Annotated in this window: 41 protein-coding genes; 12 read left to right on the top strand and 29 right to left on the bottom strand. The window is 54.5% G+C overall.

The window, feature by feature from the left end; translation table 11 throughout:
• Both M0P74_13050 and M0P74_13045 read left to right on the top strand, forming a co-directional pair.
• The coding region (locus M0P74_13050) for a thiamine pyrophosphate-dependent enzyme (protein ID MCK9364513.1) at positions 1 to 502 on the top strand (502 nt) is incomplete at its 5' end.
• A gap of 4 nt (positions 503 to 506) precedes the next feature.
• Complete coding sequence (locus M0P74_13045) at positions 507 to 722, top strand: hypothetical protein (GenBank protein ID MCK9364512.1); 216 nt, start codon at positions 507 to 509, stop codon at positions 720 to 722.
• Between the two features lie 270 nt (positions 723 to 992).
• On the opposite strand, the gene M0P74_13040 is transcribed toward M0P74_13045, so the two are convergent.
• Both M0P74_13040 and M0P74_13035 read right to left on the bottom strand, forming a co-directional pair.
• Positions 993 to 3,056: a thioredoxin domain-containing protein gene (locus M0P74_13040; GenBank protein ID MCK9364511.1), complete on the bottom strand. Its 2,064-nt coding sequence runs from the start codon at positions 3,054 to 3,056 to the stop codon at positions 993 to 995.
• A 21-nt stretch (positions 3,057 to 3,077) separates the two neighbouring features.
• A complete protein-coding gene (locus M0P74_13035) occupies positions 3,078 to 3,392 on the bottom strand; it encodes a redoxin domain-containing protein (protein MCK9364510.1) in 315 nt (104 codons plus the stop codon).
• Between the two features lie 169 nt (positions 3,393 to 3,561).
• Here M0P74_13035 and M0P74_13030 point away from each other — a divergent pair, with 169 nt between their 5' ends.
• The 6 genes from M0P74_13030 (at position 3,562) to rpe (ending at position 8,944) form a co-directional block, all read left to right on the top strand.
• Positions 3,562 to 4,137: a hypothetical protein gene (locus M0P74_13030; protein ID MCK9364509.1), complete on the top strand. Its 576-nt coding sequence runs from the start codon at positions 3,562 to 3,564 to the stop codon at positions 4,135 to 4,137.
• A complete protein-coding gene (locus tag M0P74_13025; GenBank protein ID MCK9364508.1) occupies positions 4,134 to 4,346 on the top strand; it encodes a hypothetical protein in 213 nt (70 codons plus the stop codon). The genes M0P74_13030 and M0P74_13025 overlap by 4 nt, the downstream gene beginning before the upstream one ends.
• 124 nt (positions 4,347 to 4,470) lie before the next feature.
• Entirely contained in the window at positions 4,471 to 5,253 is a 783-nt protein-coding gene (locus tag M0P74_13020) for a transporter substrate-binding domain-containing protein (GenBank protein MCK9364507.1), read from the top strand.
• A 122-nt stretch (positions 5,254 to 5,375) separates the two neighbouring features.
• Complete coding sequence (locus M0P74_13015; protein MCK9364506.1) at positions 5,376 to 5,807, top strand: cupin domain-containing protein; 432 nt, start codon at positions 5,376 to 5,378, stop codon at positions 5,805 to 5,807.
• 58 nt (positions 5,808 to 5,865) lie between these two features.
• Positions 5,866 to 8,088, top strand: coding sequence for a S9 family peptidase (locus tag M0P74_13010; protein MCK9364505.1), 2,223 nt, complete (start codon positions 5,866 to 5,868; stop codon positions 8,086 to 8,088).
• A 184-nt stretch (positions 8,089 to 8,272) separates the two neighbouring features.
• Positions 8,273 to 8,944 (top strand): ribulose-phosphate 3-epimerase, encoded by a 672-nt coding sequence (gene rpe / locus M0P74_13005; protein MCK9364504.1) that lies wholly within the window; start codon positions 8,273 to 8,275, stop codon positions 8,942 to 8,944.
• A gap of 12 nt (positions 8,945 to 8,956) precedes the next feature.
• Here rpe and M0P74_13000 read toward each other — a convergent pair whose 3' ends face one another.
• Positions 8,957 to 10,099, bottom strand: coding sequence for an acyl-CoA dehydrogenase family protein (locus M0P74_13000; GenBank protein ID MCK9364503.1), 1,143 nt, complete (start codon positions 10,097 to 10,099; stop codon positions 8,957 to 8,959).
• A 191-nt stretch (positions 10,100 to 10,290) separates the two neighbouring features.
• Positions 10,291 to 11,148: a 3-hydroxyacyl-CoA dehydrogenase NAD-binding domain-containing protein gene (locus M0P74_12995; protein ID MCK9364502.1), complete on the bottom strand. Its 858-nt coding sequence runs from the start codon at positions 11,146 to 11,148 to the stop codon at positions 10,291 to 10,293.
• 152 nt (positions 11,149 to 11,300) lie between these two features.
• Here M0P74_12995 and M0P74_12990 point away from each other — a divergent pair, with 152 nt between their 5' ends.
• The gene (locus M0P74_12990; GenBank protein MCK9364501.1) at positions 11,301 to 11,846 is read left to right on the top strand and encodes an NYN domain-containing protein; all 546 of its coding nucleotides are present in this window, start codon (positions 11,301 to 11,303) and stop codon (positions 11,844 to 11,846) included.
• On the opposite strand, the gene holA is transcribed toward M0P74_12990, so the two are convergent.
• The 7 genes from holA to M0P74_12955 form a co-directional block, all read right to left on the bottom strand.
• Positions 11,833 to 13,236: a DNA polymerase III subunit delta gene (gene holA / locus M0P74_12985; GenBank protein ID MCK9364500.1), complete on the bottom strand. Its 1,404-nt coding sequence runs from the start codon at positions 13,234 to 13,236 to the stop codon at positions 11,833 to 11,835. The genes M0P74_12990 and holA overlap by 14 nt on opposite strands.
• A 65-nt stretch (positions 13,237 to 13,301) precedes the next feature.
• A complete protein-coding gene (locus M0P74_12980; GenBank protein ID MCK9364499.1) occupies positions 13,302 to 13,955 on the bottom strand; it encodes a TIGR00730 family Rossman fold protein in 654 nt (217 codons plus the stop codon).
• A gap of 19 nt (positions 13,956 to 13,974) precedes the next feature.
• Positions 13,975 to 14,166, bottom strand: coding sequence for a 30S ribosomal protein S21 (gene rpsU, locus M0P74_12975; protein ID MCK9364498.1), 192 nt, complete (start codon positions 14,164 to 14,166; stop codon positions 13,975 to 13,977).
• Between the two features lie 387 nt (positions 14,167 to 14,553).
• Positions 14,554 to 15,627 carry a histidinol-phosphate transaminase gene (hisC, locus tag M0P74_12970; GenBank protein MCK9364497.1) on the bottom strand — a complete coding sequence of 358 codons (1,074 nt, stop codon included), beginning with the start codon at positions 15,625 to 15,627 and terminating at the stop codon, positions 14,554 to 14,556.
• A 230-nt stretch (positions 15,628 to 15,857) separates the two neighbouring features.
• Complete coding sequence (gene gcvH, locus M0P74_12965) at positions 15,858 to 16,256, bottom strand: glycine cleavage system protein GcvH (protein ID MCK9364496.1); 399 nt, start codon at positions 16,254 to 16,256, stop codon at positions 15,858 to 15,860.
• 69 nt (positions 16,257 to 16,325) lie between these two features.
• On the bottom strand, positions 16,326 to 17,402 hold the full coding sequence (locus M0P74_12960; protein ID MCK9364495.1) for a Xaa-Pro peptidase family protein: 1,077 nt from the start codon (positions 17,400 to 17,402) through the stop codon (positions 16,326 to 16,328).
• The gene (locus tag M0P74_12955; GenBank protein ID MCK9364494.1) at positions 17,392 to 18,069 is read right to left on the bottom strand and encodes a hypothetical protein; all 678 of its coding nucleotides are present in this window, start codon (positions 18,067 to 18,069) and stop codon (positions 17,392 to 17,394) included. The genes M0P74_12960 and M0P74_12955 overlap by 11 nt, the downstream gene beginning before the upstream one ends.
• Positions 18,070 to 18,832: 763 nt before the next feature.
• On the opposite strand from M0P74_12955, the gene lptC reads away from it, so the two are divergent.
• Positions 18,833 to 19,582 (top strand): LPS export ABC transporter periplasmic protein LptC, encoded by a 750-nt coding sequence (gene lptC, locus M0P74_12950; protein MCK9364493.1) that lies wholly within the window; start codon positions 18,833 to 18,835, stop codon positions 19,580 to 19,582.
• An 18-nt stretch (positions 19,583 to 19,600) separates the two neighbouring features.
• Here lptC and M0P74_12945 read toward each other — a convergent pair whose 3' ends face one another.
• Positions 19,601 to 20,323, bottom strand: coding sequence for a transposase (locus M0P74_12945; GenBank protein MCK9364492.1), 723 nt, complete (start codon positions 20,321 to 20,323; stop codon positions 19,601 to 19,603).
• Positions 20,324 to 20,355: 32 nt separating this feature from the next.
• Entirely contained in the window at positions 20,356 to 24,294 is a 3,939-nt protein-coding gene (locus M0P74_12940; protein MCK9364491.1) for a dockerin type I repeat-containing protein, read from the bottom strand.
• A 273-nt stretch (positions 24,295 to 24,567) separates the two neighbouring features.
• On the opposite strand from M0P74_12940, the gene M0P74_12935 reads away from it, so the two are divergent.
• A complete protein-coding gene (locus M0P74_12935; GenBank protein MCK9364490.1) occupies positions 24,568 to 26,157 on the top strand; it encodes an AMP-binding protein in 1,590 nt (529 codons plus the stop codon).
• An 8-nt stretch (positions 26,158 to 26,165) separates the two neighbouring features.
• Here the strand turns inward: M0P74_12935 and M0P74_12930 are convergent, their stop codons facing one another.
• The 16 genes from M0P74_12930 to M0P74_12855 form a co-directional block, all read right to left on the bottom strand.
• Positions 26,166 to 26,687 carry a cohesin domain-containing protein gene (locus M0P74_12930; GenBank protein MCK9364489.1) on the bottom strand — a complete coding sequence of 174 codons (522 nt, stop codon included), beginning with the start codon at positions 26,685 to 26,687 and terminating at the stop codon, positions 26,166 to 26,168.
• A gap of 78 nt (positions 26,688 to 26,765) precedes the next feature.
• Complete coding sequence (gspE, locus tag M0P74_12925) at positions 26,766 to 28,583, bottom strand: type II secretion system ATPase GspE (GenBank protein ID MCK9364488.1); 1,818 nt, start codon at positions 28,581 to 28,583, stop codon at positions 26,766 to 26,768.
• Positions 28,580 to 31,114, bottom strand: coding sequence for a type II secretion system secretin GspD (gene gspD, locus M0P74_12920; GenBank protein MCK9364487.1), 2,535 nt, complete (start codon positions 31,112 to 31,114; stop codon positions 28,580 to 28,582). The genes gspE and gspD overlap by 4 nt, the downstream gene beginning before the upstream one ends.
• A complete protein-coding gene (locus M0P74_12915) occupies positions 31,114 to 31,908 on the bottom strand; it encodes a tetratricopeptide repeat protein (protein ID MCK9364486.1) in 795 nt (264 codons plus the stop codon). Before M0P74_12915 ends, gspD begins: the two co-directional genes overlap by 1 nt.
• A 56-nt stretch (positions 31,909 to 31,964) precedes the next feature.
• Positions 31,965 to 32,888 (bottom strand): AAA family ATPase, encoded by a 924-nt coding sequence (locus M0P74_12910; protein ID MCK9364485.1) that lies wholly within the window; start codon positions 32,886 to 32,888, stop codon positions 31,965 to 31,967.
• Positions 32,889 to 32,968: 80 nt separating this feature from the next.
• On the bottom strand, positions 32,969 to 33,871 hold the full coding sequence (locus tag M0P74_12905) for a hypothetical protein (protein ID MCK9364484.1): 903 nt from the start codon (positions 33,869 to 33,871) through the stop codon (positions 32,969 to 32,971).
• Positions 33,872 to 33,958: 87 nt separating this feature from the next.
• Positions 33,959 to 34,795 carry a type II secretion system protein GspN gene (gene gspN / locus M0P74_12900; GenBank protein ID MCK9364483.1) on the bottom strand — a complete coding sequence of 279 codons (837 nt, stop codon included), beginning with the start codon at positions 34,793 to 34,795 and terminating at the stop codon, positions 33,959 to 33,961.
• Positions 34,792 to 35,349 (bottom strand): type II secretion system protein GspM, encoded by a 558-nt coding sequence (gspM, locus tag M0P74_12895; GenBank protein ID MCK9364482.1) that lies wholly within the window; start codon positions 35,347 to 35,349, stop codon positions 34,792 to 34,794. Before gspM ends, gspN begins: the two co-directional genes overlap by 4 nt.
• A complete protein-coding gene (gene pilM / locus M0P74_12890) occupies positions 35,346 to 36,875 on the bottom strand; it encodes a pilus assembly protein PilM (GenBank protein MCK9364481.1) in 1,530 nt (509 codons plus the stop codon). Before pilM ends, gspM begins: the two co-directional genes overlap by 4 nt.
• The gene (locus tag M0P74_12885) at positions 36,875 to 37,807 is read right to left on the bottom strand and encodes a type II secretion system protein GspK (GenBank protein ID MCK9364480.1); all 933 of its coding nucleotides are present in this window, start codon (positions 37,805 to 37,807) and stop codon (positions 36,875 to 36,877) included. The genes pilM and M0P74_12885 overlap by 1 nt, the downstream gene beginning before the upstream one ends.
• A gap of 17 nt (positions 37,808 to 37,824) precedes the next feature.
• The gene (locus tag M0P74_12880) at positions 37,825 to 38,472 is read right to left on the bottom strand and encodes a prepilin-type N-terminal cleavage/methylation domain-containing protein (protein ID MCK9364479.1); all 648 of its coding nucleotides are present in this window, start codon (positions 38,470 to 38,472) and stop codon (positions 37,825 to 37,827) included.
• Positions 38,472 to 38,882, bottom strand: a complete 411-nt coding sequence (locus M0P74_12875) for a prepilin-type N-terminal cleavage/methylation domain-containing protein (GenBank protein MCK9364478.1) — start codon at positions 38,880 to 38,882, stop codon at positions 38,472 to 38,474. The genes M0P74_12880 and M0P74_12875 overlap by 1 nt, the downstream gene beginning before the upstream one ends.
• Positions 38,836 to 39,357 (bottom strand): type II secretion system GspH family protein, encoded by a 522-nt coding sequence (locus tag M0P74_12870; GenBank protein MCK9364477.1) that lies wholly within the window; start codon positions 39,355 to 39,357, stop codon positions 38,836 to 38,838. Before M0P74_12870 ends, M0P74_12875 begins: the two co-directional genes overlap by 47 nt.
• Before the next feature lie 10 nt (positions 39,358 to 39,367).
• Positions 39,368 to 39,814, bottom strand: a complete 447-nt coding sequence (gene gspG / locus M0P74_12865; protein ID MCK9364476.1) for a type II secretion system major pseudopilin GspG — start codon at positions 39,812 to 39,814, stop codon at positions 39,368 to 39,370.
• Positions 39,815 to 40,000: 186 nt separating this feature from the next.
• Positions 40,001 to 41,230 carry a type II secretion system inner membrane protein GspF gene (gene gspF / locus M0P74_12860; GenBank protein MCK9364475.1) on the bottom strand — a complete coding sequence of 410 codons (1,230 nt, stop codon included), beginning with the start codon at positions 41,228 to 41,230 and terminating at the stop codon, positions 40,001 to 40,003.
• 209 nt (positions 41,231 to 41,439) lie between these two features.
• Positions 41,440 to 43,869, bottom strand: a complete 2,430-nt coding sequence (locus tag M0P74_12855) for a penicillin acylase family protein (GenBank protein MCK9364474.1) — start codon at positions 43,867 to 43,869, stop codon at positions 41,440 to 41,442.
• A 566-nt stretch (positions 43,870 to 44,435) separates the two neighbouring features.
• Between M0P74_12855 and M0P74_12850 the strand changes: the two genes are divergently transcribed.
• A partial coding sequence (locus M0P74_12850) for a S8 family serine peptidase (GenBank protein MCK9364473.1) occupies positions 44,436 to 46,858 on the top strand: 2,423 nt, incomplete at its 3' end.

Genomic DNA, 46,858 nt, shown 5'->3' with positions numbered 1-46,858 from the left:
TCATGCCGCGAAAGCGCCGCAGTATTATGATATAAGTTACTTCAACGGCCTGCATGGCCGGGCGCTCCCGGCAGCGTCAGGCATAAAGGCGGTTAATCCCGACCTCAAGCTTATTGTTGAAAGCGGCGACGGCGATATTTGCGGAGAGGGCGGCAATCATTTTATTCACGCGATCAGAAGAAACCCCGATATAACGGTGATTGTGCATGATAATATGGTTTACGGCCTCACCAAGGGGCAGGCTTCGCCAACCTCGGGACTGGGGATGAGAACGCCAATACAGGTTGATGGAGTTTTTGAAACGCCGCTTAATCCTCTGCTCCTGGCTCTCATAATAGGCGCGCCCTTTGTTGCCAGGGCGTCAGCGGACGAACCAGAGAAAACAAAAGAAATTATAAAAGCAGCAATAAACCACAAAGGTTTCGCGCTTGTCGATGTTTTCCAGGCATGTGTCACCTTCAACAAGATAAACACGCACAAATGGTACAAGGATAACACCTAATTTCATTGAACCAAGCAGCCATGACGCGGGCAACAGACAGGCCGCCCTGGCAAAGGCTATGGAAGAATCACCGTGGCCGCTCGGAATAATCTACAAGAACGAAACGAAGAAAACCTTTGAGGATAATCTTGCCCCTTATCTGGAAGGCAACCAGACTCCTCTTTACAAAAGAAGCCGAAAAGCTGATATCGTCAGGCGCCTGCTCGAAGAAAAGATCTAAAACAATCGTAACTCCTCAAGGAGATAGGCTGGAGTCTGAAGACTATCAGGGGAAAAGGTCATCAGGCGCATTTTCAGGCCAGGTCTGGCATGAAAATGCGCCTGTTTTATTCAAAGCTGACGTTTCGCGAACTTCTTATTTATAGAAATAACCTCGATCATCAAAAATAGCAACCTCCAACAATGCTGCATAGCTTTACGAGGGAATGACGGAGGCGATAGGGGAGCAGACGGATATGTTTCAAAAGCACAGCGAAAGCGGGTTCCAACTTTAAATTGTGTCAATTATTTTTTGCATTTGTTCTCTGCCCGTGACCGGCGCCTGACAGGCATAGTTGGTGCAAAGGTAGAGGGTGGCCTTGCCGTCAATGGCCTCGTATTGCTCCAGAAAAGGGGCGATTGCTTTTAGACGGGCGGTTTGTTCACCGGGCGGACAGCACAAAAGTGCCGTCTCCGGCAGGAACTTCTTTTGCAGGGCCTGCAGGATTTCCTTTGCCTCCTGCTCTTCGTTTCCGGCCATAACGACAATTTCACGAGGCGGACCCAGCGCAAATTGCAATGCCGTCAGGAAAAAGGTGTAGGCCTGGGGAAAACGCTTTACGTCCCCTGCAAAAAAATCCATTTGCCGGGAAACAAAATCACCAAAGCGCTGTTCCCCGGTCAGGTGGGAGAGGCGCAGCAGGTTCAAGGCGGCCACAGAATTTCCTGAGGGAACCGCCCCGTCCTCCAGCGTGCGGGGACGGGCAATAAGCTTCTCGGCATCCTTGCCGGAAAAGAAAAAGGCGGCGCTCTTTTCATCCCAGAACAGGCTGATCATCTGTTCGGTGAGCTCGAGAGCCTTTTGCAGATAATCAGGATTGAAGGTCGCCCGGTAGAGTTCAATAAAACCCCAGGCCAAAAAGGCGTAATCGTCCAGATAAGCCGGCAGGGCAGCTTCTCCGTCCCGGTAACGGGCCAGCAGCCGCCCCTCTGGAGAGCGGAGCCTTTCCCAGATAAAACCCGCAGCCTTGGCCGCCACGGCGGCGTAAGCAGGATTTTGCAGTGCCTGCGACCCCTTGGCCAGGGCCGCGATCATCAGACCGTTCCAGGAAGTAAGCACCTTGTCATCCTTATGGGGATGAATTCTCTTTTTCCTCTCTTGATACAGTTTCTCCCGAGGCGCCTTCATTTTTTCAAGCAGATTGAACAAAGAGGCGCTTTCGCCCGGTCCGTTTCGGATCAAATTCGGGATGTTGGCGCCCTCGAAGTTCCCTTCGCCGGTAATGTCGTAGAGCCGGCAGAACGCCATTCCTCCCTGCTTGCCCAGGACTCTCTCCACCTCCTCCGCGGTCCAGAGGTAAAACTTTCCTTCTAACCCCTCGGAATCCGCATCCTGGGCGCTGTAAAATCCCCCTTCGAAAGAGGTCATCTCTCTTGCAACATAGGCAAAGATTTCTTCCGCTACCCGGGCGTAGAAAGGGCTTGCCATCGCCTGGTGCGCTTCCAGATAAACGTAAGCCAGAAGCGCGTTATCGTAGAGCATTTTCTCAAAATGAGGCGTAAGCCACTGCCGGTCGGTGGAGTAACGCGCAAACCCATAACCGACATGGTCATAGATGCCCCCTTTATACATCGCCAGAAGGGTCTTTCCCACCATAGCGGACGTCTGCGCTTCCGGCTTCCCGGTCATCCGGCTGTAGCGCAAAAGAAACATGAGGTTGTGCGGGGAAGGAAATTTGGGAGCTTCGCCGAATCCCCCGTAAGCGGGGTCAAAGCGCTGCTGAAGCGCTTCATAAGCCTTCTCCAGAACATCCGCGGTCAAAGAATTTCCCGGCTGCTCGTAGGCTTGCCGCTGAATGTCTGTGGTAATTTCCTCGGCCAGAGCGCTTAAGCGTTTCCTGTCCGCAGTCCATTTTTCCGTGATCTGTTCCAGAATATCCAGCAAGCCCGACCTTCCCCATTTGCTCCTTTTGGGGAAATAGGTTCCGGCGAAAAAGGGTTTCTGTTCCGGGGTCAAAAAAATGGTAAGGGGCCAGCCGCCTTGGCCGGTCAGCGTCTGGCAGACCGTCATGTAGATGTGATCCAGATCCGGACGCTCTTCCCGGTCCACTTTGATGGCCACGTAATGGTCGTTCAGGGAGCGGGCAACTTCCCCGTCCTCGAACGATTCATGCTCCATCACGTGGCACCAGTGGCAGGTTGAGTAGCCAATGGATAGAAAAACCGGTTTTCCCTCCCCTTTTGCCTTGAGAAAGGCCTCCTCGCCCCAGGGGAACCAGTCCACCGGGTTGTTTTTATGCTGGAGCAGATAAGGGCTTTTCTCCAAAGCGAGGCGGTTCTGACTTTTCTCATCCATTTTCGTTCACCTCCACCCTTTTCAGGCGTGCTTGAGGAAATCCATCACCTCGCCCAGATCGGGCAATTGATGAATTTCATACAACTTCAGCCAGACAACCATTCCCGTTTCATCAAGAATAACGTTGGCTCTTTCTGAAAAACCTTCCTTTTCTCTGAAGAGACCATATTTTTGAGCGGCTTCGCCGTGCGGCCAGAAATCAGCAAGCAATGGAACATTGGAGATTCCCAGCTCTTTGGCCCACGCATTTTTTAAAGGAACAGAATCGACGCTGAGTCCCAAAGGAACGGTTTTGAGGTTGTTGAACTCGGCAAATTTGTTTTCCAGGGCTTTCATCTGTATCATCGCCGGCTTAATTCCATACCAGTATCACCGGAGTAAATTGATACCGTCATCGCCAGACAATTAGGTCCACTCATTTCGTTCTGAGCTTTCTGAATATCATATCATTCTTCTCATTCCATTTCATTCTTTTAATTCCTGGCATATACAGCAGCCATCCAAGATGATGGCGGTGGAACTATGGAAGAGGTGTCATGTTGTCATTGCGGGGGGTATTTTATTCCCGATCCGCGGCAGAAGCATCCCCGGAATTGTGGAAAATTGGTTTGTCAGCGCGCCCGGAAGGCGGCGTGGCAAAGGGAGAAGATTCGCGGTAATCCGGATTACCTGGCCAACCAAAAGAGATGCGGACAGGGTCAGGAAGATCACCGGCGGGTTCAGCTTTATCCCCCACCGCTTTCTGGCCGACGGTTTTTTGGCCTCTCTGGATCGGGAGGAGATCATCCTGTACCTGTTCTTGATTCTGGCCGAGGACAGATATGGTCTTTCCTGCTACAGTTATGACGCTATCTACACCCTTCTACAAATCAATCTCGATGAGTACATCATTGCGCGGGATGGCCTGATCGGTAAGGACTTGATCGGCTTCGACAGTCGCATCTTCCAGGTTTTGGCTCTCCCGCCCCGCCCGGTGATCAAGCCGAAGCCGACAGATGATGAAGATCAAGACCATGCCGTGGTGGCGCAGATCATCCGACAATCCTTTCGGTATGCGGATCAGAGGAGGGCATTGCCATGATCGACAGAAGAACTGTTTTTGAAATCCATCGGCTCAAGGATGCAAGTTGCTCTGCAAGGCAGATCGCCCAGCGACTCAGGATCGGCAGAAAGATCGTGAGTAAATATCTCGATCATCCCGAACGTACTGTTTCCGACAGGAAGCTCAAGGTGTCAAAGCTCGATGCCTATCGGGAGAAGATTGATTCGTTTCTGGAGGAGTTTCTGTAGTCAGTAAAACGTCACCCTTGATGAAAATACTGTTTTTCAACCAGTTATTAATGATGACATCCCTCGGCAAGTGTGATATGATTTACGGAGATATGGACGTCTTATTAAGAAAAAGGGGGTATTTATGAAAAGAATTCTTTGGTTCTGCATATTGAGTTTGTTTGTCCTTGCCGAGTTCGCATGCGCGACTCAGAAAAACATGCAAGGTATTTCTGAAGTTCAAATGCTGACAGAGGAATACCCACCGGTAACCTTCATGAAAGGTGGTAAGATAACTGGTTTCGTCACGGATATAGTGAGGGAGATCATTGCCCGTCAGGGCATTCCAGATCACATTCGGTTGACTTCCTGGGATGAAGCTTACAATGCGGCGTTGAACAACCCAAATGTAGTGCTCTTCAGTGTCGAGAGAACAGAAAAACGGGAGAGTCTTTTCCAATGGGTAGGGCCAGTCGGTAAAAACAGTGCGATCTTTTACGCTAAAAAGGGATCCGGCATTAAAATAGCCAACTTGGGGGAGGCAAGAAAAGTTGCTGCTATTTCGACGACTACTAACTGGTTTACCGAACAATACCTTAAGGACAAAGGTTTTACAAATCTGGTTAGTTCTCCTCTTCCCATCACCAGTGTTAAGAAGCTCATGAACGGAGATGTGCAGATTTCGGTCTTTACCAATATTACAATGCCCGAGATTGTAAAGAATGCAGGATACAACATAGATGATCTTGAACAGGTCTTTACCGTGAGCAATACCTATTTTTACATCGCGGTTTCTCGTGGAACTCCTGTTGAGATGGTCAAAAAATGGCAGTCAGTCTTGGATGGCCTGAAGGCGGACGGCACATTCGAAAAGATATACAGAAGCTATATTCCGAATGCAGATCTGAATGATTTGCTGAAAAAATAAATAAAAGAGGAAATATAACTGGCATCATCTGGGTACTTTGATTTCTTGGAATCCGTCCACCTTGATGTCTGTCTTTCCTTGCACATCAGACAGAAATCCTCCATGCTGACAAAAGGTGTTTTATGAAAATCAGAATATCATTATGCCTCTTCTTTATACTCTGTATGTCTTCCCTTGTCAGCGCCGCCGAATACATTGGCGACGTTCAGGCACGGGTTGTCCTCAAAACGAAAAACACGAGCAACGGCCAACCCATCGCTTACTTAAAAATGGATAACCCGGAGGTGACGGTCATGACCGTGGAACTTCCCCCTGGGGCTGAAACGGGATGGCACACTCACCCCGTCCCTGTTTATGCCTACGTGTTATCAGGGTCATTGACTATTGAACTGGAAGATAAAAAAATATCACTTTTCCAAGAGGGAGATGCGATCATCGAGGTAGTCAATACCCGTCATTGCGGTAAAAATACCGGGGATGTTCCGGTAAAACTGATTGTTTTTTATACTGGTGCGGAGAATTTGCCTAATGTAATAAGAACAGTAGCACCTTGACTTAATTACAAAAAGGGGAATAAATGGGTGATTGCAGATGTGGTTGAGGAAGCCTGTTATGTTTAACAGCCAAAACAGTGTGCTGCAAAATTATCCCGGAGGGCATCATGGCATCGCAAGTATTTCCATGCAGCTTATTTCGGTTCTTCTTTCCGCCCTGTTGCTTTTTTCCTGCTCATACGGCGATTCTCAATCAGTAACAAGACCCCTGACCTCCGCAGATGTGGGGCAGGTCCAACCGAGCGCAGAAAAACGTGTGTTTGAAGTGGTCGCGCCAAGCGGCTCACGCATGGATGAGTATTACTGGCTACGGGATGACAAGCGCGAAGATCAGAAAATGCTCGCCTACCTGACTGCCGAGAACGCTTACGCAGATGCTGTTATGGCGCCGCTCGCCGATTATAAGAATCAACTCTACGAGGAGCTGATCGGCAAGCTGAAGCAGGACGATGTCAGCGTTCCCTATCTCTATAAGGATTATTGGTACTACAGCCGCTTCGAAGAGGGGAAAGAATACCAGATTTATGCGCGTCGCAGGATAAGCATGGATGCCCCTGAAGAAATAATGCTCGACGTTAACGAACTTGCCAAGGGGCACAGTTATTATCAGGTAGGTAACTTCAAGGTAAGCCCGAATCAGCAGCTGTTAGCATTTGTCGAGGACAGCGTCGGTCGTCGCCAGTACAGCCTCCGCATCAAGAACCTTGAGACCGGTGCGATCACCAATACCGGCGTCACCGGCCTATCAACCGGCATTGCCTGGGCGGGAGACAACGCGACGATCTTCTATACCTGGAATGATCCGGACACGTTGTTGAGTAAGAGTATAAAATCACACAAAATAAACGGTGATGTCGCCACCGATCCGGTTGTCTATCACGAGCCGGATGACAGTTTTTACATGGACGTTGGTCTGACGCGTTCGGAGGCTTACATCTGCATCTACCTGGAGAGCACCCTGTCAACCGAGCAGCGCTGCGCGAACGCCAACAACCCTGGCGAATTCAAGTTGATTGCCGGGCGCACCCGTGACTTCGAGTACAAGGCCGATCATCTCGCCGGACGCTGGGTGGTGCGTACCAACTGGAATGCCCAGAACTTCAAACTCATGACCTTCACCGATGGCATCTGGAATGACCGTTCCCGCTGGGTCGATCTCGTTCCCCACGACGAAGCGATCCTGATCTCCGGCTTTGAGCTATTCGATAATTTTGTCGCGATTGCCGAACGTTCCGGCGGCCTTACCCGCATCCGTATTCTGTCTAACAGCGGTAAAGAAACCCTTGTCGCCGCTGACGAGCCGGCCTACTGTATGGCGTTGGACATTAATCCGCAACCGAATACCGATTGGCTGCGCTACAGCTATACCTCGCTGACCACCCCGGCGACCACCTATGAATTGAACATGGCCACGAAAGAGCGTCGCCTGCTCAAGGAATCCCCGGTTCTCGGCGGCTTCGACAAGAGTAACTATGTGACCGAGCGCCAGTGGGCAATTGCTCATGACGGCACCCGTATCCCGGTATCGATAGTTTATCGCAAGGGTTTTGTCAAGGATGGCCGCTCCGCGCTGCTGCAGTACGGCTATGGTTCCTACGGAAACAGCGTCGAACCGACCTTCAGCAGCAATATCATCAGCCTGCTTGACCGTGGTATGGTCTATGCGATCGCGCATATTCGCGGCGGCCAGGAGATGGGGAGGCAATGGTATGAGGAGGGCAAACTGCTCAAAAAGAAAAACACCTTCACCGATTTCATCGATGTCACCAATTATCTGGTCGAGCAAGGCTATGCGGCGCCGGATCGAGTCGCTGCGCTGGGGGGCAGCGCCGGAGGCCTGTTGATGGGCGCGATTGCCAACATGGCGCCATCAAGCTATCGGGTGATTGTTTCGCAGGTGCCATTCGTCGATATCGTCACCACAATGCTGGATGAGTCTATTCCGTTGACCACCAACGAGTTCGACGAGTGGGGTAACCCAAAGGATCCTGTATATTATGAGTACATGCTGAGTTATTCGCCGTACGACCAGTCGCATGCGACCTCCTATCCGGCAATGTTCGTCGGCACTGGCCTGTGGGACTCGCAGGTGCAGTACTGGGAACCGGCCAAGTACGTTGCGCGTCTGCGCGACCGACAGTTCGGCAATAACCTGCTGGTATTCCGCACGAAGATGGAGGCTGGTCATGGTGGCAGCTCGGGCCGATTCCAGCGTTACCGTGATATCGCAGAGTACTATACGTTCATGATGAACCAACTCGGTGTTACTACTGGACGTTGAGTATTATGCTTTCCCAAGACATTTGAAAGACCAATGGACGTCAGCACGGCATCAAGGAAGGAATTGGATATAATAATGATAGACTTGGAATATTCTTTGATTCTTGAGGCAACTTCAATAGCTGCGTGAATTCGGAATGACTGTCGTTATTCAAGCTCGCAACGAAAGCAACAGGAGAGGCAGAATGAAAATTATCGCGCCATCGATACTTTCCGCGGACGGAAGCCGACTCGGCGAGGAAATCGCCGCGGTGCAGGCAGCAGGGGCTGACTGGCTCCACATAGATGTCATGGACGGCCACTTTGTCCCGAATATCACCATCGGCCCGGGGCTGATCTCCTCCTTGCGCAAGGCGACGACCCTGCCCTTTGACGTCCATTTGATGATCGAAAATCCCGAGCGCTACGTGGAAGCCTTCGCACAGGCGGGAGCCAACTGGCTCACCGTCCACTTCGAGGCGACGGCGCATCTGCATCGGCTACTTGGCCTGATCCATGAACAGGGGATCAAGGCCGGCGTTTCGGTAAACCCGGCCACGCCTCTTTGTCTGATCGAACCAATCCTGCCGGAGATCGATCTGCTGCTGATTATGAGCGTCAACCCCGGCTTCGGGGGGCAGAAGTTTATCGAAAGCTCCCTTGCCAAAATCCGCGCGGCCAGGAAGCTGCTCAAAAGCACAGCTTCCCCGGCGCTGCTGGAGGTAGATGGAGGGGTTTCCCTAAACAATCTTCGTACCATTGCCGCTGCCGGCGCAGATGTTTTCGTCGCCGGAAACGCGATCTTCAAAAGCGATAGCTATCAGACAACAATCGACGCAATGAGAAACATCCTCACCGCGCCGATTTTTACCGTATAAATCCGCCTGCCCCTATCTTGCCTGCAGGTAGCGGCCGATCGTCATGATCTCCGCCTCTTTCGTCCCCTCGTACAGCTCGAGGATTTTGGCGTCCCGGTACCACTTCTGCACCGGGTACTCCTCGATATACCCGTAACCGCCGTGCAGCTCGACGGCGTAATTGGCGCAGAAGACCGCAGTCTCACCGCCGAAGAATTTCGCCATCGCGGCCAGCATATAATCGGGACGCCCCTCGTCGATCAGCCAGGCCGCTTTATATACAAGCCCCCGCAACGCCTCGATCTTGATTGCCATTTCGGTCAGCTTCTTCTGCGTAAGCTGGTAGGCGCCCAACGGCGCGCCAAAGACGGTGCGCTCTTTTACGTATTTGATGCTCGTCTCCAGACAGGCCTCGGCCAGCCCCAGGGCCTGGGCGGAAACCATCACCCGGGTGGTATCGAAGAAATGCATCAACTGCTTGAAACCGTTGCCTTCTCTTCCGACAAGGTTCGTCTGGGGAACACGCACATCCTCCAGGGCGATCTCCGCGGTGGCGCTGGCGCGGATTCCCATCTTGCCGTGAATCTTGCTGCGAGTCACCCCCTGGGCGTCGGCCGGGATGATAATCAGGCTGAAGCTGTTATGCCTTTTCTCCTCGGGATTGGTGATGCACTGAGTGACCATAAAATCGCATACCGTGCCGTTGGTGATAAACATCTTGTTGCCGTTGATCACATAGTCGCTGCCGTCTTTCACCGCGCGCGTCTTGTACCCGGCGACATCCGTTCCGGCATTCGGCTCAGTAAAGGCGCCGGCGCTTACCTGCTCGCCCCGGCAGACGGGGGGAAGATAGCGTTTTTTCTGCTCTTCCGTTCCGTACTGGTAAATGGCCTCGCAGCCAAAAGACGCGGAGGTAATATTGAGGCCAATGCCCATGTCAAATCTTGAAAGTTCCTCGGTAATGATGGCGTTGCCGAGAATGCCGGCATTGCAGCCGCCGTATTCTTCCGCGATCCAGGCGCCGACCAGACCGTTTTCCGCCGCCTTTTTCCGGATCTCCGGCGTGTATTTCTCCTGTTCGTCGCATTCCTGCGCAACCGGCGCCAATTCCGCCTGGGCAAAACGATATGCCATATCCTTCAGCATCTTCTGTTCTTCGGTAAATTCGAAATCCATGATGTCTATCCCTCCCCGTTTTTATGAAAATGGAATTTGTATAAACAATATCTATACCTTACATCATCACACTTTTGGGACCTGCGGACGCGACGGAGCGCGTCCCTCCAATAAGGGCGGTTCGTGAACCGCCCCTACTTCGTTTTCATCATTCGTTGTGCCCGCTTCGGGCATGGGGGTTTATAAAATCCCTACTTCGAGGTGTAATCATAGACCCCTTTGCCCGATTTTCTCCCGAAACGGCCGGCGCGAACCAGTTGGACAAGCAGCGGCGCGGGGATGTACTTGTCCCCCAATTCCCTGCGCAGTCCTTCCATAATGTGGAGCAGCGTATCGTTGCCGATCAGATCCGACAGGGCCAGCGGCCCGATCGGCTGATTGCAGCCGAGCACCATTCCCTTGTCGATATCCTCCGGAGTCGCCAGCCCCTCGCCGAGGACAAAAAAGGCCTCGTTGAGCATCAGACACAGTATCCGGTTGACGACAAAAGCCGGGGCCTCCTTGACGACTATGCACTCCTTGCCGAGCTTTTCCCCCCAGGTCTTCGCGACAGCGAGGGTTGCCTCGGACGTCTCATAGCCGCGGATGATCTCCAGCAGGCGCATCACCGGGACCGGGTTAAAAAAGTGCGTGCCGATGAAACGATCCGGCCTTTTGGTAATCGCCGCCATCTCGGTTATACTGAGTCCTGAAGTATTGGTGAAGAAAAGGCATTTATCGGAAACTATCTCCTCCAGCTCCGCATAGACCTGCTTTTTGATGTTCATGACCTCAACGACGACCTCGACGACGACATCCGCATCGGCGGCGGCCTCCTTCAGATCCAGAACCGGCTTTATTCGCCCAAGAATCTCATCGGCCTGCGCCTGGGTCTTCTTCCCCTTCTGGACATCACGGGCAAGATTCTTGCGGATATTATTCATGCCGTTGTCTATAAAGCGCTGCTCGATATCCCTCATCTTGACATGAAAACCCGCCTCCGCGCATACCTGGGTGATACCATTTCCCATCAGCCCAGCGCCCAAAACACAAATATTTTTGATCTCCATCTGCTTTCTACCTCCCTATTTTTATTTCGGATTGAATCAATTCAGGCATAGTGATATGAAAGACTTCCGTTTGCTGTAATCAGGATGGCACTGCTGGGGCGTATAGCATAGCCTGCGCTGTCATACAACAAATTAATGATTCCGGAAACACCATGCGCATAATCGTTGACGGCTATAATCTAATCCGGCTGTCCAGCTTCCGCCAGTATGAACGGATAAGCCTCGAGGAGGGACGCAAGGCGCTCATCCGCAGCCTTGCTGCGTACCGAAAAAATCGCGGCCACTCGGTTACCGTGGTCTTTGACGGCTGGATCGGCGGCTCGCCGAACGAGGAGCGCGACCGCTCCGAAGGGGTGGAAATCATCTATTCCCGGATCGGGGAAAAGGCCGACGAGGTGATAAAACGGCTTGCCGCAAAAGGGAGTGAGGAGCTCACCGTCGTCACCTCGGATCGGGAAATCGCCATCTACGCCGCCCATCGGGGCAAAAGCGTGGTCTCCTCCGCGACATTCGAGGCCCTGCTGGAGGGTACAGCTCCAGCGCCGGAGAATGCTAAATCTGCCCTCCCGTTTTCGGATCAACTCTCCAAACGCGAAATAGACGAAGACGAGGATGACGGCAAGACGAAAAAGAAGGGCCCGGCGCGCAGACTCTCCCGGCAGAAACGGCTTGCCCTCGCCGCCCTCAGGAAACTTTGAGCCCGGTGCTGCAGGCGGAAACAAGAAAACGCTCCAAGAGCAGCGGCTGCGGGAGTTTGGTTGATTTGAGTTCCAGATCGGTCTGGGCGAGCAGCCCCAGATAAGCGATCAGTTCCCGGCGGGTGAAACGCGCCGCGTTCTTCAGCGCCTGAAAAACAACAAACGGGTGCTGCGAGACGAGATCAAGCTGATCCTCCTCTTGCGGCTGCTTCAGGGACGGATAGATAAGCCTCTGGAAACGCCCGTAGTCCGTCGTATTGGCGTTGAATGATTTAAGTCGTCCCGAATCGATAAGCAGCCTCGCCTGCAGCAGCATCCGGATTTCCTTCACCATCATCGCAAAGATCATCAGCGGCGCCTCGCCCTGTTCAAGCAGCTCCCGCAGCGCTGTAAGGGCGCTTGGCAGTTTTCTTGCCGAGATAGCCCCCGTCAGGGCGAAGATCACATCCTCCTTTGTCCTGCCGACGACGGCCTCCACATCGGCAGCCTCGATCACGGCATTCTCGCCGGCGTATGTGATCAGCTTTTCTATTGCCCCCAGCGACTCCCGCAGGCTGAACCCGGTTTTTTTCCCGAGAGCTTCCCAACCGCCGCCGGAAATCCGTTTTCCGCTTTTGGCGAGGCTGGCGGCTGCCAGTTCCATGACCGTCTGCTGCTGTTTCAGCTCTTTCTTTATCTTCTCGAAAACGAGAATCCGCCCGACGGCGGCAATTGTTTTAAATAGCTTTTTTCTGCGATCAGCCCCTGGCGCCGTCAAAATGAGATGATTGTCCGCTGGCATGCCCCCGGATAAAATCCTCTCCAGTCGCTCTGCTTCATCCGGCTTTTTGACAACGGGCGCGGCTTTTCTGTCAACCGCAATTTCCACAATCCGGGGAAGCCACGCCTCCCTTTGCCCCCCGTCGTCGCCGGGAACCAGTTTCTGCCACCCTTCGTCATCTATTTTCCGCCAGCCCCCGTCCCGAAGGTCATCCAGTTGCAGGCCGGCAAGCGCCAGAAACTGCATGAACTCGGCAGCGGCCCGCGCAGGGTCGGATTCAACGCGCTCCCGTATTCGGGCAATGAGCTGGGGAAGATTATTTTTAGACTCAAAAAGGCGGGTATTTTTAACGATCACGACTTTTCGCCCCGGCAGCAGCGGCGGGGTGATCAGCGATTCGCAAAGGGCGCCCACATCCTCGTGCTCGCCGTCTGTCGCAAAGAGATTGAAATCACGCTCTCCGACAGCGGGAAGCAGTGTATCGACAATCTTGTCCAGGGCATCCTGAAGCTGGAATTCCTCTTCTCCGTAGAGCAGAAAGCACGAGGGCGCCGCCTTGCCCCTGGCAAGTTCGGCGATGACCTCCTTGAGGGACGAAGCCTCAACGGCATCTTCTTTGTGAGCAGCCATAAGAAAAGCGACGCTTTACTGGTAAGGAGGCGTTCAGGCGCAAACCGGGACGTCTATTGGGGTTTCTATACGATTACGTACTTCTCGATATACCGGAAAACATCCTCCGGCTCGTCTATAACCTGAATAAAGTCGAGATCATGGGCGGAAATTTTGCCGTCTGACAGCATCGTTTCCCGAAGCCAGTCCACAAGCCCCTGCCAGTATTCGCTCCCCATCAGGATAACGGGAAAACTCTTTATCCGTTTCGTCTGGATCAGGGTCAACGCCTCGAAGAGTTCGTCCATAGTGCCAAAACCGCCGGGCATGATTACATAAGCGACGGAGTACTTGACGAACATGACCTTGCGAATGAAAAAATACTTGTAGTCAATGCTTACATTGGCGTAAATATTAGGCTTTTGCTCATAGGGTAGGCGGATGTTCATCCCCACCGACTGCCCGCCGGCCTCCGCCGCCCCCTTGTTTCCGGCCTCCATCACGCCGGGACCGCCGCCGGTTATTACGCCAAACCCGCCTTCCGCAAGCAAACCTGCGAGCTTCTCGGCCTTCTCGTAATAGACATCGCCGGGCTTTGTTCTGGCCGAGCCGAAGATGCTGACCGCGCGCTCAGCCCCGGAGAGGGTCTCGATGGCATCCACAAACTCCGCCATGATCCGGAATATGCGCCACGACTCCTCAATGGAGAGGGCATCCACTACATATTGTTTTTCAGCCATTATTCCCGTTTTTCTTTTCTTAAAAAATCTTGCGTCTCTGCACCTTGGCCAGACGCCGGCGCGCCTCGATGGCCTTGCGCTTGCGCTTCACCGAAGGCTTTTCGTAGGCGCGGCGCAGTTTCAATTCCTTAAATAGACCGCTCTTGGAAAGCTTGTTCTTCAGGATCTTCAATGCCTTTTCTACATCGTTGTCAAATACCTTTACTTCCAAAGTTCCTTCTCCTTTTCGTTTAAATGACTTTATCGGCAAGCATCAAGCTATCCGCAAGATAGCCGCTTGCGCCTGAACACCTGAGGTAATTGCAAAACTCCCCATTTTTGTCATTCCCGCAACGATTCTGAGCGGGAATCTGGTTCTAACTGCTTGAAAAACCATATTCCCGATAGAGACATTCGGGAATGACAAATGGTTTTGCAATTGCCTCCCCTGAAATGGAAATACAGATTTCTTCTTTTAGCTGAAAAACCGATAGCGGAGGGCTGCAAATTTAAAAAATAACGCCGGGCGCCAGCGGAAAAACGGCATAAAAAAAGGCAGCACGGCTCCTCGCCTTTTTAGGCTGTGCCGTAAACCGCCATTTTTTCACTTATTTGTGGATCACGCCCCTAACTGTTGTAAAATTTCTTTCAGTTTTTTTATAAAAATACCGTTTTCTTCAGGCGTACCGACGGTAACGCGCATGAAGTTCTTAATTCTTCCGGGCATATTGAAGTTCTTGACAAGAACTCCCCCCGCTAAGAGTTCGCTGTATATACGATCGGAATCGAAATCGCAACTAAAAAAAATGAAATTTGCATCGGAACGCCACGGCTTTATCCCGGCGATTGCCAGCAACTCGGCATAAAGCTCCTCCCGCCAGAGGCGAATTTCTTCTGCCTGCTTCAGGAATACCTCTTCATGATCGAGGTAGAAACCGGCCGCCGCCTGGGAAAGCGCACTGAGATTATAGGGAAGCCGCACCTTGTTGAACTCGTAAACCAGCTCGGGGCTGCCGACGAGGATGCCGAGGCGGGCCGCGGCAAAGCCTATCTTCGACAGGGTGCGAAGAATCACGAGATTATCGTATTTTGCAAGGAGCGGCAAAAATGTTTGCCCGTAAAAGTTGTGGTACGCCTCGTCAACAACGACAATGCCGGGGGAGCTTTCGATGATCGCTGCAATGCGGTCACGGCTGAAGCAGTTTCCGGTGGGGTTGTTGGGCGAGGCCAGAAAGGTGAGGGCCGGAGGGTGCGCTTTGCTGCGCGCGCTCATCGCGGCGACGTCAAGATCAAACGCCCCGTCGAGCGGGACCTCCACAACCCGGCATCCGGCATTAACCGGGGAAATGCGGTACATCGCAAACGTCGGCGTCGGAATCATGACCTCAGCCCCCGGGCGAGCCACCGCGCTGCAGAGAATCTGAATCAGTTCGTCTGAACCGTTGCCGATAATGACCTGATCCGCCGCAACGCCGAAACTTTCGGCAAAGCGGCCAGTCAAGATTGGCGCGCCCGCCTCCGGATAGCGGTTGAGGGAAATTTCCGTCAGCCGGGCCGCAAACTTCGCCCGCAGCCCTGCGGAAATCGTCAGCGGATTTTCATTCGCATCGAGCTTGACCGGATACAGGGCGTTTTCTACCGGATACGCCTGATGGGCAAGCACCTCTTCCTTGATTACAGATTTTATATCCATTGCGTCTTATTTTTCCAATTCTACGGCTGTTTCGGCCGATAACGCCGGCTAAGTGCCTATCCACAAATAACCTGAACATCTTGCATCTCATCTTTGGGCCATCTTTGGCTGTGGCTCAATCGCAAAATCCTCAACGTAGCGCTGCTACGTCTGCGGTTTTGTTCAATCGCCGCAACCAAATCTAACCCAAATCTGAGCGCAATCTTGCCCAGGTTATTTGTGGACAGGCCCTAATCAAGATCGCCCTCCTGGAGCACAAAATCCTGGTAAGCCGCGGCATCAAGGAGATCGTCCAGTTCTGACTGATCCTCCATCTCCACCACAAGCAGCCAGCCGGTATCATAGGGATCACTGTTGATGACGCCCGCATCGTCGGTGATATCGTCATTGACATTCATCACAACGCCGCTTACCGGGGCTATCAGGTCAATGGTCGTGCCGGAAGATTCAATGCTCCCAAACGGCTCGTTCCATTCGACGTACGAGTCCGTTTCAGGAAGATCCAGCGAAACAATCTCTCCCAGTTTATCCTGGCCATGATCCGTAAGGCCGATGGTTGCCAGATCACCATCCACCCTTACCCAGAAATGCTCGCGACTGTACAGCAGATCATCCGGAAATATTTTCATAATTCATCATCCTGTTTTTGTAAGAAACTCCCCATAAAGCCATCGCCCCAAAGAAAATAAGCAAGGAGGCTACAGCTCTACAAGACCAACGCCTGGGGTGGTCAAAACCTCGCAGCTATCCTTCCCCACAAGCGCCATATCCTCGATCCTGATGCCCCATTCCCCGGGGAAATACACCCCTGGCTCGACCGTAACCACCATCCCGACCTCCAAGATATCCGCCCTGCCCGTGGACAGCCGGGGCGGCTCGTGAATCGCCAGCCCCACGCCATGACCGGCGCCATGGGAAAAATACCGGTCCAGCCCCTTCTCTGCGAGAAAAGATCGGGCAACGCCGTCTATCTCGCCGCAGGAAACACCGGCCCGGATTGCCCCGAGAGCACGGTCATGAGCCTCCATAACGAACTGGTAAGCCTCCCGCTGTTTGGGCGAGGGAGAACCGACACAAAAAGTCCGCGTCTCATCCGAATGGTATCCGTTAACAACCGCGCCATAATCGATCAGGACAAAATCCCCGTCCGCAATCCTTCTTTTTCCCGGTGCTGCGTGGGGAAGGGCCGCATCCGGCCCCGTCGCGACAATCGTCTCGAAGGACATCCTTTCAGCGCCGCCCCGACGCATCCGGTATTCAAGCTCAACGGCGAGCTCCGCTTCCGTGACGCCCGGTTTAATCAAACTAATTACATCTGTCAATGCTTTTTCTGCTACCCGTATCGCCTTTTTTATCTCGCCCACTTCTGCATCGTCCTTGACGGCCCGCAGTAAATCGAGACTACTGCCCAGGGGCTGAAGCGTTGCCTGCGGCAGCGAATCCCGCAGTCGCAGATATTCTCCATAGGAAACGGCTGAAGACTCAAACCCTATGCAACTGGCGCCCCGCTCCTGGAAAACGGCGGATATTACCTCTGTCCGGTTTTTGAACTCGCTTATTTCCAGATTCTTTGTCTCAAGTCCAGCCTGCGTTATATAACGCCCGTCCACCAGCAGGGTCATCCAGACAGGACCAAGCAGCAGCGCCCCGTCGCCGCCGGTAAAACCGGTCAGATAACGGATATTGCTTTCGTCTAAAATAATCAGGTAATCCGCTTCCGCAAGGCTGCGAAGACGCTCTGCTCTCTTTCTATAGACATCCGGTTCAGGCTGCATGGCGGCGCAAATTCCCTATATTTTCCAGCCAGCGCGCAAGCTCAACTATGACCCCTGCATTTTTTTGCCCGACCGCTTTCTTGCCAAGACGGGCGCGGACATCCTGCAGCAGCGCCCCCGCCCGCTCGTTTTGGGGATCGCGACCTGTTATCTTCTCCAGCATCTCTTCGGCCATCGGGAGATGGCCCTGACGGATATAAAGCTCGGCCAAGGTCACTGTCCCAAAATCGGGGAACACGTCAGAGTTTTCCCCCTCCTCCTCACCTCGTTCATAGTCATCCGCTTCGGCAAGCGCCCCTATTTCCTTCAGTCTAACTGCCGAATCGAGCGCCGGAGACGACGCCGGATTCAGGGCGGTGAACTTCCGATAAAACAGCTCCGCTTCGTCTGCCAGCCCTTTTTTTGTGTAAAGATCGCCCATGCAGGCATAGAGCTGGGAAAGGCCGGACAGGATGTCCTCCATTTCGCCAAGCATATCACGGGCCTCGTCTATGCGCCCCTGCTGCAGCCAGACGCGGCAAATCGCAATTCGGGAATCGAGATCATCAGGAATCCTTTTCAGCCTTTCCTGCGCCAGATTAAGCACGATCTGCGACTCATTGCGCTCAAAATAGGGCTCCATCTCAGCAAGAAACGACCTTCGTCCCTGGTTATTATTCTCGTTCATTATGCATCTTCTTCCAATACGTTATTGCACTGTCCCCGCAAAAACCGGCGCAGCGATCGTGATTTCCGACTGCGATTATGAGCTAACACAGCCGGTCACAACGTGTCAATAGCCTAAAATGGCGGTAAAAAGATTGACCCCTTCCGGCGGGGGTCACAACGTGTCAATAGCCTAAAATTGCGGTAACTATTCAGGTCGATTGTCTGTAGGTGTTTAGGATACTTTGAGGAAAGCGGAGCTTAATGTTCATAAAACAATTCTATCGGCTATTACTCAAAACTTTTAGAGACCTAAAAGGTGTTGGGGGCATTGATTCGTCCTTTGCGCAGACCTAAAAGACTACAGTCTAAACAACCTGAGTAGTTACCATAATTTTATCGATTGACTTCAGGATTGAGGACGGGATAGGGTACGGTCGCAAGAGCGCTGATTTTTGCCTTGGACGACTGGCGACCTTCTGAGAAAATACCTTCACCGTGATGCCGACGGAAGCCGGCATTTAGAAAATAAGCGAATGCTGACAAGTCCGTGATGGGAAAAAAACTGTAATTATTAGAGGTAACTGCAAAACTCCCCATTCTTGTCATTCCCGCAACGATTCTGAGCGGGAATCTGGTTCTAACTGCTTGAAAAACCATATTCCCGATAGAGACATTCGGGAATGACAAATGGTTTTGCAATTGCCTCATTAGTTTTTAAAATGTTCAGCGGCAATTTACGGCGACCCGGCTCTAACCCGTAAGCGTCACATGAAATATACGCCATGATCATTCCATCTATCTTTTTAATTAAGCGCAATATCATTTGGTTGGCAATCGCAATAGTTGCCCTGAGCGGCGGGTTGGCATTTTTTTGCCTCCAGCGCGAAGCGCCGAACTATCCAAGCAAGAAAGTCTCCCAGCCGGCTTATCAAACGCAAATAGACGGCCTGCGGTTTTACGAACTGAACCACGGCCGGCGGGTGGTCTCAATCACTGCCGACAGATTCGCCATCGGGCGGGGAAAAATCGGTTTTTTCAGCACCGGTCTTACCAGGAAAGCGATTATTCAAAACGCGATCATCGAGATTTACGCCAATTCGCAATTCGCCGCCCCCCCCCCCGGGAAACCCTCTCCCCAAGGAACCCCTGGCAATATCTCTTTGGAAAACCATCCTGATTTCACACGCCTTTTCGCCGAGGAGACGTTCTCTTCGCTCTTGCCCGTGCGCAATATCGCGGAAATCGAAATCTCGCCCGTCACAATCAGGCTCCGCAATGACGATAAGGTGCTTGCAAGCATCGCCGCCGTCCGGGCAGCCATTCTCCTCCGGGAAAAGAGGATTCGCTTCACGGGCCAGGTGCGGGTCTCATCCGGAGACGCGGAACTGACGACGGAAGAGCTTATCTTTATTCCGGAAGCCGCCCTGCTGCAAACGGACCATCCCTTCATCCTGAAACGGGGAGGAAATGCCATCCACGGCCCCGCCCTTACGACCGACATCTTCCTTAAATCGGGGACAGCCACTAATTGATTTCATTCCCGCGAACATCTAAAGCAGTGCTGGCTGCTCCGTCTTTACGGGCCTTCCGGCTTTGCCGCGCGTCATTTTTAATTGATATCTTCGTTCCAGGGTATCGACAAAGGCCACATCGCCCAAAGGCCGGTTAACGGAGGATTCCCTGTGCACTGATTCAACAAAATTCCTTTTATCCTGAATAGTTAAATATTCCTTCCAGTCGCCGACCAACTCGTTTAGCATCTTATCGGAACTGACAATTCCGGCATCATCTGTCTTGCCGACATGAAATGCCGCGCTTGACCAGCGATATTCCCACGCCTCCGCCACCAGGCCCGCTCGCACCGGGTTTCTCTCTACATAACGCACTGCCGCGATTAAATAATTCTGATCAAGCACGCTTGAACCAAACCGGCCCTGCCACAGATGACCCTGCCAGCCTTCTCGACGATTAATCCGCCTTGTATAGCGAACATGGGCCTCGGAAAAACAGCGGGCCAGCGAATCCGGATTGGCCGGAACAGCAACAAAATGAACATGATTGCGCATCAGGCAATACGCCCAGATCGCCACCCCATACCGCTCGCAGGCTTCCCCTATATCCGCCAGGTACGCCCGCCTATCCTCCTCCGTGAAAAACACGTCCAGCCGGCGGTTACCGCGCTGCACAATGTGATGCGGGTATTGGGGAACAACTATCCGGGGCAAACGGGCCATAATCCGTAAACCAATAAATTTCTGTTTCGGGACAGCCAAAAAAATTAGTGGCTGTCCCCAATAAATTAATATTAGCGGCTGTCCCCAATTAACTGGAGGATGTAGAGCGCCTCCGGCAGGCCGATGCGGCCGTCGTTGTTCACATCGCCGGTCAGCGTGACCAGCGGCTTGAAACCGGAGACGACCTGGAGGGCCAGAACGGCATCCTCCAGATTCACCTCGCCATTGCCGCTGACATCGCCCTTTCGGGGCGGCTCCAGCGTGAAGCGGTACATCATCCGATTCGACGCGTTACCCTCCGTATTGACGAAAGCGCTGACGTTACTCGGATCGATCGCGGGGGTCGTCACCACAGTCCAGTAGTAGGTTCCTCCCGGCTTTAACACACCCGCGCGAACGGTCGCCGAGGCATTCTTGGACCAGAAGCTCTGCCAGATCGTCTTTCTCCCCATCGGGTCGAAGACCCGGACGCGATAATAGGTGTTCTGCTCGGCAACCAGGCCCCAGGAGAAGGTCGGCGTCGTTGTCTTGAAGTAGTAGTTGTTCGAGGGAACCAGCGTCGTTATGTCCACCGCCTGGACTGAACTGTAGTTGAAAGGAACATTGTTCACAGCAATGGTTCGGGTCTGCGAGGAACGGAGGAAGTCCATCTCGAACGTGTATAAACCCGAAACCGGAGGAGAAGCGGGGCTGGAGCTGGCCTCGAAATAGGACTGATCGAAGCGAACGTCAAAATTGGGCGAACCGCTCCGCTGGATAACGATGTTGCCGCTGGGATCTTTCAGCCTGATCGCAGTGACATCCCAAGGCGCCAATCCCGGGACCTTCGCATCGACCCAGAACGAATACAACGTGCTGGTCCCCGTGGGCGGTCTTGCCCCGATCGACACCCATTCGGCAGCCGGATTTTCCGCACGGGCGCCGGTATAGAAATAACCATAATTACTCTCCGTACAGTTCATCGGATGACCCGCGTCGTCGAAAACCCTCACAAACCAGAAGTAATGGCTGTCCGGTAGAAGCATCCCCGCCGGCACCGTGACCGAATTGGCCGCTGTGCGGTCCGACATGTACCAGAGGGCGGCGCCGTTTATATCCTGGACCAGAACCTGATAGGCGTAAGGTCCGCCCGCCGGCGGCGTCCAGGTCAACGTGGGCGTCGTCGTCCCCGCATAGGTCGGGCTCGGGGAAATCGAGAGTGAAGGAAGATCGTAGCGGTTCTGGAAACTGTAGGTCGTCTCCGCCTTCCGCCCCCGGGAATCGACCGCCGTGAACGTATAGTCGCCGTCCATGAGCCAGGGAACGCTGATCATGTAAACGAGACCCAATTGATGGGAAAAGATGGCCGGGCTCAACTTGTACTCGCCCCCGGGGCCGGTCGCGGTGATGGTCACATCTTCCGGGCTGGGCCCCATCAGCGTGGCTATGAAGTCAACGATCCGGTTTCCATTGGGCAATTTGCGACTGGAGATTCTGACATTCTGGAACTCGGGCGGCGAATAGGCAGGATGGTCGTCAGCGACCGCCAGATTCCGAGTATTGTCTCCACTAACGGTTGTAAACGGCTGATAAAAATTAGTGTAGTCGCCCGGACTGACGACGCCGTTTCCGTCCCTGTCCCAGAATACCGAGACAAATGACTTCTTGCCGACGGGAAGGCCGGTTATGGCGTAGGTCGCGGGGAGCGTCCCCGAATCATCTGGGTAAATTGCCAGCGACCCGAGACGTTTTTCCGGATTCGTGCTGAAATCCGGACCGTATTCAAAAACCCCGACACGAACGGGGCCGCTGCCGTCGTAGCCCGGCACGCTCAGGGTTCCGGTGACGCTCGCAATAGGCTGGAACTGGAGGCAGGTGGGGTTTTTGTCGTAGGAATACCATCCATAGTCCCATTGCTGATAATAGTTCCAGGAGTCCGTATCGGCGGCGAGGAACCATCCCGCAACCGAGCTTCCCCGACGCACCCGCCATTCAACGATATTGCCGGAAGCGACGACAGCGCCCCCGGAGGCAGCCAAATCGCCCAGCGGGCCATACTGGCCGTTGGTCTGAATGGACTGCGCCTTCACCTCCCACACGCCGTCCCGGTTGCGGGCAAAAAGCTTGATATCGCCCGGCTTGTCGGGGCCGTCACCGGGGGATTGCCGGAAGCGGAGTCCGTACATGAAGTTCTTCCCAGTCTGGCTGTTCCAGTCCCCGGCCAGCTCCATCCGGATGTAGAGATACTGACTGTCTATGGCGAGAAAAACCTTCTGCAGATCGCCGTTGGCGGCCATATACTGTCCCCGTTCCCCGGTTACATCCGTGAGCACCGGGGTGGTGATTCCCGCATCCGTCCAGTCGTCGGTTGCGCCGTCGATCGCGATCGCCCCCTCGTCCACCTGGGGAATCGTCAGTGGCCCGGTCGGCATGAACAGATTACCTTCAAACTCCTTCAACCACCTATCCTGTGTCGCGAAATCCGGCAGTATCCCGCCCAGCGTCGGGTCATCGCTCAAACCATGCCCCATCCTCCCGGGGAGTGGGTAGCCGAATTCGTTAACCTTGGGAAGCAGATCGCGCAGGGCCTTCGGCTGCGTCGCGGCGCCGTCGCCGAACAGCGGAAACAGATTGAATCTTTCTGTGTTGGCTTCAAAGTATGTCCGCACGGCGCTGAAGGTCCCCGAATAGCTGGCCGGAATGGAGTAGGGGTTGTATCCACTATAGGTCCCGTTCGTAATTTGCGTTTTGGCCGCGTTCAGCGTCCCATGAAACTCGGACCAACCGTAATAGGGATAATAATAGTTGAAGCGGAGAGTTACGTTGTTGCCGTTGACGAGTGCATATTCCAGCCGGGCGTTGCAACCGAACTTAGTGTCGCAGCCGGTGTTGCCGTAAGCGCTGTAGCTGCCGCTGCTGAAGCTGTCCTCCAACTCAACGGAGAACGTTTTTGACTCGGGCGTCAGGATCGAAAAGTTCCACCATTCCTCAGCCCCGCCCAGCGCCACGGCAGTATTGTTCTGAAGCGAGTTTTTGGCGAGGGCCATCTGTTCGCGGAGGAAGTTCTCTTTGGCAAGTTCGGTAATATCAAGGGAAATAAGCTCTTCCGCGCCCGCTAGCGTATTCATGTCCCCGCGTATCTTCGCCGAAGCGGTTTCATAGTCGGTGATCGCGTCGATCAGCGCCAGGCGCGCCTCATTCATCCGGGCCGCGTCGCCAATTTTGAGAAAATCCGGATAGCGGTCGAGGAGCCCCTTGATCATTTCCGGCCCCGCACCCAGGTTGACCAGGGCGACAACCTCGCGGATATCCAGATTCGCGTTATAGCCGGCGCTCATCAGGGCGTAAACTTTGAGAAATTTCAGGAACGCCCGGTAGAGATAGTAGTCGCCTGCGTCCATCTCGACATCGGGTTGGGTAACGTCTTCGGAGTTGATCAACGCCTTCGCAATTATTTCCCGGTCATCCCCTTCGCTTCCGTCCGTCGGGGACAGGGAGATCGCCTCATCCAGGTCATGGATCGAGGCATTTACGGCTGTCAAAAAGGGGCCGGCGAAAAAGGCGCGCAAGGCCTCGGCGGAGGCCGGGACAGTGGCAGGCAGGATGATCTTGCCGTCATCGTTCAAAGGAGGCGGGGTGAACTTGACGGAATCAAACGCGTCGCCGGTGCGAGTGGCGCCGTATTTTGCCAGAAGCTCGGCCAGCGTGTCGGTCGAACCGCCGTCTTCGCGCAGCAGGATGTCAACCATCCTCGTAAAAGCCAGGTAGGCGTGTATTTTAATCTTTTGGGCAGGCGTGGCCGCGCTGTAGTCGGCGCCGGCGGCGGCAGTCTGAAAGGTTTGATAGGCCAAAAGCGCGCCGGATACAGAGCGGCTAAACAGTTGGGTCTTGCCCGTTTGGATGGCATCGTTCGCGGACTGGAGGTAGCGCTCGGCAAAGAGGGAATGCAGAAAAACGCCGCCCATCCCCAAGGTAAGAAGAATTAACAAAACCGGAACCAAAAAACGATTTTTCCTAACCTTCTCATCCATCACGCGCCTCCCTTTTACTTTTATATGGGTTAAAGGAATGACATATTGAAACGCTTTTCAATGATCTGAAAACTGGGGCGGAGCAAAATATGCAGCGATGTGTCTGCGGAAAAAATGGTCGTGCTGCGGGTCGATAACTTTAACAGGAATGAGTGCTTTTGTACTCCCAAGAAAAGAGGCAAGTCAAGATTTTTTTTGACATTGGCAGCTTCCTGGGTTATTCCCTTCCCGGAACTGCCGGAAATCAAATTTCTTATTTATGGGGGACAGGCGATGGAGTTCGTAAGGAAGACTATCTGGGAGTTGGTGGAGGAAATTGTCGCGCGCTATCCCGAGCGGGACGCCCTGATCCATCGGGAACGAGGCGTGCGCTGCAGCTATCGGCGGCTGAAGCTGCATGCGGAAAGGGCCGCACGGGGGCTGATCGCGCTGGGACTCGGGAAAGGGGACAAGATCGCCTTATGGGCGCCGAATATCCCGGAGTGGATCATCGCCTTTCTCGGCATCGCCGCCAGCGGGGGAGTCGTTGTTCCAGTGGACCCAGGGATGCGGGAAGACGACCTGCGCTTCATTCTGGAGCAGTCCGAATGCCGGGGCATCATCATGGCCGCCGGAATGGAGGGGCAGGAATATGTGGAGATGCTCCGCAAGATCAAAGATGAACTGCCCCTTTTACGTGAGACAATTACCATCTCCGACGAAATTTTCCCCGATATGCTCCCGTGGACTGAACTCTCCGCGCACGGGGAAGGCGTCACGAAGGAGCGTTTCGAAAGCGCCGTCGCGGGGGTGCGTCCGGCGGATCCGGTTGCCATTATGTTTACCTCCGGCACAACGGGCCGGCCGAAGGGGGTGGTGCTAAACCATCTCGGGCTCCTCAACAAATCGCTTTTTTCCAACGAGCGTCAGGGCCTCACTCATACCGACCGGCTTTGCCTCTTCTTTCCCCTTTTTCACATGTTCGGGAGCACCTGCATCGCCCTTTCGGGCCTGATCCAGGGGGCGGCGCTGATCATGCCCGCCGCTGCCTTTGCCCCCCCGAAAATTCTCCAAGCCATTCGGGAAGAGGGCTGCACAGCCATTTACGGCTCTCCCTCCATGATTATCGCCCTACTGGAAAACCCGGAATTCCGCAAGGAGGACTGGGCCTTGGTGAAGCGGGGGGTGTTGGGCGGCGCTCCCTGTCCCGTCGAACTGATGCGAAAACTGGTGGAGGACGTGGGTGTCTCCGAAATCGCGGTCGCCTATGGAACTACCGAGGCCAGTTCGTGGCTGACCATGACCCTCTCGGGCGACCCCGTTGAGCTGCGGGTAGGAACGATCGGAACCTCCCTTGCCTGCAATGAGGTCAAAATAGTCGATCCGCAAACCGGCGAAGATCTGCCGGTGGGAAGCGCCGGGGAAATCTGCACCCGCGGCTTTCTGATGCAGGGATACTATCGAATGCCGGGCGCGACGGCAAACGCCATCGACCATGACGGCTGGTACCATACCGGGGATCTGGGGCGGATGGATGAGCGGGGGTATGTTTACATCACCGGGCGGCTGAAGGATGTGATCCGCAGAGACGGGCTGGAAATCTATCCATCGGAAATAGAAGATGTTTTGTACAGACATCCGGAGATCGCCGAGGCACAGGTCTTCGGCTTTCCCCATCCGGAAAAGGGGCAGGAGGCGGCAGCGTGGGTGCGGTTGAAAGAGGGCTCGCTCCTTACCGAACAGCAGGTGGCCTCTTACCTGCAAGGAGTCGTGCCCCCCGACAAAATGCCCGGCAACGTCAGAATCGTCGCAAGCTTCCCGATGACCAGAAGCGGCAAGGTTCAGAAATTCAAGCTCGCCGAATTAATTGGGGACAGCCACTAATAAACTTATTAGTGGCTGTCCCCAATTATAGTGATTTTGCCTGATTTTGTCTTGCAGGGGATGTCCTTGAGGTCGTCGCCCATAAGCTGCACTTCCGCAGTTTCGAGCAGGGTTTCGCGATTATCGGTCAAACCCTTTTTTAGGGAAAAAAAGAGCGTAAGCAAGGTGACGTCCTTGCCCGATATTCCCCGGGCGGCCGCCATGACTACGATCAGTTTGCCCGGGGTTTTGTCGTTGATGACGTGCATCATCGAATCGGTGCTTTTCGACCGGGCGCCTCCCTTAAACGTGAGCAGTTCCTTGTTATAAGCAATAACCAGCTTGACGCCGGCGAGATGCTCCACCTGATCGACGACCAAGGGAACGCGGATATCCTGTCCCGCTTTGGCCCGCTGGTCGGGGATCGTCAGTTCCTCCCCGAAAACGGGAGAACCCCAAAAAACGAGCGCAAACACAAACCCCAGCAGCGCGCCCGCCCGTAAAAAACGGGGGATCTGTCGTCCTGTCTGTCGGCGCTCATTTCCGTTCATATTCTACTCCTTTATTAATTGGGGACAGCCACTAATAAATTTATTAGTGGCTGTCCCCAATTAATGAACAGTCCCCAATTAAACAACTTCCTCGATGTCTTCCTCACGCTTCAGGATACGGGTGACGCGGAAGACCTCTTCGATCGTTGTCGTCCCCTCCCGCACCTTTTTGGCGCCGTCGGCAAGCAGCGTCGCCATTCCGCGCCGGACAGCCTCGTCCTGAATCTGGTTGGAATCGGAAGTCTTCAGAATCATTCGTTTCATGGCATCATCGAGGATCAGCACCTCGAAGATCGCCGTCCGCCCCCGGTAGCCGGTGTTCATGCAGGCCGCACAGCCGGTTCGCCGGTAAAATACCGTTTCCGAATGGTTTTTTCTGCCCAGTCCCAGATTGATAAGCGACTCCTCGTCGGGGATGTAGGCCTCCTTGCACTTCGGGCAAAGCACCCGGACGAGCCGCTGGGCAATGATCGCAATGACGGATGAGGTGACAAGGTACGGCTCGATCCCCATGTCGATAAGGCGCGTCACTGCAGAGGATGCATCGTTGGTGTGCAGCGTCGAAAAGACGAGATGGCCGGTAAGCGACGACTGAATCGCGATCTCCGCCGTCTCCCGGTCGCGCACCTCGCCGATCAGGATCACGTCCGGGTCCTGGCGAACGATGGAACGCAACCCTTGGGCAAAGGTCAGATCAATCTTCGGGTTCACCTGGATCTGGCCGATCCCCTCGATCTGGTACTCGACGGGGTCTTCGATCGTGATGATGTTCACCTCCGGGCTGTTGATGCTGGAAAGCGCCGCGTAGAGGGTCGTCGTCTTGCCGCTTCCGGTCGGCCCCGTGACAAGGATAATTCCGTAAGGCGATTTAATTAAACTATTGAAAGAACTAACTTTCTCATCGTCCATCCCCAGATCGGAGAGTCTCAGCACCGACGAGGTCTTGTCGAGGAGTCTCAGCACGACCCGCTCCCCGAACGAGGTGGGGATCGTCGAGACGCGGATGTCCACACTCCGGTCAGCGATCTTGATTTCGATCCGGCCGTCCTGCGGGAGCCTCTTTTCCGCGATATTGAGGCTCGCCATGACCTTGACGCGGGAGACGAGCGGCGAATGGATCTTGCGGGGCAGACTCAGGATATCGTAGAGGATGCCGTCGATCCGGTAGCGCACCCGCACGTTTCCCTGGTACGGTTCGATATGGATGTCGCTCGCCCGGTCCTTGACCGCCCCGGAAAGCAGCAGATTAAGCAGCTTGATGATCGGGGCGTCGCTGGTTTCGTCAAGCAGATCGCCCTTTTCCTCGATCTCGGAGATGAGGCTGTCCGTTGACTCACCGGAAATTTCCTCGAAAAACTCCTTAGCCGTGCTGCGGCTGAGGTCATAGGCGATGTTGATCGCCGCGTTGATCTCCTCCTGCGTTGCCAGCACCACCACCCGCTCCGGCAGGTGCAAAATCCGGCAGATATCGTCAATCGCCTGAAAATTATAGGGATCGTTGACGGCAATGACCGCCCCTTGCGGCGTATCGATAAGCGGAACGGCCTTTTGTTTTTTCAGGTGCTGAATCGGAAAATGGGCGGTGAAATCTGTGTCGATGTGGTCAACCGGGAGTTTTTTCCAGAACGGGATTCCCCACTCCTCCCCCAGCGCCGTGAGGAGGCTGCTTTCGGACAGCGCCTTCTTCTGCAGGAAAAAATCAACGATCCCGCCGTCGTTTTCCTGCGCCTGCGTCCGCGCCTCGGCAATGATATCCCCCGGAACTCCAAGAACCGCAAGACGGGCATCGAGGCCAGCCGCTTCAGTCAGCGCCTTTTCCTGGAGCAGCAACTCGCCCGGCGCGGCAGCCGGCTGGCCGGTATGCCCTTCAGTCGAAAAACCCAACGGCGCGGTCATTGCTTCTCCCTAGCCTCCGTCTTCTTCTGCGGCATCGTCCGGATCGTGCCTTCCTGAATGGTCTTCATATAATCCATCTTCTCATCCTTGATCTTGCGGGCGTCTTCCGGCTGCTCGATAATCCGGGGGGTGATGAAGACAAACAGATTAGTCCTTTTAGCCGAAGTGGATTTTGATTTAAAAAGCCATCCCAGAAGCGGGATGTCTCCCAAAAGAGGCACCTTGTACGTTCCGCTTTCGGAATCGTCCTGGATCATCCCGCCGATAACGACCGTCTCCCCGCTCTTGACCACAATGGTCGTCTTGGCGGTGCGCTTCAGGGTTGTCGGCGTCAGCACCTGGCTTCCCGCTGAGTCCACAGATGCGGACTGGGAAACGACCTTCGTAACGGTCTGGTCGAGCTTCATCCGGACAAACCCGTCCTTGTTGATCTGGGGGGTGACCTTGAGCGTAACGCCAACGTCCTTGTATTCGTAGCTGCTGTAATTCGTCGTTCCGGTCACTCCCACCACCCCTGAATCCTGGCGGGATACATAGGGAACATTCTCCCCAACGGTAATCTCCGCGTCTTCGTTGTCAAGCACCAGCAATTGCGGTGTGGAGAGAATCCTGAAATCCGAATCGCTCTGATAAGCCTGAATAAAGGCTCCGAGATTGGGAAATGTTATCGGAACGGCCCCAATGGTTGCAACCGTGATCATCTGGCCAATCACACCGAATGATAGCCCGGAAGGTAAACCTTTATTTGCAATAAGACCCTGGGCAATGCCATAAGATCCCTTATCTCCGCTGACGCCACCGATTATGGCCCCAGTCTTGCCGTCATACGAAACCGCGTTCGCTCCCTGCCATTCGACTCCAAGCTTGAAACCCTTCTCCGCATTCACCTCCATGATCAGCCCTTCCAGATAGACCATAGGTCGGGTGATGTCCAATTTCTGGATCACATCCTCGATGATCAAGTAGTCCGCTGGATCGGCAGTAACAATCAGCGAATTCGTGGACTTATCCGCCATGATCTGGACATTCTTGGAGAAGACGGCGCCCGAAGATGAAGCCGCGGCAGCGGCCCCCGCCGCACCGGTGGGTTTTGCCTGCTGGGGAAGACCTGTGAGAACCTTGACCAGATCCTCCGCCTTGGCGTTCTGGAGATAATAGACGCGGATCGTCCCTGACCCTCTGGGAACCTCCTTGTCCATAAGGTCCAGGAGCTCCCGGATTCTCGCCATGTCGTTTTCCGCCGCCAGGATAATCAGCGCGTTGGTGCGATCATCCGCGACGACCCTGACCGGGGAAATGTTCACCCTGCCGGGGCCGACCTGCTTCTGAAAAACCATCGCCAGGGATTTGGCCATCTCCGTCGCCGAGGCGTACTTCAGGGGAATGTACGAGATCAGCTCTCCGACCCCTTCCACGTCGAGGGCAGTCACGATATCCTGAAGACGCTTGATGTTGGAGAGGACATCGGTAATGATCAGCATCCCCGCCGGCGGGTAGGACAGAACAACGCTCGTCTTGGAGATCAAGGGGTCGAGCACCTTCTTCATATCGTCGGGGGTCGCGTGCTGGAGGGAGAGGATCTGCGTCACGATCTTGTCCTCGGGCGCAATACTCTCTCTTTTGAGCCGAAGCTCCAGGTTCTTCCCCCGGGCATCCAGGGCGGGAATAATCTTGATCACCTCACCAGCCTCGACCGTGGCAAAACCGTAGATATCGAGAACCGACTCGAACACCTTGTAAACCTCGGCAACGGCGATCTTCTTCGGGGAGATGACCGTCACCTTCCCCTTGACCTTTTCGTCAACAACAAAGTTCCTGCCGGTCAGTTCGCTGACAAACTTAATAAAAACAGTTATATCCACATTGTCGAAGTCGATTGTCACGTACCGGCCCGACCCGGCGGCAGCCGGAGAGACAGCAGTCGAAGCGGCGGCGTTCTGTTGAGCGGCCGGGGATGCCTGTCCCGCCGCCGCTGGTTGATTAACTGGCGACGCCGTTGCTCCGGAGGCGGGCTGCTGCACCCCAAGGGACGGTCCTGCCCCGAAGCGCGGACCTCGTTCCTGACTCTGCACCGGCGCCGGAATCGCATGTGCGGGGGTGCGCGGCGCCTGCACATTTCCCTCAGCCGGCTTCACGGCTTCGACTGTCTTGGCCGGGGCAACTGTCTTTGTCACTTTCTCCGCGGCATTCTTTTCTGCGGCTGTTTTTTGCGGCGCAATCGCGGATGGCGCCGGTGCGGTTGTGACCGGCTGCTCCTCACCCGCGATGCGGGCAGCGCCGGAAACACCCGGCAGTAAAACAAACAGGGCGGCAAAAATCACGAAGGCCGCGACAAGGACGGAATACCTTGATTTATTGACAACGGCGTTCCCCCCACGCAACGTCCGCCTGGTCTGTCTTAAAAGAGCGGATAACGGCCTTAGCAGGGATGAAGATTTTCCACGCTTCCGGAGACCTTCCAGGCTCTCCCCGGCGCTCTCCCTCCCTCTTGCAACTGCAATTCGTTCCTCAATTATGCTTAATGATGGCATCAGTTTCTTACCCCTCCATCTATTTCCTTAAATTTAGGCGATGCTACCACCTTTTTCATGTCGGCATCCTTTTTTACCCAATTCATAACTTCTTTGTCTATAGATATCGCCATCTTGAGATACCAGAGGCTCTGATCAATATCATTTTTCTGCGCGTAAAGACAGGCCATGTTGTAATACGGATCCAAATAGTCCCTCTTCAGCAAAACCGCCCGGCGAAACAGGGCCAGTGCCTTGTCGCCCTTTTTTTCGGCCAGATAAACAACCCCGAGATTGTTCAGCGCCTCCACATTATCTTCATCAAGGGTCAATATTTCCCCGTAGAGGGTCTTGGCCGTGCTGAAATTGCCGCTGCGCTGGGCAAGCGCCGCCTCTTCCTGACGACGCTTTATCTCCGCAGCCTTTTTCTCGTCCTGCACCTTCTTGCTGTCGGCGGCAGAAGGCTTTGCCACGCTCGTCTTCAGGGCGGCGTCATCTGCCGCGAGAACCGCCGCCGGCTTTGGCATTGGGAGCGCCGCTTGTTTCCCTGTCGAACCGGCTAAGGCTGTTCCCCGCTCTGCCGATGACGCCGGGAGCTTTTGAGCAACGGACACGGACACCGGCGCCAAAAAAAATTTAACGGCCAGCAGCGCCCCCGCGGCAACAATTACGATAGTCGCAGCAAAAATCGCAATCGGTTTTTGCCACGGGCGCCTCCGCCTTTCGGGAGGGAGGGAAGCAGCATAATCCACCTTCCCATAGCAATTATCTTTTTCTGTTTGCGCCTTGCGGAGCGCCTCGTTGATATAACTCATTTTTCTTCCCCGTCAAGCTGTTTGATGGCCCGACGATCCATCAAAAAATCCCACGCTCAAAACCACGGCCACTGAAAGTATCCGATTATAATCAGCATTGCCCAGAGAAGCAGGGCCACGGCAATTTCCAGCCGCAGCCGCGTCTTCTGTCCGGATGTCCGGGCCAGGTAACCGGCGCCGAGGTCGCGAATCGCCGCCCGGACGATGCGCCGATCGACCGTGCGTTTATCCCTGCTATAGGCAACCAACAGCGCCCGGTCGCAGATCGCGTTGATTCGCCTCGGTATTCCCTCGGAGGCTCGGTAAATATAGCCATAACTCGCCGGCGAAAACAACTTATCGAGGTTCCCGGAGGCGGCGGCAAGCCGATGCTCCAGGTAACCGCGCACATCCTTTCTGCCCAGCGGCTTCAGGTCGTAACGGACGGTTATCCGCTCGTTCAACTGGCGAAGCGACGGCAACGATAGCATCTCCTGCAACTCCGGCTGCCCCAAAAGCACAATCTGCAGCAGTTTTTCGCTGGCCGTCTCCAGATTCGACAGCATTCTGACCTGTTCCAGCGTCTCGCGGGGCAAATTCTGCGCCTCATCGATGATCAGGACGGCGTTTTTCCCACGGGAAAAATTTGCCAGCAGGAAATCGTTGAGCGCGTCTATATATCTTTTCTTTGTTCCTCTGCCGCTCCCGATTTTTATTCCAAACTCCTGGTTAACCGTTTTGAGGAGTTCGAGATCGGAGAGGGCCGGATTGAAGATCAGCGCCGTCGCTACTGAATCGCCCAATTCCGAAAGCATAAACCGGCAAAGGGTTGTTTTTCCAGTCCCTATCCCCCCGGTAAGCGCCATGAACCCCTTTTTCTCATGTATCCCGTAAAGCAGGCAGTTGAGCGCCTCCCGATGCCGCGGGCTCAGATACAGGTAGCGCGGATCCGGAGAGAGGGTAAACGGGTTTTCCTTCAGCCCGAAGTATGCCTCGTACATTATTTAAAACCCCAAAACAGTGGCGTTCTCCTCCTCTTAACCCCTCTTGCCCTCTCAATAATCGGCGCAGCGCCGTTTCCTTACCGGAACTGGTAGTTCAGCGTCTGCGGCTTCCCGCCGCGCTGCAGCGAAAGGACCGCTCCCGAAGCTCCCTTCAGCGTATTGAGGAACGAGATCATGTCATCCGCCGTCTGGATTCTGTTGCCGTCAATCCCCTGGAGAATGTCCCCGTTGACGATTCCCATCCGCTGGTACATGCTGCCGGGCTGAATATTGGTTATCATGAAGCCGTCGGCAACCCCACCCTTAAAGTAGGGGCGAACCTGCGCTTGGCGGAGCAAGCTCCCCATGTCGGCCAGAGCCGCGGAAATCTCGCTGCGGTTGATGACCGTTCCCCCGCCCGGCGCCACTGGCAAAGCGGGAAGCGCTTTTGCCTCGGCCCCAGGCAGAACCGGCGCCTCGGTTTTATCGGCCATCTTCAACGTCCGTTCCTGGTCGTTGACCAGCACGTCAAGCGCGTTTCTTTTGATCCGGATAACCCTGGCGCCGGAAATTACATCGCCGATCTTGACCAGCCTCTGTTTATGCGCGCTTTTTTCTTCGATTACCGCAAAACCGTGCTTCGCGTCGCCGGCGACCGTGCCCCGCAGATCGAAAAGCAGGGCTATATCCTGCTGCGGCTGCGCCGGCTTGTTTTTCGCCTGCTTTTCCTCGATAGTCTCGGCCGTTGTGCCAAAAATATTTCTTTCGGGGATAGCGTTATAAGCATCCAGCGGCTCGCGAAGCGCTGCAGCCGTTGCGGGCGCCCTGATTTCCAGAGCGGGGGGCGGCGTCATGCGGAGCAACTGGAGCGTCAGGGCCTGGTAAAATACACCGGACGTCTGATAGAGCAAAACGGCCATCAATGTCAAAATAATCGTCCGCCGGGAGAAAAACCCCTGGAAGTCGGAAAGTGAAAAACGAAAATAATGCGCCCAGTCCACGTCTGCAAATCCCTTAAAAGTAACGAAAATTATCTACTGATAGCTGCGGACGCGACTTAAGCGCGTCCCTCCATTTTATTCCTCATTTTACATCAGCTTCACCGTGGGATTGCCCCATACGCCGCCGATCGTCATCGGCATCCGCCGGCCGCCGGCCCCTTGCAGCTCGACCGAACCGGTCAAATCCAGCCGGCTTTCTTGCAAATCGGCGGCGAGCAGGATGTTTCCCTTCAGCGTGATGCGAAGTTTGTCGCCGTTTACCGTCAGATTGGTTATTTTCAGCGCGCCGCTCTTCATCTCCATTTTCAGGTCAATCCGGCTGAAAGCGATTTTGTCAAATCCCGCAACATTCTCTAAGAGCTGGTAGCTTCCGTTTGTCAGCGTTGCCTCCAGCTTGCCGGCGACGTTCTTCAGCGGCCCGGTCTCGCCGGTCGCCGCAAAAGAACCCTTCATGGTTCCGGAAACCTGACGGGCAAGAGACTCCTGAAGCAACAAACACTTTTCCAACCGCAGCCCTTCAAACCGCACAGTTGACGAAAACGGACCACGCAGCGAAAAGGCCTTCGCCAACTCCCCGCTGCCCTTGATCTCGCCCCCGTACAGGGTCGCCGTCGCCGCAGCCGCAACCTTCCCCTGAATCACGGAAAGCCAGCCGGGGGCAAACGCCAGGCGATTAACATGCAGAGTCGCCTCGGGACGGCCGCGAAAACCGATGGTAAGATTTTCCAGCGCCATGCCGGGCGGAATCGTTGGCCCAATGGAGTCGAGGACAAAGAGCAACTCCGGGTAGCGGGACGCCGCGGATGCCTTCAGATAATTTTTTACGGCATCGCCCGGAAAACGCAAGTATAGGAAAATAAACAGCATCAGGACGCCTGCCAGTACGTATCCGAAAAAGGCCCGGTTGATTTTGAAGAGCTTCATCGGGCGCGTCCCTCCCCGCTCGGGTTCTGATAGGTATAAACCTGGATCTCCGCGACCAGATATTCCGGCGCCTCCTTCATCTTGCCGATCGACAGCCGCCGTATCCTCACCATCTGTTCCGGCGATTCCACATTATATAAAAAATCGGTCAGTTGTTTGCTCGTCAAATTCTCAACCTTTATTTCCACGGCAGTTTCCTCGTAGGCGCCCACCGCGGTCGGCTTCAGCGGGTTGATCGATTTTATGTGCGCCTTCAGTCCGTTTTCATTAGCCTTTCTTTCCAGATAGGAAAAGAGGGCGAATCCGGGCAATCGCCTTTCGACAACGCCTTTTATTGCCTCTGAAGAACGCCTGAGAACAGCATACTCCCGACCAAGCGTCGCCAGCTCCCGGAGGGTCTTTTCGTTGGTCACGATCGACGTCTGCACCCTCTGGCGCGCGTCTATCCAGGGGAAAACGGCAAACTGCATGAACACAGCCCCCGCAACGAAGATTAGCCCAATCGTCAGGGCCCGCTTCTGACTTTTTGTCAACTGCTCCCAGAACTGCTTCATCTTTTTCGGACCACCTTGAGATTAAACTCCACCCCTTTTTCCCTCTTCAGCAGGCTGGTGGAACCAACCGTCACCGTCTTTACGTATTTTGAGCCTTCCAGCTTCTTTTTGAACGCCTCCATCGCGTCGAAATTTGGGGCCTCTCCCTTCAAAACAACCTCGTTTCCCTCTATGGAAAACGAGGAAAGCGTAATCTCCGGCTGGGCCGAGACCGAAACGTCTCTGAAGATATCAAGCGCCGCAGCCGACGACACATCGCCGATGCCGGCCATCAGCTTTTTTGCCTCGGCGATCTTGCCCCGGAGTTGCACAACCGGATCGACAATCCTGGTTGCCTCGGGGTCTATCTTCTTGAACTCGGTGAGCACATCCTTCTTGAGACGGGAGAGCTGGAGGCGCAGGGCGTAATCTCCCAGCCCGAACTCAAGGCCGGCCAGGAGGATGATCACCCCGGCCGCGATCGCTGTTTTTTTCAGGATGCCGCGCAGGTCTCCCGACCCCGCCCGCGTTTCCTGCTCGCGTTTCAGGAAGTTGAAGCCCGTTCCCTTGCCGAGGGGTCTGGCCGCCAGGGCCAGGGCCTGATCCATAACGGCCGCATCCCAGGAAGAACGGAGATCTGCATCGATTCCGAAGCCCCCCTCTGCCAGCAAATCGGTTTTTTCGACGGGAATTTCCAGTAAACGGGACAACCCTTCGGCAATGCCAGGCGCTTGGGAACCGCCTCCAGTCAGGATTATTTGGGTGGGAAATTCGGGAATCTGGCCCTTCTGCTGCAAAAAGGCGATGGTATTTTTCAGCTCGGTAAAAAATGGTTGAAGAACCTTTGAGAGCGCCTCAAGTCCCTCTTCGGTAAATTCCCCTTTTATCTTAATTTCTTCCGCAGCTTCCGCATTCATTCCGCAGGACTTGGCAATGGCCTCTGTCATTTTCTGGCCGCCGAAATAAAAATGACGAATATGAAAAACGCCCGTCTTGCCGAAAAAAACAGCCGTCGTATCCTGAAGGCCGACATCCAAAAGCAAGGCGCCGGTCGGAAAATCAGGCTGCCGGGCAAGAAAGGAAGCAAGCGGAACAGCGTCAATATCGAGCACCGCCGTTTCGTGGACGTATGGGGATAGAAGCTTGCGGCGGTCGTCGATCAGAGCCCTTTCGGCAATCGCGGTAAACAATTTGGACTGTTTTGCCCGTTCCGCAAACGTATAGTCAATCAAGACGGCGTCAAGGGACTGCTGGATGAACGGCTCTACCGCAAAGGCCAATGTTTGCCTGATCTTCCGTTCGTCGCGAAACGGCAATTGGATATTGCGAAATGAAAAAAGAGCCGCGGGAAGAGTCGATACACAGATCGCGCCGTCAAAGGCCTGGTCGGAAAAAAGCTGCTCCAGGGCCTCGGCAATCCCGCCGGCCTCGGCAATCCCGATGCGGCAAAAGCCCGCTATTTCGCCTCCGCCCCGGAACCCCCGGTTGAGCAACACCGCCTTGACGCTCCCAGCGCCAATATCAAGACCCAAAAATTTTTCCGGCATTACTCCACTCTCCAGGCCAGGGCTGCAACCTTTGTTCTGCCCGCATCCCTGTTAACTATCGCGATAATCTGCTTTGTCATTCTTCCCTGCACGCCCATCGCCTTAATCTGAAAGTTGTCGCTTTTAACCGTTATGCTTCCCGCCGGGATATTAGCGCCGGACGCTTCCGGAACTCCACTATACCAGCCGGGATTGGCGACGGAGTTTTTCGGGTCGTGGCGATACCGGTCCAGCGCCTCCACCGCCTCGCTTGTCATCTGCGCCGACAGCGCCAGCAGCACCGGCTTGGGCGCGGTATTGATGTTGATCTTCCCGTCGCCGAACACGGTCAAACAGTTGACGAGGCCGTAAAACCGCTCCGACCCGTAAAACAGCTCACGGGAGACCCCCTTTATCATCATTAATTCTTCAATGCAATCAAGAGGAGCATTTTTCACCCGACTCTCCACGCCCCTGTCGGTTGTCTCGCTGTCCGCATCGATCCAGTCCTTGATGGCGTCGGTGACTTCCTCTGCCGCTCCCTCCTCCAGGCGGAAATAGGAACCGGTCAGCAGGCGCAGCAGCATCTCCCGGATGGGAACATTGTAGGCGTTGCCGCTCACCAGCAGGTTTATCGGAATTCTGCCGCCGATGTCTTCTATCGTCAGTTTGAACGAGGCTTTGTCGAAAAATTCCGCCGCTCTCAGGGAGAACATTTCGGTATTCGCCCAATCCTCTGTAAGGGCGTCATACTGGTTCCTGTCATTCAAAAGAACCGCCTCTCCGGCATAAAGGACGGATTCTGCCACATATCGCAACTGCGCCTGATCGCTCAGATTGGCCGCCTCATAAACCTCTGAGCGCATATCGCGATTCAACTGAATCGTCAGCGCCACGATGATGCTGATCATCAGAATTACAACGATCAGGGCTATGCCCCGTTGATTGGTCATGCTTCCATCGCTTTGCATCATCGGACCGCAGTTACGGGCAGATATACCCGTGTCATGAACGGATAGGGGTGGTCCGGATTTTTGGGATTTACCAGAAACAGGCGGATTTCGACGATCGTCGGGGCCTTCTTCCTCTGACTTTCTTCGCCCGCTTCGGAATCCCATGTTTCGTATTCCTTCCCCTTGTCGTCAAAAAAAATGCAGGTCAGGCCGGCAATCCGGTCGCACAAAAGAAACCTCCGGGGGGGCGGCGCCTCCTCCCCCAGATCACGGCTCAACGAATCGCTGCGATAGAGGGCAAACCCTTCGCCTTCTTTCTCTTCTTCAACACTGTACTCTATAACGGCGACCCCGCCTGCCTGCTCCTCCTTCCCGAAGACGACGTGGGCGGCGGAGCGGAAAATCATGCCGGTAAACTCGTTGTCCCCCAAGAAATACTGCTTGGCAGAAAAGGGGAAAGCCCTTTTCCAGGGAGAAACCGCTTCCAGATCCCTCGTCATGCGCTCCAAGGCAGCCCGCGCCATGCCGTAAAGCTCGGCATCCTTCTTCGTTTCCGCGATGATGCGGAAGGTGCCCGTATAGGAGGCATAAACGGTGGTCATAACGATCCCGAGGATTAAAATGGCGAGCAGAATCTCGATAAGCGTAAAACCATTTTCTCTCACTAAATCAACACCTTGTAGAGAATCAATCGGTATGCGTTGCGTTTGGCCAGCCGGCTGTTGACCACGGTCACAACAAACTTTTTGATGAGTTTAATTTCCGTATCTTCTATCGTCACCTGCCATTTATAATCGGGAAATTCTTCCCCGAAATCGCCGCTTTCGGCCCTGCTCCCGAGGGCGTCTAACTGTACCATTCTGCCCTGGGCGAGCAGCGCTGCCGTGGTGAGAAAACGCGAATCTCCCGCCATCAAAATGCTCTGCGACTGCGACCGGTAAACCGCGACCAAGGCGATCGCCAGAATCGCCATCGCGATCATCACCTCCAGGAGCGTAAACCCACGCTTCCGTAATAAAGCGCCGGGCTTACCGACCGAAAGTCTGTCCTTCTTCAGCAAATGTATAATCGACATATTTTTCATAAACAGTCACCGTATTAAGAAACGGCTGGAAAACAACGGTGAACTCCCGATCATTTTTTTTAAGATGAATAACCGCCGGGTCAACATACCCCTGGCGATGAAAGCGGATTTCGGCGTCTCCCTCTGTTTGTTTTTCCTCACCGGGCCGAATGAAGTCGGTTATTTTCAACCCATCGGCAAAAGGGGACGCCTTTTTACGGATTTCAGCCAGTTTTTCCGGCGTGGTGTCGGCGCTGTAAACCCAAAACCCTGGATGGGCAAGATCCAGATGCAGGATATAGTCAACCTGCTCGCGAATCGACTCATTTTTCAGCTCGCGGGCCGCGCCAACGAGCCGGCGCGTAGCCGCCTTCAGGTCGTCGGAAAGGACGGCATCCCGGACGCGCGGCACAGCGACGAGCAGCATCATCCCGATCAACAGGACGACCACAGACAGTTCTATCAGCGTATAGCCCCGGTCGGTCATGCTATGAACATTAACCTTCGGTTTCCCAACTATTGATGTCCCGATTCTTCCCCTCCCCGCCAGGCTCTCCATCGGCGCCGCGACAACTCAGATCGTAATCCCCGTGGACCCCGGGGCAAAGATAGATAAAGTCGTAATCCCAGGGATCCTTCGGCACCTTTCCCTTTTCCAGATACCCGCCCTGACGCCAGTTGCCAGCCTGGGCGCCGACCGCCGGCGGCTCCACCAGGGCTTGCAGCCCCTGCTCCGTCGTCGGGTAGTTTCCGGTGTCTAATTTGTACAGTTTCAGGGCTGTTTCGAGACTCTCAATCTGGATTCTCGCCTTCGCCTGCCTCGCCTCGTCCGGCCGTCCCATAATCCGGGGAACAATCAGCCCCGCCAGGATGCCGAGGATGACGATCACGACCATCAGTTCGATGAGGGTAAACCCTCGTTGATTGCGTCTTTCTTTTCTCATTTTCATTTCCTCTCTATTCGAAAATCCCCCCATCCCCCCTTTGCCAAAGGGGGGCAAGGGGGGATTTTCATACTTGGTTGTGCCCCCCGGGCATGGGGGTTTATATGAAAATAGAATTTATACTAACAATATCCGTGTCTTACAGCGCATAACTTTTGAGACCTGCGGACGCGCTCCGTTCGCCGCTTAACGCACCAACTGGTTCATCTCAAAGATGGGCAGCAGGATCGAAATCACGATGAACCCCACCACGGCGCCCATCGCGAGGATCATCGCCGGCTCCAGAAGCGACGTGATCATGACGATATTGGCCTCCACCTCTTTCTCGTAGGCGTCGGCAACCTTGAATAGCATCTTCTCGACATTGCCGCTCTGCTCGCCGACGGCAATCATCTCGACGGCGATCGGGGGAAAAAACTGGTTCTTGGCAAGCGGAACGGAAAGGCTCTGCCCCTCTTCGACATCCTTCGCCACCCTTTTGATCTCGTTGGCGATTAGACGATTGTCAACGACGTTTCTGGCTATTTCGAGCGCCGACAAAAGCGGGACGCTGCTCTGGAGGAGCGTCCCCAGCGTGCGGCTGAAACGTGCGACGGCAACCTTGCGGTTGAGACCGCCGAAAAGGGGAAAATTCAGCTTCAGCCGGTCCCAGAAATTGCGCCCCGCTTCCGTCTTTTTGATCGAGGAGCGCAAGCCGACAATCCCGGCGCCGACAACCAGGGCGATTATCCACCAGAATGATTTCAGAAACCCGCTGACCACGATCAGAAAAACGGTTATCGCCGGCAGCGTCTGATGCATCTCACTGAAAATATTCGTGATATTTGGAACGACAAAGGTCACCAGAAAAAGCAAAACCCCGCTGCCGATGAAAAACATGAAAAGCGGATAGGCCAGCGCAGTGCGGATCTTGGTTCTCATCTCCTGCTGATTTTCCTGAAAATCGGCCAACCGCTCCAGAACCAAATTGAGCGTCCCCGACGCCTCGCCCGCGCGCACCATGTTGAGGTAAAACGGCGGGAATATCTTGGGAAAGTGGGACAGGGCGCCGGTCAGGCTGTTCCCCTCATTGACCTCTTCGCGGATGCGGACGATTGTCGAGCGCAGAAGCTGATTTCGTATCTGGGGCGCCAGCGCCGAAAGGGAAGGCACCAGGGGCAGCCCCGCCCCGATCAGCGTCGCGAGTTGCCGCGTCATGACGGAAAGCTCCTGGAGGCCCACCCGTTGGAAAAGGCCCGTGGCGGTCTTGCCGGCAGTGGTTTCATTATTTCTGCTTCCCGAAGCTTCGCCTATTGCAACGGGAAAAACGCTGCTCTCCCGCAGCTTCTGGCGCGCGGCCGCAAGGCTGCCGGCATCAACAACACCGCTTTTTCTGCGGCCGCCAACATCAAGCGCTGTGTATTCATAAACCGGCATAAGATATCAATTTCCCTTTCCCGTTACCCTTGCGTCTGCATCTAACACACTGCCAATCTTATTTCAAGGATGTCGGCAAGAATGACACGGCATGCCGTACCCCTACAACGGCGAGGCCAGAATTGGGGTCAGCAGAATTGAGTTAAGAAAACGCCCCGCCAAAAATGGCGAGGCGTTTTCACAGGCTTTTTCAATTTAACAGGTTAGACCTAAAACAGCGGGAAATCCCGGTAAACGAAATTGTCGTACGCAGGCGTCATCGTGAAGAAATTTGCGTCAAACGCGGGCGCCCCGCCGCCGCCTACCCGGATATCCCCGGATTCTCCCAGTGGGAACATGCTTTTGATCTTGAGGGGACCGGCGCTGCCGTATTCAAGAACATGGGCATAGGTGGAACGGGACGAGAAGGGTATCTGGTGAACCAATCCCAGCATATCGTGCTTGAAATCGATGGTGCCGCGTTTGGCCGTGCCCCAGGGCTGAGCTCCCAATGTAACAAGCACATTGTCGAGGGCCTTGACGATAATCGCGTCGGCGGTCTGCGGCTTGGCTCCATCGGCATTTTGGAACCAATTGTAATAGTTTGTGACTCCTCCGGTTCGCAGGCCATGCAGCAACGTGTTGAAGAGCACCCCGTTGACCTTTGCCTTTTGAATTGTCGCGTTGGCGTCCAGCTCCTCGAACGTGAGATTAATAACCTCCTTTATCCACGCGTCCATCAGCATCCAGGCATCGGCACGGTCCGTTCCCGTGGCCCAGGAGGCGGCGCCCCCATCCACGAAATGGCCGTCCCATGCGGTCAGCAGGGCAAGCGCGGCTGTCCGGGCAGCAACAGGCGCATCCGGGGCCGTATTCACCGCCGTGGTGAAATACGAAGAAACATACTTCCATGGATTGCCCCCGCCGCCGAAGGAATCCGTCGTGGCGATATTGAGGGCAATATCCTTGACCTGGTCATAGGTAAGATTGTTATTCGCCGCAAGGTAATCATCAACCACATGAGCGCGATGGAAGGGGCCGAAGGAGTAGCTGGCGTTATTCCAGGAATTGGGGTACCCCGCACGCGACTTATTGTTCCAGCCGCAATAATATCCCTGGCTTGTGTTGCGATCGGTTGAGCGCGGAATCAGCTTTGCCGAATCCCACTCAAGGGCTGCGCCAACGGCGCCCTGCGGCATCCGCCATTCGCCGCCATAGGGACGTACGGGATCCCTGCCCGACATCCAGTAAGCGATGTTCCCATCCCTGTCAACATATGTAAAATGCTGCGACAAGGGGACATCTTCAATAGCCGCCCCGAACTGATCCATGCTGGTCGCCCGGGCCAGGCCAAGATACGCCTTGATAACCTTGAATTCATATCCCCAATGAGAATATTTCCAGGCAATGGGGGGAGCCGCGTTGATAACCGGCCCATGAGACGTCCGGTATATCGGCAGGGAGACATCCGCTGCGCCGGCGACCTTGATCGTTTCCGTCCTGTGCAGAGTCATTGCCGACGCCGGTTCCATATAGTAATCAACCGTGTGGGCGTGCCCCACCTGCATAGACCACGCATGATGAGGAGTACGGCCAATGACAATGGAGGGAAGCCCCGTGATTATCATCCCGGAGACATTCAAGCCGCCGGCTTTTATAGAACCCTCGCCGATGATTGAGGGAACCGTAAATCCCATCTGCGGGCCGGAGTAGAGCATCGGATTGCCGGTCGCCGTTTTGGTCCCCTTGATCGCCCAGGCATAACTGCCCATCTTCACGTAAGCATTGATCTTTTTCAGGTTTTCGTCGATCTGTTCCCGCGTCTCGGAGATGCTCGCAGCAACCGCGCGCAGATCGGGGAGTGAGGACGGCGGGTTATCCATCAGCGGCGTCCGCGCTGCCTGGCTCACGGCAAGGGGAACTTTCACTGGATTGGGGATATAGGTCAAGGCGCTGGGATCGTCAAGCCATCGCAAGTCCTCAAACATTTTTGGCCCTGCGGTCGTTCCATATTGAGCCACAAGCCCCTGGTACAATGCAGCATTATCGATCTGGCCTGATTTTTGCGCCTCGACGTCAAAATTTCTCATCATCAGCACGGCCCACGCCAGCACATCCTTGTAACTCCAGTCCTCCAGCGTCGCACTCGTGATCCCCACCGCGGAAAACTCAAAGGGGAGCAGGGCCGGATCCTTGCGAATCTCGGAAATGCGCCGGTTGAAACCTGCCACATAACCATTGATGACTTCCTTCTCTTCCGCCCCCAGCGCGGCAAAACCATCCGCCAGCTCCTGGTCGGAATAGCCGGTGGTGCGCACCAGCTTGTCCTGGTTCAAAAAGGCGTTCGAGGTCCCGGCGCCCAATATCTCGGCCAGTCGCCCCCGGGCGGATCGTCTGAAGGTTTCCCCCTGCCACAGACGGTCTGAAGCCACAGCGTAACCCATGGCTTCAAAGACGTCATAGAGACGGTCCTGCTCCGCCCCGGCGATGAACAAGACGCCTTGAGCATCGCGCGTCGTCGTAACCGTGGATGCCCGCGGTACGGGATCGTCGCTACTGGAACAACCGGAAAAAATTACGATTAAAAAAATTAAAAGAGTAAGTGAGATAAACCTATGGAAGGACGATTTGTTCAATGCATGCAAATTTCTTGTTTCCATCTTTTTTCCTCCTTTTTATGACATTCACCAATTGAATTGAAACACCCGCACATCCCCAGTGAAAAACTCCCGGCCCTTGGCGATAACTTTGGACAATTGCAAATATCATCCTTACGTTACGCTTTGTATGAAAATCCCCCCATCCCCCCTTTACCAAAGGGGGGTAAGGGGGGATTTTCGTGCTTCGTTGTGCCCCACGAGCATGGGGGTTTGTATGAAAATAGAATTTATGCCAATAATATCACTATATTAAATCGTGATCTTTTTTACGTCTTCCGGCAACCCATGATTTCCAATTTTATGAACATTAAGCTACGCTTTCATCATTAGTTGTGCTTGCCCCAAGCATGGGGGTTTATTAAAATTACGCTCTAAGTGGTAACTATTGGGGGGTTGCAAATGCGGGTTAAAGGTATCGCCACGCCGAAAGAAAGTCAAGCCGTAAATTCATTCTTTACCGGCCTCTTTTATTGATACTGAATTCTTCCCCTTGACTCCCGGCAGGGTCAATTGTAGATAGTGAAAAAGACGGCAGCTGCTTATCCCAATGTAAGAAAAAAAGAGCTATGATGTTTACGGATTCTGGACTTAAAAGATATTTTGCTATACGGGTCATCGCCGCCCTCTTCGCGGCATTCGTGTTTTTTCCCGCGCCTGCCCCAAGTGCAGCTTCCGAAAAATTAAATACGCAACCATATCTTGTTGTTGAAGCTAAGGACGGGCAGGTCTCGATAGACGCGAGGAATGCTGAGATCACCGAACTTTTGCCGGCCGTGGCGCAAAAGACGAAGACAAACATCCTCATCGGCGCGGGGGTCGAAGGCAAAATCACCGTAAAGCTCTTTGCCGCGACCATAGAAGAGGTGCTGCGGGCGATATCCCAAAACAGCGCTGTTGTTTATGAATACCTGCCGGAGACGGAAAGCTGGCGCGTGTTACGGGCGCTGATTGTGGCGGAAGCAAAGGAGAAAAACACGGGTTCGCCTGCGCATCTGGCAGCAGCTAACGGCAAAGGCGCCCCGTCCACGAAGCAGTCGGGAAAAAGCTCGCAGCAAGAGGACTCTATCGTAAAAACGAGCGCCGCAGGGAAACAGGCAAAAACCCCGGCCGCAGCGCCTTACGCCGCCAATCTTGAAAAACGACCTTCCTATAAAGCCGGAGAACTGCTGGTAAAATTTAAAGATGAGGCAGCCCCGGAGCAGATTGCCGCGCTGCATGCCCGGCTGGGAAGCGTCGTTCTCAAAAATCTCCCCAAACTGCGGTTGCAGCGGATAAAGCTGCAGGACGGCTTTTCCGAAGCTGAGGCGATAAGGCAATATCAGGAAGCTCCAATCGTCGAGCATGCCGAGCGGCACGCGCTCCGTTATCCGCAGGCTACCCCGAACGACCCCAGTTTTTCCAGGCAGTGGAACCTCAAAAAGATTGGCGCGGAGGCGCTATGGAATATCTCAACCGGAAGCCGGGACGTGATCGTCGCCGTCATTGACTCCGGTGTGGATTATTCTCATCCGGATCTGCGGGACAATATCTGGATCAACGAGGCGGAAAAAACCGGTATTGACGGAGTTGACGATGACGGCAACGGTTATATTGACGACATATACGGCTGGGATTGCGCCAATAACGACAACAATCCGTTCCCGTTCGATCCGGACAACATCTACGGCCACGGCACGCATGTTGCTGGAATCGTCGGGGCAGTGGGCAATAACGGCGTCGGCGTCTCCGGCATTAACTGGAAAGTCCGCATCATGCCGCTGAAGGTCAATGTCGATAACAGCTCCGAATTTATCAATGCCGATATTATAGAGGCAATCGACTACGCCATCGCCAACGGCGCACAGGTTGTAAACTGCAGCTTCGGGGGCAATGCAAGCTACACTGATGAACGTGCGGCCTTTGCCCGTTTGCGGGAAAAAGGAATAATCGCCGCCTGCGCCGCGGGGAACTACAGCAACGATCTGGATATCAGCGGGAAGATCTATCCGGCCAGCTACGATCTTGACAATATAATCTCCGTCGCCAACACCGATTCCACAGACGCGCTTGCCAGTACAAGCAATTATGGGAAGATTGAGGTGGATGTCGCCGCTCCCGGCAACCTCATCTACTCGACGTTTCCGTTTTCCGGAACCTCCGTCAAGGCCATAGACCTGTTGCCGCCGGCCGAATACCCTGCAATCGGCATGGAATACGCCGCCCTCACCTCCGATTCCGGGATTATCGGCGCACTTTACGACAGCGGCATGGGGTATACCAATTATGACTGCGATATGATGGGATACATCGATCAGATTCCCGACGCCGTTTCCGGGAATATCGCCCTGATCAAAAGGGGCAATTGTGACGGAGTTGCGTTCACTTTCTCCCAAAAAGCCTTGAACGCGCAGGCCAAGGGGGCGAAGGGAATTATTTTCTACAACGATGTCGTGGATGACTTTGACATAGGGGGCGGAACGCTTGGTTCGCCCGGCGTCTGGGTACCGGCGGTTTCGATCACAAAAGCCGACGGCGAGGCGCTGCTGGCTATGCTCAGCACGGGCACGGGGGTTCAGAGGGTCACCCTTATCAATAAACCATCAACTAATCCATACGATCCATACGGCTATAAAAGCGGCACCTCTATGGCAGCGCCGCACGTCGCTGGACTCGCCGGGCTGATTTACAGCCAATGCCCTACTGCCGGCTACGCGGACGTCCGTGATTCAATCATAACCAATGTTGACAAGATCGACGCCCTCGCCGGCAAGGTTGCCTCCGGCGGCCGGATCAATGCCTTCGCCGCGATGACCGGCCTGTTTCCGCCGGGCGATCTTTCCGGCAACTGCATGATCGATTTGGCAGACGCGATCATCGCCCTGAGGCTTATGGCCAGCATGGATACTCACCTGGTCTGCCCCCTATCCGCCCCAAGCTGCCGCCTCGACGTAAACAACGACGCGATAACAGGCCCCGAAGAGGTTATCTACATCCTCCAAAAAATCTCCGG

It is taken from the genome of Syntrophales bacterium, assembly GCA_023229765.1.
Lineage (GTDB): Bacteria > Desulfobacterota > Syntrophia > Syntrophales > UBA5619 > DYTH01.
This window is presented reverse-complemented; position numbering and strand designations above follow the sequence as displayed.

Coding starts and splice junctions, on each gene's coding strand:
- gspF (MCK9364475.1), bottom strand. CDS start 41,230: ATGCCGGTTTATGAATACACAGCGCTTGATGTTGGCGGCCGCAGAAAA.
- M0P74_12915 (MCK9364486.1), bottom strand. CDS start 31,908: ATGAGTTATATCAACGAGGCGCTCCGCAAGGCGCAAACAGAAAAAGAT.
- M0P74_12855 (MCK9364474.1), bottom strand. CDS start 43,869: ATGGAAACAAGAAATTTGCATGCATTGAACAAATCGTCCTTCCATAGG.
- gspM (MCK9364482.1), bottom strand. CDS start 35,349: ATGAAGCAGTTCTGGGAGCAGTTGACAAAAAGTCAGAAGCGGGCCCTG.
- M0P74_12980 (MCK9364499.1), bottom strand. CDS start 13,955: ATGGCTGAAAAACAATATGTAGTGGATGCCCTCTCCATTGAGGAGTCG.
- holA (MCK9364500.1), bottom strand. CDS start 13,236: ATGGCTGCTCACAAAGAAGATGCCGTTGAGGCTTCGTCCCTCAAGGAG.
- M0P74_12955 (MCK9364494.1), bottom strand. CDS start 18,069: ATGAACGAGAATAATAACCAGGGACGAAGGTCGTTTCTTGCTGAGATG.
- gspD (MCK9364487.1), bottom strand. CDS start 31,114: ATGCCATCATTAAGCATAATTGAGGAACGAATTGCAGTTGCAAGAGGG.
- M0P74_13030 (MCK9364509.1), top strand. CDS start 3,562: ATGATGGCGGTGGAACTATGGAAGAGGTGTCATGTTGTCATTGCGGGG.
- pilM (MCK9364481.1), bottom strand. CDS start 36,875: ATGCCGGAAAAATTTTTGGGTCTTGATATTGGCGCTGGGAGCGTCAAG.
- gspG (MCK9364476.1), bottom strand. CDS start 39,814: ATGAGAAAAGAAAGACGCAATCAACGAGGGTTTACCCTCATCGAACTG.
- M0P74_12885 (MCK9364480.1), bottom strand. CDS start 37,807: ATGACCAATCAACGGGGCATAGCCCTGATCGTTGTAATTCTGATGATC.
- lptC (MCK9364493.1), top strand. CDS start 18,833: ATGATCATTCCATCTATCTTTTTAATTAAGCGCAATATCATTTGGTTG.
- M0P74_12995 (MCK9364502.1), bottom strand. CDS start 11,148: ATGGAGATCAAAAATATTTGTGTTTTGGGCGCTGGGCTGATGGGAAAT.
- M0P74_12960 (MCK9364495.1), bottom strand. CDS start 17,402: ATGCAGCCTGAACCGGATGTCTATAGAAAGAGAGCAGAGCGTCTTCGC.
- hisC (MCK9364497.1), bottom strand. CDS start 15,627: ATGGATATAAAATCTGTAATCAAGGAAGAGGTGCTTGCCCATCAGGCG.
- M0P74_13040 (MCK9364511.1), bottom strand. CDS start 3,056: ATGGATGAGAAAAGTCAGAACCGCCTCGCTTTGGAGAAAAGCCCTTAT.
- M0P74_12935 (MCK9364490.1), top strand. CDS start 24,568: ATGGAGTTCGTAAGGAAGACTATCTGGGAGTTGGTGGAGGAAATTGTC.
- M0P74_12875 (MCK9364478.1), bottom strand. CDS start 38,882: ATGTCGATTATACATTTGCTGAAGAAGGACAGACTTTCGGTCGGTAAG.
- M0P74_13010 (MCK9364505.1), top strand. CDS start 5,866: ATGTTTAACAGCCAAAACAGTGTGCTGCAAAATTATCCCGGAGGGCAT.
- gspN (MCK9364483.1), bottom strand. CDS start 34,795: ATGAAGCTCTTCAAAATCAACCGGGCCTTTTTCGGATACGTACTGGCA.
- M0P74_12990 (MCK9364501.1), top strand. CDS start 11,301: ATGCGCATAATCGTTGACGGCTATAATCTAATCCGGCTGTCCAGCTTC.
- rpe (MCK9364504.1), top strand. CDS start 8,273: ATGAAAATTATCGCGCCATCGATACTTTCCGCGGACGGAAGCCGACTC.
- M0P74_13015 (MCK9364506.1), top strand. CDS start 5,376: ATGAAAATCAGAATATCATTATGCCTCTTCTTTATACTCTGTATGTCT.
- M0P74_12940 (MCK9364491.1), bottom strand. CDS start 24,294: ATGGATGAGAAGGTTAGGAAAAATCGTTTTTTGGTTCCGGTTTTGTTA.
- gcvH (MCK9364496.1), bottom strand. CDS start 16,256: ATGAAAATATTTCCGGATGATCTGCTGTACAGTCGCGAGCATTTCTGG.
- M0P74_12870 (MCK9364477.1), bottom strand. CDS start 39,357: ATGACCGACCGGGGCTATACGCTGATAGAACTGTCTGTGGTCGTCCTG.
- M0P74_12930 (MCK9364489.1), bottom strand. CDS start 26,687: ATGAACGGAAATGAGCGCCGACAGACAGGACGACAGATCCCCCGTTTT.
- M0P74_13000 (MCK9364503.1), bottom strand. CDS start 10,099: ATGGATTTCGAATTTACCGAAGAACAGAAGATGCTGAAGGATATGGCA.
- M0P74_12910 (MCK9364485.1), bottom strand. CDS start 32,888: ATGTACGAGGCATACTTCGGGCTGAAGGAAAACCCGTTTACCCTCTCT.
- gspE (MCK9364488.1), bottom strand. CDS start 28,583: ATGACCGCGCCGTTGGGTTTTTCGACTGAAGGGCATACCGGCCAGCCG.
- M0P74_13020 (MCK9364507.1), top strand. CDS start 4,471: ATGAAAAGAATTCTTTGGTTCTGCATATTGAGTTTGTTTGTCCTTGCC.
- M0P74_13025 (MCK9364508.1), top strand. CDS start 4,134: ATGATCGACAGAAGAACTGTTTTTGAAATCCATCGGCTCAAGGATGCA.
- M0P74_13035 (MCK9364510.1), bottom strand. CDS start 3,392: ATGAAAGCCCTGGAAAACAAATTTGCCGAGTTCAACAACCTCAAAACC.